This is a genomic window from Cupriavidus sp. FW305-46 (genome assembly GCF_058787075.1).
In genome coordinates this window covers 1-56,159 of record NZ_JBYSZI010000046.1, presented here as the reverse complement: position 1 = coordinate 56,159, position 56,159 = coordinate 1, and the positions used below count along the sequence as shown (strand labels likewise).

Genomic DNA, 56,159 nt, shown 5'->3' with positions numbered 1-56,159 from the left:
GTCGGCGAACAGCAGTTCGACCACGGGCTTGAGCTCGCGCCGGGACTGGGCACTGACGAAGCCTTCGGTATAGCCGCTGTTGACGGCGTCGCCAAAGCCCACCGGCGACACCAGCGCCACCGACAGCACCCGCTGCGGTGCATCGACGGCAAGTTGCGCCGCCACGCCGCCGCCCATCGAATGGCCGACCACATGCGCCGCCTCGATCCCGGTCTCGTCCATGAAGCGCGCTACAAAGCCGGCCATCTGCGCCAGCGTCGCGCCCGCGAGCCGCGGCGACGACTGTCCGTGGCCGGGCAGGTCGAGCGCCACCACGGTGTACGCGTCGGCCAGGGGATCGAGGTTGAACAGCCAGTTGTCCAGGTCTCCGCCAAATCCGTGGATGAAGAGCACGGTTTCGGCGCCGCCACCCTTGCGGGCATAGCGGACCCGGATGCCGTCGACGTCGGCAAACTGGTACGCGGCAGCGGCGTCTTCTTCGCCAGCGTCGTCCGCCGGCGTCTCATAAGCCGCGACATAGTCATCGATTTGCGCATCGCTCACCTCCGCAGGTGCCAGCACGCCGAGCAGCGCCTTCACCGGCAGCACGTCGCCGGCCTGCGCCACCTTGCGGCGCAGCGTGCCCGCGTCGGGCGCCTCCACCGCATTGGCGATCTTGTCGGTTTCCACATCCAGGATCGGCAGGCCCACGGTAATCACGGTGCCTTCGTCGACCAGCCAGGCATTGACCGTGCCTTCCTTCATCGACAGGCCCCACTTGGGCATCACGATCGGGATAATCGTGGGGGAAATTTCGGTTGCCATCAGTGCTTGCCCTCCTTCATGGTCTTGCGCGCGGCGGCGACGATCTGCGCGGCGCTGGGGATGTACAGGTCCTCCAGCGTCGGCGAGAACGGCACCGGCGTGTGCGGCGGGCACACCATCTCGATGCCGGCCTTGAGCGCGCCGAAGGCCTGCTGTGCAACCTGCGCGGAGATATCGGTGGCGATATTGCAGCGCGGGCTGGCCTCGTCCACGACCACCAGGCGGCCGGTGTTCTCGACCGATTCCAGCACCGTGTCCATGTCCAGCGGCGAGAGCGTGCGCAGGTCGACGATCTCGGCCTCGATGCCCTCCTTGGCCAGCGTTGCCGCCGCTTCGAGCGCGCGATGCACCATCAGCCCATAGGTGACGATCGACACGTCCTTGCCGTCGCGCACGATATTGGCCTCGCCGAACGGGATCGCGTAGGCGCCTTCGGGCACCTCGCCCTCCAGCCCGTACAGGTTCTTGTGCTCGCAGAAGATCACCGGGTCGTTGTCGCGGATCGCCTGGATCAGCAGGCCCTTGGTGTCGTACGGCGTGGACGGGCACACCACCTTCAGGCCGGGGATATGCGTGAACAGCGGCGTCAGCATCTGGCTGTGCTGCGCGGCCGCGCGAAAGCCCGCGCCGACCATCGCGCGGATCACCACCGGGGTCTCGGCCTTGCCGCCGAACATGTAGCGGAACTTGGCCGCCTGGTTGAAGATCTGGTCGAAGCAAACGCCCATGAAATCGATGAACATCAGCTCGGCGATCGGGCGCATGCCGCAGGCCGCGGCGCCGATGGCGGCGCCCACGTAAGCGGATTCAGACAGCGGCGTGTCCAGCAGCCGGTCGCCGTGCTTGGCGTAAAGGCCCTTGGTCACGCCCAGCACGCCGCCCCAGGCGTCCTTCTCGCCGTCCGCGCCGGCGCCGCCGACGATGTCTTCGCCCAGCATGATGACGCTGGGGTCGCGGGTCATTTCCTGGTCGATCGCCTCGTTGATCGCCAGCTTGATACTCAGTTTGCGAGCCATGGTTTGTCTCCTGATATTGGGTTAGCGCGTGGCGGATCAGTAGCTGACGTAGACGTCGGTGAGCAGGTCTTCGGGCCCGGGCTGCGGCGCGGCCTTGGCTTCCTGCACGGCATGCTCGATCAGCGCGGCGACCTCGCGGTCGATGGTGTCGAGTTCTTCGCGCGCGACCACTCCCGCCTGGGTCACGGCGCGGCCAAACAGCTTCAGGCAATCCTTGTTGGCGCGGATGTCGTCGAGTTCGCCGGCGGCGCGGTAGGTTTGCGCATCGCCCTCGAAGTGGCCATAGAAGCGGACCATCTTGCATTCGAGCAGCGACGGTCCGCCGCCTTCGCGCGCGCGCCGGATCACTTCGCCGGCCGCTTCATGGACCGCGAAGAAGTCGGTGCCGTCCACCGTCACGCCCGGGATGCCGAAGCCGGCGGCGCGGTCCACGTAGCTGTCCACCGCGGTGCCGTAATCGCGCGAGGTCGATTCGGCATAGCCGTTGTTCTCGATCACGAAGATCACCGGCAGGTTCCAGACCGCGGCCAGGTTCAGGCTTTCCAGGAAGGTGCCCTGGTTGGAGGCGCCGTCGCCGCAGAAGGTGATGCCGACCTCGCCCTTGCCGCGGAACTTGGCAGCCAGCGCGGCGCCGCAGATCAGCGGCGCGCCTGCACCCAGGATGCCGTTGGCGCCCATCATGCCCTTGGACAGGTCGGCGATATGCATCGAGCCACCCTTGCCATTGCACGAGCCGCCCTTCTTGCCGTAGATCTCCTTCATCATCGCCACCGGATCGACGCCCTTGGCAATGCAGTGGCCGTGGCCGCGGTGCGTGCTGGCGATGCGGTCGCCATCGTCCAGGTGGTGCAGGATGCCGACGCCCGTGGCTTCCTCGCCCGCGTATAGATGGACGAAGCCCGGGATGTCGCCGCGCCCGAAGTCCACGTGCAGGCGTTCTTCGAAATCGCGGATGGTGCGCATCTTCCGGTACACCGTCAGCAACGTCTCCTTGTCGAGCGGCAGCGCTGCGGAATCTTGAGAAGCTCTGGCTGTCATGTCTGTCTCCTTCGTTTTCAGGTGTTGCACTTCAAGAAAGGGGAAAAGCGGGCGGACGCGGTGCCCGCGCGTCATCCCACCGCGGCGGGCTGCGGCAGGCTGCGCATCAGGTGGTGGCGCGCGGCATGGCGCATGCAGGCCGCGACGTCGATGCTGCGAAAGGCGTGGTCATGCAGGGTGACGGTGACTTCGTCGTCCGGGCCAAAGGCCAGCTCGCGCTCGCCGTCCAGCGCGACAATGCCGCTGCGCTGGCGCACGCGATGGGGACGGCCGTGTTCAAGCCGCTGCCAGCCGGCCACCGGCACGGTGCACATCAGGCCGGGTGCGATCGGCGCGCACAGGTCGAATTCGCCTTCGCCGGGCGCGGCCAGTTCGATCGCGAGGCCGCCCTCTTCGCGCCGGCCCACCGGCTTCAGCAGCCCGGCGATGGATGACAGGCCGATGGCCTCGGGGTCGGCAAAGGACACGTAGACGGCGGCAAGCGTGTCGGTCTTCCACAAGGCGCGTGCGCCGATGAAGTGCTCATGCGAGATCACCGCATCCACCAGTGCAATATCGCGGCGAAAGCCGCCGTTGCCGTCGCGGATGACGATGTCGAGCCGCTTGTTCGACGCCAGCGCCTGCGCAGGGGGAATGCGGCCCGTGGCATAGAGGCCGGTGGCCAGCCCGATGATGGTGGGCTCGCGCATTTCGGGGTAGGCATTGTTGGTGCCGGTCGACAGGCCCGCGATCGGCACAGCACCGCACTCGCGCACCACCGCGCGGTGGGTGCCGTCGCCGCCCAGCACGATGATCGCGGCCACGCCCGCATCGGCCATGCAGCGCGCGGCGCGCAGGGTGTCGTCGACGCGCGCGGTGACCGGCATGTCGAGGTAGTCGACCGCGGGCAGGCCCGAGTCCGGCCCCTGCCGGCGTGCCAGGTGCCGCGCCAGCATGACGCGCAGGCCTTCGCGGTCGGGCATCATCAGCACGCGCTCCACGCCGCAGGAGGCCAGCGCGGCCAGCAGGCGCAGCACGATATTGACGCGGTCGGCCAGCTGCAGGCTGTTGGCGTTGGCGATCACACGACGGATGTCGCGCGCGGAAATCGGGTTGGCGATGATGCCGACCACTGGCGCGATCTGCGCGCTGGCGCCTGCTGCGTGCCCCATTGCCTGTCTCCTGTTGTCGTTGTCTTGCCAGGCGTATTTGCAATGGCTGTGCCAGTGCGCGCAGGCAGTGAAAACAGGGGAAACAGGGGCCTCGGCGGGGTCGGATCCGAGGGATTACCCCGAGGCGGCAGGGCAAAAACGACGCTGCGCTGTGACAGGTGTCACAGCGCAGGTGTACAGGGGATGGACAACCGTATCGCAGGGATGGCGCGCGTGCGCCGTGCTGCCTGCCGGCTTATGCGTCGGTGGGCTCCGGGCCGCCGTCGCGCCGGTTGGGCGACTGGATGCCGTAGCGCTCCATGCGCCGGTACAGCGTCATGCGGCTGACGCCGATCTGCCGCGCGACCGCGCTCAGGTTCCAGCCGGACGCGCGCAGGTATTGCATCAGCAGCATGCCTTCCGGCGGCAACTGGTGCGGATCGAACGGTGCGGCAGCGGGTGACTGGGCGGGCCCTGGCTGCGGCAGGGCGGCGGACGGTGCGGGTCCCGCCAGGCTGTCAGGCAGGTCCGGCACATCGATATAGCCGTCGGCGCAGACCGCGCGCGCGTACTCCAGCACGTTGCGCAGTTCGCGCAGGTTGCCGGGCCAGCGGTGGCGGTGCAGCCGCTCGCGTGCCGCGGGCGACAGCCTGATCTCGCTGCCCTCTGCGCCCCCTTCCTGCAGCAGCTTGCGGACCAGCCAGTCCAGGTCGGTGCGCGCACGCAGCGGCGGCAGCGTGAAGCGCGCGCCGTTGAGGCGGTAGTACAGGTCCTCGCGGAAGCGCCCGTCGGCCACCAGTTGCTCCAGGCTGTGGTGCGTGGCGGAAATGACCCGCAGCCGCACCGGCACCGGCCGCGCGGCGCCGATAGGCAGCACTTCGCCCTCGGCCAGCACGCGCAGCAGCCGCGACTGCAGCTCGCGCGGCATGTCGCCGATCTCGTCCAGGAACAGCGTGCCGCCGTCGGCCTCCTGGATCAGGCCGCGCTTGCCGCGCGGGCCTGCGCCGGAGAAACTGTTGGGCAGGTGCCCGAACAATTCGCTTTCAATCAGGGTTTCAGGGATCGCCGCGCAGTTCACCGCTACGAACGGCCCGCCGCGGCGGGCGCTGGCAAGATGCAGCGCCTTGGCCAGGAACTCTTTGCCGCTGCCGGTCTCGCCGTGGATCAGCAGGTTGATCGGCGAATCGACCAGGCGCGCAGCGCGCTGCAACTGCTGCTGCAGCGCGGCATCGCCGCCGGTCAGCGCCGCCAGCGCATCCGGCATCGCCACCTGCGTTTCGGCGGGCGGCGCCTGCCAGCGCAGCGCCGGCGGCAGCACGCTCAGGTACAGCAGGCCGCCGCTGCGGGTCAGCGCCACCAGGCGCTGCTCGCTCGGGCGCGAATAGACATAGTGGCCCAGGTCCTCCAGGCGCGCGTCGAACAGCGTCTCGAACCGCTGGCCCAGCACGGTGGCGCCCGGTGCGCCACCCAGCTCGCCTTCCAGCATCAGCCTGGCGCGGTGGTTGTGGCCGACGATGCGGCCGGCCTCGTCCAGCGCCAGCAGGTATTCGGGATTGACGTCGACAAACTCCGGCGCCACGTTCAGCTTCAGGATCCAGTCGCGGCGGTGCGCGCGCAGGAAGTTGGCGTTCTCGATATGCGCGGCGTAGATGCGCACCATCTGCAGCGCCAGCCCCTGGCTGTCCTTGGCCTGCGGCGAGGTCAGCGCGGAGATGTCGAGGATGGCGTGCAGGTTGCCGTGCGTGTCGAACAGCGGCGCGGCGGTGCAGGTCAGCGGGATATGGGTGGCGTCGAAATGGTCGGCCTGGTGCACCGTCAGCGCCTGGCCCGTGGCCAGGGCGGTGCCGACCGCGCAGGTGCCGGCGCCGCTCTCGCTCCACTCGGCGCCCAGGTACAGGCCCGCGTGGCGCAGCGCGGCGTCGCTGCGGGCCTCGCCGATATAGTCGACGGTCACGCCCTGGGCATCGGTCAGCAGCACCACATAGCCCAGGCCCGCCACCTGCCCATACAGGCTCTGCAGGCCGTGGCGCGCGATGCGCGCGAAGTCGTCGATGCGTTCCTGGTGTTCGCGCAGGCGCGGCTGCGGCAAGATGCGCGCCTCCTGCATGCGCGACGGATCCAGGCCGTACTGGTGCACGCAGCGGCGCCATGAGTTCTGGATGATGGCGTCGTGCGCGATCCGGTCCGCAAGCACGGCCGGCGGGGCAAGGTATGTGGTGGCCTGGACCACCGTCTCGATGTGCTCGCGTTGCCGCAGGTCCATCGCTGTCTCCTGTCGTCGCTGCCGTCGGCCCCATGGGTGATGGATGGGGTGATGGATCGGGCGGACTGTCGGGCGCGTGCTGCGGAAGCCGCGCCTCTGTGTCTCGGGCCTTCTAATGTATCCGAGCGGATCAGCGGTACGCAAACAGGATTAGAGCGGCGCTCGCGGGCGCATGCCGCAAGTGCGGCGCACGCCATACCGCAGGACCGCAGGCGCTCAGAGCGCCGATTAGGTCTTCAGGCTGCGCGCCGCATCGGCAGCGATGGCGAACGAGCGCAGGCGCGCCTGGTGGTCATGGATCTGCCCGGTCAGCATCAGCTCGTCCGGGCGCAGGTCATCGACAAAGCGCTGCATGCCGGCACGCACGGCGTCGGGATCGCCCACCACCGAGCACGCCAGCGAGCGGCGGATATGGTCGGCCTCGCTCTCGTTCCACAGCGCTTCGATATCGTCCACCGGCGCGCGCAGCTGCCCCGGAGTGCCGCGCACCAGCGCCAGGAATTGCTGCTGCAGCGAGCTGAACAGGCGGCGCGCCTGGTCCCCGGTCTCGGCCGCAAACACGTTCAGGCCCAGCATCACATAAGGCCGGTCCAGCGCTTCGGAGGGCCGGAAGGTGCGCCGGTACAGGTCCACCGCCTGGCGCATGAAGCCCGGCGCAAAGTGCGAGGCAAAGGCGAACGGCAGGCCCATCGCCGCCGCCAGCTGCGCGCTGAACAGGCTCGAACCCAGCAGCCAGATCGGCACCTTGAGCCCGGCGCCGGGCACCGCGCGCAGGCGCTGGCCGGGGCGCACGTCGTCGAAGTAGGCCTGCAGTTCTTCCACGTCCTGCGGGAAGGTATCGGCGCTGTCGGCCGACAGGTGGCGGCGCAAGGCGCGCGCAGTGGCCTGGTCGGTGCCGGGCGCGCGGCCCAGGCCCAGGTCGATGCGGCCCGGGTAGAGCGAGGCCAGCGTGCCGAACTGCTCGGCGATCACCAGCGGCGAATGGTTGGGCAGCATCACGCCGCCCGAGCCCACGCGGATGGTGCTGGTGCCGTTGGCGACATAGCCGATCAGCACGGCGGTGGCGGCGCTGGCAATGCCGGGCATGTTGTGATGCTCGGCCAGCCAGTAGCGGTGGTAGCCCAGCTGCTCGGCATGGCGGGCCAGGTCGAGCGAGTTGCGCATGGCATGGCCGGCATCGCTGCCTTCAGGGATGGGGGCCAGGTCCAGCACCGACCAGGCCACGCCTGCGCCGTTGGGGATAGAGTCGTGATTCATGTGGTGGATGGCGGGCGGCTGGTGCCGCACGCGGGCAATGCGTATGGCCCGCTATCTTAGAGACCATGGCGCGATCGTGCTGGCAGCCTGATCGCGGCCCTTCGGGCGGCGTGGGTATCACGGGGGCGCGGGAAGGATTGAGTCGCGCCGCGCTTGCCCGTACCATGCAGCCCGATGCCAAGGAACAAGCGATGACACTCAAGACACTGGACGGTGCGCTGGCCCTGCTGACGCACTTCACCGTGCGCCAGCCAACCTGGGGCGTGCGCGAGCTGGCCAAGCACAGCGGCGTGCACTACGCCGTGGTGCACCGCGTGCTGGCGACGTTTGCCGCCAATGGCTTCCTGGTGCAGGACGCGGCCACCGGCAAATATTCGCTGGGACTGCGGTTGTTCGAGCTGGGACAGGTGGTGCGCAAAAGCTTCTCGCCCGACGAGATCGTGCGCCCGGTGCTGGAAAAGCTCGCCGCGCAAAGCGGCGAGACCGTGTTCCTGTCGTGGCTCGATGGCCATGAGGGCCTGTGCGTGGGACTGGTGCAGAGCCAGCACCAGCTGCGCTTTTCGATCGAGCTGGGCGAGCGCTTCCCGCTCTATGCGGGCGCGCATGCCAAGGCCATGCTGGCCTTCCAGGACGATGCCTTCCGCGATGAGGTCTACCGCCAGGGGCTGGCGCGCATCGCCCCCCACACGACGCTGGACCGCGAGCGCATCGAGCAGCAGCTGGCCGAGGTGCGCGAGCGCGGCTGGGCCCATACGCGCGAGGAAGCCGCCGCCAGCGTGGCCGGCCTGGCGTTGCCGCTGCGGTCGCGCGCCCGCAGCGCCGTGGTGGGCTCGGTCGCCATCGCCGGGCCGCAGCAGCGGCTGGACCAAGCCGCGGTGCCGCGCCTGCTGGAGGCGCTGCGCGATGCCAGCGGCCGGCTGGAAGACGTCATCGGCTTCGTGCGCTGACGCGCTGTCCCCTCACACCAGCAGGGCCTTGCCCACGGCCCCGCCCAGCACGCGCTGGCCGATCGCATGGCCCAGCGCGCGATAGCTCTCCCATTGCGCCTCATCGAAGAACTGGTCGCCGGTGGCCTCCTGCGGAAACGCGGGATGGGTCGCGCCGTAGTGGCGCACGTCGGCCGGCGCCCATGACACCAGCCGCGGCTTGAGCAGCACGATGCGGCAGGTGCGCGCGCGGGGCGCCCCGCACTCCGGGCCGGTGCGAAAGACGTTGAGCAGCACCGCGCATTTGTCGCCGGTCGGAGCGCCCGGCAGGAAATCATCCGGTACGCCGAAGACACGGCTCAGCACCGGGTGCGTGGTGGCAGCCTCGGTATCGACCACGATCTCCAGCCCATGGTCGATGCGCGCCAGCCGGATCAGGTTCGCCAGGTCGCCGAAGCGGTAGTCGGGGTCGCTCCCGCAATCACACAGCACGATCAGCGCGACCTCGCGGCCCGGGCGCAGCAGCTCGTACACGCCGGTATTGTCGAAATGCCCGCCATCGGACAGGTACTGCCAGCCGCGCCGCGTGCCGTGGAAGCGCGCGCTCAGTTCGCAGCCCAGGTAGTACTGCGTGCGGAACAGCGCGATGCCCGCGGCCAGCCACGGATGCGTGGCGCGTTCCGGATGGCGCCGCGCGCGGCCCCGGCGCCCGCCTTCGCGCGCGTGGCTGGCCGGATACGACGGCCACCATGTGCCCAGCCGCAGGTTCGCCAGGCCGAGCAGCAGCGAGGTGCCCAGCGTGGTCGCGCGCCCAAGGCCGGTGGACACCGCCGCACCCGAGATCGCGATCCAGTCGCCCACGGTGCGCGATTCGGCCAGCTTGCCCGACGAAGGCCAGGACACATCCGGGCAGCAAGCCCAGCCGTCGATGGTGAAGCGCGCGTAGGCGTCCGGCGGCAGCGCCGCCGCCGTACCGGCCTGCGCCACGCAGGGTCCGGGTGCCAGGCACAGCGGCATGCCCTTGCGGTCGCGCTGCACCAGTTGCGCGGCCGGATCGACGGTCAGGTTCAGCGTGACGTTGATCAGGTGCAGCGGCGCCAGCACGCGCGGATCGTAGTACGCGTTCAGGCTGAGCTGGTCGCCGGGCACGGGCTCGGCCACGCTGAAGCGGGCGCGCTGGCTGCCGTCGCGGTCGGCACTCGGGTCGGGAGCCGCGAAGCGCTCCCCGTTGGACGCGCCCAGGAACGCGCGCGTGAGCCGCGCCGCGTAGAACGGCTGCAGCGTCGACAGGTTCAGGAAGCCGGAGAAGCGCCCCGCCACCAGCGCCAGCACCAGGCTCACCACGGTGAACGTGGCCAGCGCCGGGCCGGTATAGGCGTTGCCGAACACCAGCCAGTCGACCGGCTCGCGCCCGTCCCAGCGCACCCACAGCACCAGCCACGACCACAGCACGAACAGCAGCAGCGCCAGCACCGCCGCGGCCGCGCCCGCCAGCAGCGACACCGGCAGCCGCGCGCACAGCGCGCGCCAGGGCGTGTCGGCACGGCCCTTGCGGCCGGCATCGAGCCAGCGCGAGCCGTAGTGCACCAGCCAGACCAGCACGCCCAGCACAGTTGCGGGCAGCGCCGCGCCCCACTGGTGGTGGGCCTGGTGGGCAAACAGGTAAGCGGTGCGTGCGATGGTGTCGGCAATGCCCAGCGCCGCCAGCCACAGGGTCAGCGTCAGCGCGCCACGCAGTGCGCGCGTGGTGCGCACGCGGTAGGCGGCCACGGTGCGCGGCTCGCCCTGCAGCAGCGCCAGGCACCACAGCACGCCCAGCAGGGTCAGCACGCCCAGCACGGCAAAGAGCTCGCCGATGACCAGCCCCGATCCGAGCCATTCGGACCAGCGCGCCGCGGCCAGCAGCATCAGGCCCAGCAGCGTGGCGAGCAGCGGCGCGGGGCTCAGGAAGCGGGCCGTCGCCTGCGGATCGTTGGCGCGCGGGTAGATCAGCCAGTAGGCCAGCCCGGGCGGCACCGCGCCAGCCAGCGCGGTGGCCAGCGGCAGCCACAGCAGCGTGCTCCACCAGATCGCGCATTCGCCCTGGTTGAAGGCCTGGCGCGCGTCGTGCAGCAGGTCCATCTCATAGCGCCCCAATCCGTAGGAAACCCCCACCGCGACGTGTTGCCCGAGCGCCAGCACAGCCAGCAGCACCAGCAGCGCGCTGCCGATCACGAAATGCATGGCCAGCCAGTTGCGCACCACCAGCGCGGCGGCATAGAGGTTGTCGCCGGCACCGGTGGGCGACAGGTAGCGGCCGTTCTCGCGCAGCCATGCGACCGCGCCGCGGCCAGGGTCGGCGGCGTAGGACACCGAGGTATGGATGCGCCCCGGCGGCTCGCATTGCAGCGTGTGATAGGCGTCGGTGGCGGCCTGGACCGGGCCCGCGCCGCGGCGCAGGCGGCCGGGCACGAACAGGCTGACGAAGAAGGCGCCGAGGTAGCCGCCGCCGCTGACGGTGGACAGGTAGTCGAACTGCGCCAGCAGCGAGGCCAGGCCCGGCACGGTCTGCGCCGCGGCGGCAGTGGCGGTCGCCGGCGTCGCGGCTTCCGGCGCGGGGGCCGGCACTGCCGCCTTGGCGGGCATCGCGGTGCCCGCCATCGCCTGCATCACGCCCAGGCAGAAGGTGGCGCTGCGGATGCCGCCGCCGGACAGCGCCAGGGCCCAGTTACGGCCGTCGCCGGCGCGCGACGCAATGCCGAGCTGGCGGCGGCGCTGGGCGATGCGGGTGGCCTCGTCGCCGGATCCGCCGGTTCCGTGGTGTTCCGCGGCCATGCGCGTCCTCCCGGTAACAGTCGGTCTGCGGCAAGTATAGGCGGCGGCGCTCCGCCGTTGCCGCCGCCGGCACTCGCCCGGCGCCGCCAGCCAGCCCCACGTTAACCCTGATTGTTGAGAGCCGGGACGAGGCCTAGCATTTCTCTGTATCAGAGACGTTGTCTCTTATATAGAGACAAAAGCAGTCGACGCAACCATCCCAACATGCTCAAGACCCTGGACGGCGCCCTGGCGCTGTTGACCCATTTCACCGCCCGCCAGCCCAACTGGGGCGTGCGCGAGCTGGCGCGCCACAGCGGCGTGCACCACGCCGTGGTGCACCGAGTGCTGGCTACTTTTGCCGCCAATGGCTTCCTGGTGCAGGACGCCATTGGCCGCTACGGCTTGGGGTTGCGCTGGTTCGAGCTGGGACAAGTGATGCGAAAGACATTTTCGCCGGCCGAGGTGGTGCAGCCCGCGCTGGAAGCGCTGGCGCGCGAATGCGGCGAGACCGTGTTCCTGTCGTGGCTGGACGGTGGCGAGGGCTTGTGCACGGATATCGCCCAGAGCCAGCACCAGCTGCGCTTTTCGATCGAAGTGGGCCAGCGCTTCGCGCTGGACGCGGGCGCGCACGCCAAGGCCATCCTGGCATTCCAGCCGGAAGCGTTCCGGCGCCAGGTAACGGGCGACGCGCCCGAGCCGGAAGCACGGCTGGCGCAGATCCGCGCCGACGGCTGGGCCTACACCTGCGAGGAATCCGCCGCCACGGTGGCCGGGCTGGCGCTGCCGCTGCGCCACCGCGACACCCGGGCGGTGGTGGGATCGCTGGCCATCGCCGGCCCGCTGCAGCGCCTGACGCCTGAGGCGGTGCCGCGCTTGCTGGAGGCGCTGCGCACCGCGCGCAACACCATCGGCCCGGTGGCGGGTTTCATGCGCTGAGCGCGCGCCAGGCATCACACACAACAGACAAAACCAGACAACACTACGGGGAGCGGTGGACAACATGACCATGCCAACACAACTGAACGCGCCGATGGCGGCGCAGCCTGCAACACGGACACGCTTCATGGAGCCCTTGCTGCTGCTGGTCTCCGTGGGACTGTCGGTATTCGGCGCCATGATCGGCATGCAGTTGATCGTGTCGCTGGGGATCTCGGCCAACACCTCGATCATCGGCGCGCTGATCGCGATCGTGTTCTCGCGCATCCCGCTCGAGATCACGCGGCGCTTCCGCGTGCTGGAGCGGCAGAACCTGGTGCAGACGGCAATCTCGTCGGCCACCTTCGGCGCCGCCAACTCCCTGATGATCCCGATCGGCGTGCCATACGCGATGGGCATGCCGGAACTGGCCACGCCGATGCTGATCGGCGCGGTGATCGCCATGTTCGTCGACGGCGCCATGCTGTACTTCCTCTTCGGCAGCAAGATCTTCCCCGCCACCGGCACCTGGCCGGCCGGCATCGCCACGGCCGAGGCCATCTGGGCCGGCGACCGCGGCGGGCGCAAGGCCGCGTTCCTGGGCCTCGGCATTGCCGTGGGCGTGGGCGGCGCCTGGCTGGGCGTGCCGATGTCCGCGTTCGGCGCCGCTTTCCTGGGCAACCTGGCGGCACTGACCATGTTCGGCATCGGCCTGCTGGTGCGTGGCTATTCGGTGGCGCTGACCGGCATCGACATCGCCCGCGCCTATATCCCGCACGGCCTGATGATCGGCGCGGGCATCGTCGCGCTGTTCCAGGTCGCCAATGAAATCCGCCGCGCGCGCCATGCCCCGGCCGTGGACACGGGCACCATCGAAGTCCCGGCCTCGCGCGCCAGCCGCATCCTGTCGGGCGGCTTCCTGATCTACCTGGCGATTGCGCTGCTGATCTCGGTGCTGGCCGGCCATGTCTCTGACATGTCGCTGGGCATGCTGGTGGTGTTCGTGCTCTATGCCGCCTTTGCCGCCTATGTGCATGAGCTGATCGTCGGCATCGCGGCGATGCATTCGGGCTGGTTCCCGGCCTTCGCGGTGGCGCTGATCACGCTGACCATCGGCATCCTGATCGGCTTCCCGCCGACGGCGCTGGCGGTGCTGGTGGGCTTCTCCGCCGCCACCGGCCCGGCCTTTGCCGACATGGGCTATGACCTCAAGACCGGCTACCTGCTGCGTGGCGAGGGCCGCGACATGGAGGCCGAGCTGGCCGGGCGCAAGCAGCAGTTCCTGGCCGCGATGATCGGCTTCGCGGTGGCCGCGGTGGTGGTGCTGGTGTTCCACGGCACCTTCTTCGCGCAAAACCTGATCCCGCCGGTGGACCGCGTCTACGCGGCCTCGATCAAGGCGGGCTCGTCGGCGGAGATTGCCCGCAACCTGGTGATCTGGGCCATCCCCGGCGCGCTGCTGCAGCTGATCGGCGGCTCCAGGCGCCAGCTCGGCATCCTGCTCTCCACCGGCATGCTGATTGCCTCGCCGCTGGCCGGCTGGGCAGTGCTGGCCGGCCTGGCGATCCGCTTCGTGCTGCAGCGCCTGCGCGGCGACAAGCACGTGGCCGAGATGAGCGCCTTTGCCGGCGGCGTGATTGCCGGCGACGCGCTGTTCAGCTTCTTCGGCTCCGTCACCAAGCTGCGCAAGTAAGTGCGCAACTGAGTCTTACCTCGGGGCGCGGCCGCCGCGTCCCGCCTGTCATTACCCGAGACGTTCCATGGATATCCAAGCCATCCAGGCCATCCGCGCCGACACCCCGCTGACGGCCTCCACCATCTATCTCGACACCGCCGCGGCCTCGTTGCCGCCCGACGCGGTGCTCGATACCGTGCGCAGCTACCTGCTCGATACCGGCCATGTCGGCATCTACCTGCCGGCCTTCCGCAAGGAGACCTATGCGCGCGTGGAAGCGGTGCGTGGCAAGCTGGCCGGGCTGCTCAACTGCGCCGCCGACGAAGTCGCCTTCACCAAGAACGCCACCGAGAGCATCTCGATCGTCGCGCGCGGCATCGCCTGGAACGCCGGCGACGAAGTGCTGGTGGCCGACACCGAAATGCTGAGCAACCTGCTGCCCTGGCGCCGGCTGGAGCAATCGCACGGCATCGTCGTGAAGATGGTCGCGGCCAATGCCGAAGGGCTGCTTGCGCCCGAGGCGTTCGCGGCCGCCGTCACCCCGCGCACGCGCCTGCTCACCTTCTCGCACCTGCCCAATTCGACGGGTGCGGTGCAGCCGGCCGCGCAGATCTGCGCGGTGGCGCGCCGCCACGGCGTGCTGTCGCTGGTCAATGCGGCGCAGAGCGTGGGCATGCTGCGCTCGGACGTGGCCGAGCTGGACTGCGATTTCCTGGCTGGCTGCGGCCGCAAGGCGCTGCGCGCGACCGAGGGTGCGGGCTTCCTGTATGTGCGCCGCGCGCTGATCGAGCAGGTCGAGCCCGCGCTGGTGGGCTGGTGGAACGGCGCCTATGACCGCGCCACCGGCGCGCTGTCGCTGGTCGCTGGCGCCAGGCGCTTCGAGGCTGGCTGCCCGGTCGTGCCGGCGATCCTCGGCATGGGCACCGCCATCGACTACGCCGCCGCCATCGGCATCGACGCCATCGAGGCGCGCGTGCGCGACCTGACCGAGTACGCGGTGGCGAAGTTCGCGTCGATCCCCGGCTTCGAGCTGTACGGCCCGGCCGACGTGGCCAACCGCATCGGCATCGTGCCGTTCAATGTGCGCGGCGTGGACCCGGCGCGCATCGTCGCCGCGCTGGAAGCGCAGCATTGCATCATCGAGGCCGGCAACTTCATGGCCGACGCCATCCTGGCGCGCTACGGCGTGTCCACCATGGCGCGCGTCTCGCTGCACTACTTCAACACGCATGAAGAGATCGACCGCGTGGCCGCGCTGATCCGCGCCGCGATCGCCTGATCCCGCATTGAACTTCACCAGACTCTCCTGACGGAAACCAAGACATGACCCAACGCATCCTCCTGATGAGCAGCTCGCGCAAGGACAACCTCGGCTACCTCGAGCACGCCGGCGAGCAGATCCACACGCTGCTCAGGCGCGAGCCGCGCAAGGTGCTGTTCGTGCCGTTCGCCGGCGTGACCTTCAGCTTCGACACCTATGAAGGCATGGTCAAGCCGGTGTTCGAGGCGCTGGGCTACGCGCTGGAATCGATCCACCACAGCGCCGACCCGCTGCGCGCCGTGGAGCAGGCCGAGGCCATCGCGGTCGGCGGCGGCAACACCTTTGCGCTGCTCAAGCGCATGTACGACGCCGGCATCGTCGACGCGATCCGCGCCAGGGTGCGCGCGGGCACGCCATACGTAGGCTGGAGCGCGGGCAGCAACGTCGCCTGCCCGACCATCCGCACCACCAACGACATGCCCATCGTGCAGCCGCCGTCGCTGCGCGCGCTGGGGCTGGTGCCGTTCCAGATCAACCCGCACTTCATCAGCGGCAAGCCCGCCGGCCACAACGGCGAAAGCCGCGAAGAGCGCCTGGCCGAGTTCCTGCACATCAACGCGCCGGAGCACGTGTTTGCGCTGCCGGAAGGTTCGGCGCTGTTCTCGGACGGCACCCGCGGCACCGTGCTGGGCGAGCGCCATGCGCTGTGGTTCCCGGCCGAAGGCAAGGTCGAAACGATTCGCGAAGGCGAGACCTTCCCGCTGTCGCAGATCACCGGTCCGGCCGGGATGCAGGACTGGCCGGGCTTTGCTGCCTGAGCCGGCGGCACTGCCCTGAGCCGCTGACGCACTGACCCGGGCCTGCCCCGGGCACAACAAAGAAGAACCGCCCCGCGGGCCGCGCCGTGCCGCCCGCGCGGGCCCCCTTTTGCCCTTTGGAGGAGAAAACAAGATGAGCCACACCATCCGCCACGCCGCCCGCCTGGCACTGCCGCTGCTGCTGGGCCTGCCGGCCGCCGCGATGGCGCAGTCCGGGGTGACGCTGTACGGCGTGATCGACACCGCGCTGACCTACCAGACCCATTCCAACCCCGCGGGCGATGCCCAGATCGGGCTGCAGCAGGGCGGCGAAGGCTTCCTGTCGGGCAGCCGCTTCGGCCTGAAGGGCATCGAGGACCTGGGCGGCGGAATGAAGGCCGGCTTCGTGCTGGAGAACGGCCTGCTGGCCGACACCGGCAGGCTGGACCAGCAGGGCCAGCTGTTCGGGCGCCAGGCCTACGTGAAGATCGGCAACCAGTGGGGCGAGCTGGCGCTGGGCCGGCAGTACACCACGGCCAACACCATGCTGTACTACGTCGACCCGCTCGGCGTGGGCGCGGCGCCGTCCAATGCGTGGATGGTCTACCTGACCGGCCAGCGCTACGACAACGCCGTCAGCTACACCGGCAATTTCGGTCCGGTGTCGGTGATCGCCGAATATGCGCTGGGCGAAACCGCGGGCAACACCCGCGCGACCTCGTCGATGTCGTTCGGCGTGAGGTACGCGGCCGGCCCGATCACCGCAGTCGGCGACTTCCAGCAGACCCGCGACAGCCAGAGCCGCGCAGCGCGCATCTACCTGGCCGGCCTGAAGGCCGCGGTCGGCCGCGCCAGCCTGTTCGCCAACTACATCCACAGCGACCGCGACGCGGGCTTCGATTCGTCCAAGGGCGGCACCGACACGGCCACCATCACCAGCATGTCCACCGCGGCCACGCCGACCAACCGCGCCGCCATCAGCTCGGTCTTCGGCGGCAGCCGCCACGACGACTTCTTCACGCTGGGCGCGAGCTACCCGGTCACCGGCAACGTCACGCTGATCGGCAGCGTGATGCACAACCGCACCCGTGCCGACGGCTTCAGCGGCAACCGCACCACTGCCTACGCGGTCGCCGACTACGCCTTCAGCAAGCGCACCGATGCCTACCTGGCGCTGGCCTACGACCGTGTCCACGGCGACTGGTCGGGCCTGTTCGGCAACAACACCACCAGCTGGACCGGCGGCAGCGGCAAGCCGCTGGACGGGCGCGACAGCCAGACCACGGTGATGGTCGGCCTGCGCCACCAGTTCTGACTTTTTGTAGACGCCCTGCCCGCGCCGCGCGGGCAGGGCACATCATTTGGAGAAAGCCATGGCCCTGCAGCAGACGCTGGTCATTCATGAAGCCCTGGACAACCCGCACGCCAACGGTGCGGTCGTCAGCGAACTGTTCGCGCCCTATGCCGGCGCCGGCGTGAGCGTGGAAGTGACCACGATCCACAACGCCCCGCCCGAGAACACGGCCAACACCACCGACTTCATCACTATCGTGATCCCCGGCACCACGGGCAAGCGTGGCGGCGGCAGTGCGCCGACGCTGGGCGTGATCGGCCGCAATGGCGCGATCGGCGCGCGCCCGGAACTGGTGGGGCTGGTGTCTGACGCCGACGGCCCGATCGGCTGCCTGGCGGTGGCGCTCAAGCTGGCGCAGATGAAGGCGCGCGGCGACCACCTGGCGGGCGACGTGATCGTGACCACGCACCTGTCGACCAATGTCTCGATGCAGCCGCACGACCCGGTGCCGTTCATGGGCATGCCGGTTTCGTCCGACACCATGAACGACTACCAGGTGCTGCCGGAGATGGACGCGATCCTGTCGATCGATGCGTCCAAGGGCAACAGCATCATCAAACACCGCGGCTTTGCGATTTCGCCGACGGCGATGCAGGGCTACATCCTGCGCGTGGCGCCGGACCTGGTGGCGACCATGGAGTCCACCACCGGCTGCCCGGCGGTGACCTTCCCGATCTCGCAACAGGACATCACGCCGTACCACAACGGCCTGTACCACTTCAACAGCATCATGCAGCCGCACGTGGCCACCGGAGCGCCGGTGGTCGGCGTGGCGGTGACGGCGCAGTCGGTGGTGTCGGGCAGCGCGACCTCGGCCAACCATGAGATCGACATCGCCGAAGCCGTGCGCTTCTGCGTGGAGGTGTCCAAGCGCTTCGGCGCCGGCAAGTGCCAGTTCTTCAATGCCGCCGAGTGGGAGAAGATCCGCGCGGCCTACCCGGACCTGTCGGTATTCCAGACCGCGGGCAAGCGCTGAGCGCAGCGCCGGCGGCCTGGCAGGTTCAGGCGGCTTCGGCCGGCCCTGGCTGGTTGGCCGCCTCGGTCGGGGCGGTGCCGCCGTGGCGCCGCTTCCATTCGTCGAAGCCGCCGGCCAGCGCCCAGGTCTTCGGGTAGCCGGCCACCCGCAGGCGCTCGGCCAGCAGCGCGGCGGACAGTTCATTGGGGCAGGCGCAATAGACCACGATGTCGGCCCCGGCGTGCGGCACGCCCAGCGCGTCCAGGCTGTCCAGCGCGCCCTGCATGTCGAGCACCACCGAGCCGGGGATGCGCTCCATCGGCGTGTCGCCGTGCGCGCGCACGTCGATCACCACCGGCAGGCTGCCGGCGAGCCGGCGCGCTTCCAGCTCATCCACCGTCATGCGCGGCACGCGCCGCGTGCGGCGCAGCAGCCGGAAGCGGCGCCACCAGCGCCACGCCAGGAACAGCGCGAACGCCACCAACAGCCCCACCACGGCCATATGCCCGTAGGCGCTGAACGCCTCCAGGATGGCATCGATGAAATCGCTGAACACCACGCCGATCAGCAGGCCGCTGCCGGCCCAGACCAGCGCGCCGATGGCGTCATAGAACAGGAACACCGGCAACGGCGTGCCGGTCATGCCCGCCATCGCGGTGGACAAGGCCCCGGCACCGGGCAGCAGCTTGGCAATCACCAGCGAGCGCGGCCCCACGCGCAGGTAGAGCGACTGGGTCTGGCGGATGCATGAGTCCTGCGAAATCGATACCCGGCAGATCGTGCGCAGCATCGGCTGCCCCAGCCGGCGCCCGGCGAAGTACCAGCCGGTATCGGCAATCAGGCAGGCGAAGATCACCGCCGCCAGCACCGCGCCGATCGACGGCCCGGTCTCCTGCACGCCCAGCGCGCCGGCGACGAACAGCATCGGGTAGGCCGGCACCGGCAGCCCGGCCTGCTCGACCAGCACATTCAGGAACACCAGCATCAGCCCGTGGTTTTCCAGCAAGGCCTGTAACTCTCCCACCATGTTCTCCCCGTCAGTCCAGGATGCCAGTGTGCCAGTCGCCGGGGGCCCGTGCACCGCCAGCTTTGCATGGGTGTTTCAAATTTCCTGAGTGGCAGGCGCGCTGGCAGAAACCACTCCGACTTACGTTGTCCTACAACATCACACGCCTGCCCCACCGGAGCTCACCCACCGACGGCCGTCATCCATGCTTGAAGTGCCCCTGACTGCATGTTTCTGTCCTTTTTTGCTCGCCGGCAGGACTTCCCAGCGAAAACGCCGGCCGCATCCCGGTTAACCCCGAATGATCGCCAGCCCTATTGCCTTCGCCAGGACCTTGTCGTACGATGACTGATAACTCGGATGACCTGCACCGCCGCAGTCAGCCGCCACTGCCACCGGGGCCACTGGCCCGCTCAGGATTGCCGCAATGCTCGCACCCAACGAACTCAAGCAAATCGTCTCCGAAGGCCTGCTGTCCTTCCCCATCACCGACTTCGACGCCCAGGGCGACTTCGCGCCGCAGTCCTACGCCGCGCGGCTGGAGTGGCTGGCCCCGTACGGCGCCACCGCGCTGTTCGCTGCGGGCGGCACCGGCGAGTTCTTCTCGCTGACGCCGCAGGATTACTCGGCCGTGGTCGACACCGCCGTGCGCACCTGCGCCGGCAAGGTGCCGATCCTGGCCGGCGCCGGCGGCCCGACCCGCACCGCCATCGCCTACGCGCAGGAAGCCCAGCGCCTGGGCGCGGCCGGCGTGCTGCTGCTGCCGCACTACCTGACCGAAGCCAGCCAGGACGGCATCGCCGCCCATGTGGAGCAGGTCTGCAAGTCGGTGGATATCGGCGTGATCGTCTACAACCGCGCCAACTCGAAGCTGGATGCGACGCAACTCGCGCGCCTGGCCGAGCGCTGCCCCAACCTGGTCGGCTTCAAGGACGGCGTGGGCGACATCGAGGCCATGGTCAGCATCCGCCGCAAGCTGGGCGACCGCTTCTCCTACCTCGGCGGCCTGCCCACGGCCGAGGTCTATGCCGCGGCCTACAAGGCGCTGGGCGTGCCGGTGTATTCGTCGGCAGTGTTCAACTTCATCCCCAAGACCGCGATGGACTTCTACCGCGCCATCGCCGCGGATGACCACGACACCGTGGGCCGCCTGCTAGACAACTTCTTCCTGCCCTACCTGGCCATCCGCAACCGCAAGGCCGGCTATGCCGTGAGCATCGTCAAGGCCGGCGCCCGACTGGTCGGCCACGACGGCGGCCCGGTGCGCGCGCCGCTGACCGACCTGACCGGCGAGGAGATGGAGATGCTGGGCGCGCTGGTCAACAAGCTCGGCCCGCAGTAAGCAGCAAGCAAGCCGTCCTCGCATTGCATATCGACAGGCCGGCCGCGGGGCACTTGCCCTCCGGCCGGCGTTCCCGTTCCAAACGCTGACAAGGAATCCTTCCATGCACATCACCGGCGACATGCTGATCGGCGCGCAAGCCGTGCGCGGCACCGAAGCCCTGCTGCAGGCCATCAATCCCGCCACCGGCGAAGCCCTGGGCCCTGACTTCCATGGCGGCGGCCAGGCTGAGGTCGAGCGCGCCTGTGCGCTGGCCGAAGCCGCTTTCAACACCTACCGCAACACCACGCCAGAGCAGCGCGCGGCCTTGCTCGAAGCCATCGCCACCGGCATCGAGGCGCTCGGCGACACGCTGATCGAACGCGCCCACCTGGAAAGCGCGCTGCCAATCGCGCGCCTGCAGGGCGAGCGCGGCCGCACCGCCGGCCAGCTGCGCCTGTTCGCCACCGTGCTGCGCGAAGGCCGCTGGCAGCAGGCTACCTTCGACCCCGCGCTGCCCGAGCGCAACCCGCCGCGCCCGGACCTGCGCATGCAGCGCATCGCCATCGGTCCGGTAGCAGTGTTCGGCGCCAGCAACTTCCCGCTGGCGTTCTCCGTGGCCGGCGGCGACACTGCCTCGGCGCTGGCCGCGGGCTGCCCGGTCGTGGTCAAGGCGCACCCGGCGCACCTGGGCACGTCGGAACTGGTGGGGCGCGTGATCCAGCAGGCCGTGCAGGACGCGGGCCTGCCCGACGGCGTGTTCTCGCTGCTGGTCGGGGCGGGCAATGCCATCGGCACGGCACTGGTCACGCATCCGGCAATCCAGGCGGTGGGCTTCACCGGCTCGCGCGCCGGCGGCTTGGCGCTGATGCAGGCGGCCCAGCGCCGCCCGCAGCCGATCCCGGTGTATGCGGAGATGAGCAGCATCAATCCGGTGTTCCTGCTGCCCGCGGCGCTCGATGCGCGCGGCGAGGACATCGGCCGCCAGCTGGTAGATTCGCTGGTGATGGGCGTCGGCCAGTTCTGTACCAACCCCGGGCTGGTGATCGGCATTGAAGGCCCCGCGCTCGACAAGTTCCGCGCCGCGGCGCTCGGCGCGCTGCAAGGCAAGCCGGCGGCGACCATGCTGACGCCCGGCATCCATGCCGCCTTTGAGCAAGGCGTGGCGCAGCTGTCGTCGCTCGACGGCCTGCAACGCATTGGCGATGGCGTCGACGGCAACGGGGCCAACCAGGGGCGGCCGGTAATGTTCGAGACCACCGCGGCGCAGTTCATGGCGGATCACCGGATGCAGGCCGAGGTGTTCGGGCCGTCGACGGTGCTGGTGGTGTGCCGCGATCTTGAAGAGATGCTGGCGGTGGCGCGGCAGCTTGAAGGCCAGCTGACGGCGACGATGCAGCTCGACGATGCCGACCACGCGGCCGCGCGGCGCCTGCTGCCGGTGCTGGAACGCAAGGCCGGGCGGGTGCTGTGCAATGGCTATCCGACTGGGGTTGAGGTTGCCTATGCGATGGTGCATGGCGGGCCGTTCCCGGCGACTTCGGATGCGCGTTCGACTTCGGTGGGGGCGACGGCGATTGACCGGTTCTTGCGGCCGGTTTGTTATCAGAACCTGCCGCAGGCGTTGTTGCCGGAAGCGGTGAAGGGTTGATCGCGCAGGCCCCGCAGTGCGCGGGGCCTTTTTCTTATTGGGGGGTCTTCGCTAGATTTGGGAAGCCCTGCTTTGGCTTGTTGCCATGCGGTCGGTTGTCGCCCTTGGCAACAACAAAAACACCCCGCAAATCTGCGAAGAACCAGCTACGGCCCGCTAGCCCCAGATCAAGCCTCCAGCTTGATCCCCGCCTGCTTCACCACCCCCGCCCATCGCGCCTGCTCGGCAACAAAGAACTTCCCGGTCTCCCCGGGCGTCATCGTCACCACCTCCGCCCCCTGGGCCACCAGCTGCGCGCGCAGATCCGGCGCGCGGATGATGCGGATCAACTCGCCGCTGAGGCGCGCCACCATTGCATCGGGCATGCTGGCCGGAGCCATCACGCCCTGCCACGTCCCGGATTCAAAATTCGGCACGCCCTGCTCGGCGATGGTCGGCACGTTCTGCAGCAGCGGCATGCGCGTGCGCTTGGACTGGGCGATCAGCTTGAGCTTGCCCGACTGCACGTGCGGCAGCGTGGCCAGCATGCCGTTCATCAGCACCTGGGCGCTGCCGCCCACGGTATCGGCAATGGCCTGCGAGCCGCCCTTGTAGGGTACGTATTGCCACTTGGCGCCGGTGGCCTGCTCCACCGCCACGCCGGCCAGGTGCGGCGCGCTGCCGATGGCGGTCACGGCAAAGTTGAGCTGGCTGCGCTGCGACAGCGCCACCAGTTCCTTCACGCTGGCCGCCTGCACCGACGGATGCACCACCAGCAGGTGCGGCGAGTAGGCCAGCATCGACACCGGCTTGAGGTCCTTGGCGATATTGAAGGTCAGCTTGGTATAGACCGACGGGCTGATCGCCAGCGCGCCGATATCGCACAGCATCAGCGTGTGGTTGTCGGTGGCCTGCGCGACCAGTGCCGCGCCGACGTTGCCGTTGGCACCGGGGCGGTTGTCCACCACCACCGACTGGCCCAGCGCCTCGCCCAGCTGCTTGCTGATCAGGCGCGCGATGATGTCCGACGAGCCGCCGGCGGTGTACGGCACCACCAGGCGGATCGGGCGGGTGGGCCAGTCCTGCGCGGCGTGCGCAGCCGATGACAGGCCCGCGAGCGGACCGGCTGCCAGACCGGCGGCCAGTGCGGAGGATTGCTTGAGGAAGGTGCGGCGTCCCTGGGTCATGCTGTTGTCTCCTGTCGATGACGCGAGCGCCGGCGCGGCACGCGATGCGTGCATGCCCGGCGCGTTCTGTGCTGCAGTGTATGGGTTCAGTGCGATGGCTTCAGTCCAGCGCGATCTTGCCCTTCTCGATCACGGTCTTCCAGCGCTGCAGCTCCTGCGCCTCGAACTGGTTGAACTGCTCGGGCGTGTTGGCCACCACCTCGAAGCCGCTCTCGGACAGCTTCTGGCGCATCTTCGGGTCGTTCAGCGATGACACCAGCGCGCCGTGCAGGCGGCTCTTCACCTCGGGCGGCAGGCCGCGCGGCGCGGCCACGCCTTGCCACGAGTACACCTCCACATCCTTCACGCCGGCCTCGGCCATGGTCGGCACATTGGGCAGCACCGGCGAGCGCTTGTCGGAGGTCACCGCCATGGCCTTGAGCTTGCCGGTGCGGATGTGCTGCAGCACGGCGTTGACGTTCTGAAACGACACGTCGACCTGGCCGGCAAGCAGGTCGGAGATGGCCGGGCCGCCGCCCTTGTAGGGCACGTGCAGGCCGTCGGTGGCGCTCTTCTGCCAGAACAGCGCCGCGGTCAGGTGGTCGGACGAGCCTGCGCCGGACGAGGCAAAGCTGACCTTGCCCGGATTCTTCTTCATGTAGGCCACCAGTTCCTGCAGCGTGTTGGCCGGGAACTGCGGATTGGCCACCAGCACATTGGGCGCGCGCACCGCCACGGTCAGCAGGTCGAAGTCCTTGGCCGGGTCATAGGCCAGGTTCTTCTGCAGGAACGGGTTCACCGCGTACACGCCGATCGACGCCACCATCATGGTGTAGCCGTCCGCTGGCGCGCGCTTGACGAAGGTGGCGCCGATAGCGCCGGTCGCGCCGGGGCGGTTGTCGATGACGAAGGGCTGGCCCAGCTTTTCATTGAGCGGCACGGTCAGCATGCGCGCGATGGCGTCGCTGGAGCCGCCCGGCGGGAACGGCACCACCACCGATACCGGGCGTTGCGGCCAGTCCTGTGGCGCGGCGTATGCGGCGGCGCTGACGGTCAGGGCCGCCACCGTGACGACAGAGCCGAGCGCAAAGGCGCGCAGCCAGTGAGGCAGGCGCGGGGCGCGCTGGCGTTGGAACGTGTACATCGTTGTCTCCTGCAGTGTCTTTATCAGATGAGCCGGCCGTGCCGATCACGGCAGCGGCCGGTTGGGCGTTGCCGGTACTGCGTCAGCGCACCATGCAGGGCGCCTTGTTGTTGAACGTCCAGCCGGGGATCAGGAACTGCATCGCCGCGGCATCGTCGCGTGCGCCCAGGCCCTTGCGCTGGTACAGCTCGTGCGCGCGCGCCAGGGCATCCATGTCGAGCTCCACGCCCAGGCCCGGGGTCTTGGGCACCTGCACCAGGCCGCCTTCGATCCGCAGCGGGTTGCGGGTCAGGTTTTCGCCGTCCTGCCAGATCCAGTGCGTGTCGATGGCGGTGACGCGCCCCGGCGCGGCGGCCGCCACGTGGGTGAACATGGCCAGCGAAATATCGAAGTGGTTGTTCGAGTGCGAGCCCCAGGTCAGGCCCCATTCGGCGCACATCTGCGCCACGCGCACCGAGCCCTGCATGGTCCAGAAGTGCGGGTCCGCCAGCGGGATGTCGACCGACTGCAGCCGCACCGCGTGCCCCATCTGGCGCCAGTCGGTGGCGATCATGTTGGTGGCGGTGGGCAGGCCGGTGGCGGTGCGGAACTCGGCCATGATCTCGCGCCCGGAATAGCCGTCTTCGGCGCCGCACGGGTCCTCGGCATAGGCCAGCACGCCGCGCTTGTCGCGGCACAGGCGCACGGCCTCTGCCAGCGACCAGGCGCCGTTGGGATCCAGCGTGATGCGCGCCTTGGGGAAGCGTTCGGCCAGCGCCAGGATCGCTTCCATCTCTTCGTCGCCGCTCAGCACGCCGCCCTTGAGCTTGAAGTCGTTGAAGCCATAGCGCTCGTAAGCGGCTTCGGCCAGGCGCACCACGCCCTCGGGCGTCATCGCCACTTCATTGCGCAGGCGGAACCACGCGTTGTCGGCATCAAGCTCGGTGCGGTAGTCCAGCGTGGTGCGCTGGCGATCGCCGATATAGAACAGGTAGCCGAGCATCTCCACGGCGTCGCGCTGCTGGCCTTCGCCGAGCAGTGCGGCCACCGGCACCTCGAGGTGCTGGCCGAGCAGGTCGAGCAGCGCCGCCTCCAGTGCCGTCACGGCATGGATGGTGATGCGCAGGTCAAAGGTCTGCAGGCCGCGGCCGCCGGCGTCGCGGCTGGCGAATGCCGCGCGCACGCGGTTCAGGATGGACTGGTACTGGCCGATGGGCTGGCCCACCAGCAGCGGCCGCGCGTCTTCCAGCGTCTGGCGGATGCCCTCGCCGCCCGGGACCTCGCCCACGCCGGTGTGGCCGGCGCTGTCGCGCACGATCACGATATTGCGGGTGAAGTACGGGCCATGGGCGCCGGACAGGTTCATCAGCATGCTGTCATGCCCGGCCACGGGCACCACGGTCAGTTCGGTCACGACCGGGGTGTGGGCGGACGCCATGGGGGCGGCGGTTGGGGTCATCTCTGGGTTGTCTCCGGCATTTCCGATGGCAGGCGCAGTATCGCTCACCCGGACCATCACATCGCGTATGTTATCTGTCATCGTATGACTGATAACCCAGTATAATGAGGCTATCTCGAACCGGTCAAGTCCGGGAAACCCCGCCCGTATCCACCATGCCGAACTCCACCTCCGCCCAGTCCGTTCCGCCCGTTTCTGCGCCGCAAGCGCCGCTGCGCCGCCGCGGCCGCACGCTTGCCGAAGAAGTGGTGCAAGCCCTTGGCGAAGAAATCCGCCAGGGCCAGCTCAAGCCCGGCAACAAGCTGCCGACCGAGTCGGAGATCATGGCGTCGATGGGGGTCAGCCGCACCGTGGTGCGCGAGGCACTGTCGCGGCTGCAGGCCAGCGGCCTGGTCGAGACGCGCCACGGCATCGGCACCTTCGTGCTGGCGCGCGCGGCCGAGGCGCCCTCGCCCTTCCGCATCGGGCCTGACGCGCTGGGCACGGCCATGGATGTGATGGCGATGCTGGAATTCCGCGTCAGCCTTGAAGCCGAGGCCGCGGGCCTGGCCGCGTCGCGCCGCACCGACGCGCAACTGGCCGCGATGCGCCAGGCGCTGGACGAGCTCAAGCGCAGTGCCGGCGCCGGCAACGACGCCGTGGAGAGCGATTTTGCCTTCCACCTGGCGATTGCACGCGCCACCGGCAACCGCTACTTCACCGACATCATGGGCCACCTGGGCACCATGGTGATCCCGCGCAGCCGCCTGCAGGTCAGCACGCCCGAGCGCGAGCAGTACCTGGAGCGCGTCAGCATCGAGCACGAGAACATCTACGACGCGATCGAGCGCCGCGACCCCGACGGGGCCAAGGCCGCCATGCGCATGCACCTGACCAACAGCCGCGAACGGCTGCGCAAGGCCTCGGCGCCGGCCGGCGCCCAAGGCTGAGCGACGCGCGCACTGGGTGGGTGCGGCCGTCAAGTCATACGATGTCTAATGATATGGGCCGGGATCAGGGGGTCAGCCGGCAACGCCGCGCAAAGTCCACCAGCTCCACCAGGGACGAGACCTGCAGCTTGCCCATGATGCGTGCCTTGTAGCTGCTGACGGTCTTGTTGCTGATAAAGAGGCTGGCGCTGATGGCCTTGTAGGACATGCCGCGCGCCAGCATCTGCAGCACCACCAGTTCCTTGTCGGAAAGGCGCCGCAGGATCTCCTCATCCGCCGACATGGCCTGGCGCGGCGCGCCGCCACGGCTGAGCATCGGGAACACGGTATAGCCCGCCAGCACCGCCTCGACCGCACGCAGGATTTCCTTGATGTCCTGGGTCTTGCTGACGAAGCCCTGCGCACCGGCCTGCCATGACCGGCTGATGAACACCGCCGGGTCCAGCGCCGTCACCACCAGAATGCGCACCTGCGGATGGATCGCGCGCAGGCGCGGCGCCACATCCAGCCCGCTGGAGCGCGGGATGTCCAGGTCGAGCAGCACGAGGTCCGGTGTGCGCGCGCGCACCAGCTCGATGGCGCATTGTCCGTTGTCTGCTTCGATCACCTCGTCTACGCCAAGCAGCTGCAGCAGATGGTGCCTGAGCACCAGCCGCATCGCCGGATGGTCGTCAACGATCAGGATGGTTGTCATGCGTGGCTTCGTAGTCCGGGAACGCATCGGCGACGGCGCGCATTCTGCCCGGGCATGGGATGGCAGGGCGATCAACACGCGGGGCGCGATGCTGCGCCAGTATAGGGAGCCGCGGACGCTGGCAGGATGGGAGAAATCGGTTTCGCATGAGGCCGAATCCTAGGCCCGCCTCAGACACGCGCTCATGCCGGAGCACCGGGCCGTGGCGGTGTGCCCCTGCGCACGGCAGGGACAACGGCAAACAGCCAGTGGTGCTACTCTATTCCAGCGTGTTTCATCCATGGAGAACACTGTGCCTCGCAAGACCCCCATCGAGCGCTACCGCAACATCGGCATCAGCGCGCATATTGACGCCGGCAAGACCACGACGACCGAACGGATCCTGTTCTACACCGGCGTCAACCACAAGCTGGGCGAAGTGCACGATGGCGCGGCCACCATGGACTGGATGGAGCAGGAGCAGGAGCGCGGCATCACCATCACGTCGGCCGCTACCACTGCCTTCTGGAAAGGCATGGCCGGCAACTACCCCGAACACCGCATCAACATCATCGATACGCCGGGACACGTCGACTTCACCATCGAAGTCGAGCGCTCCATGCGCGTGCTTGACGGCGCCTGCATGGTCTACGACGCCGTCGGCGGCGTGCAGCCGCAATCCGAGACGGTCTGGCGCCAGGCCAACAAGTACGCGGTGCCGCGCATTGCCTTCGTCAACAAGATGGACCGCGTCGGCGCCGACTTCTTCCGCGTGCAGACGCAGATCGCCGACCGCCTCAAGGGCCGCGCCGTGCCGATCCAGATCCCGCTGGGCGCCGAGGACCATTTCCAGGGCGTGGTCGACCTGGTCAAGATGAAGGCCATCGTCTGGGACGATGCCAGCCAGGGCGTGCGCTTTGCTTACCAGGACATCCCGGCGGACCTGCTGGCCACCGCACAGGAATGGCGCGACAAGATGGTCGAAGCCGCCGCCGAGGCCGACGAGACGCTGCTCAACCAGTACCTGTCGGGCGAGCCGCTGACCGAGGAGCAGATCAAGCGCGGCCTGCGCAAGCGCACCATCGCCAACGAGATCGTGCCGATGCTGTGCGGCAGCGCCTTCAAGAACAAGGGCGTGCAGAGCATGCTGGACGCGGTCATCGACTACCTGCCCTCGCCCGCCGACGTGCCGGCCATCCTGGGCCACACCGAAGACGACCGCGAAGCCGAACGCCATCCCAACGACGACGAGCCCTTTGCCGCGCTGGCGTTCAAGATCATGACCGACCCCTTTGTCGGCCAGCTGATCTTCTTCCGCGTCTATTCCGGCGTGGTCAAATCCGGCGACACCGTCTACAACCCGGTCAAGGCCAAGCGCGAGCGCCTGGGCCGCATCCTGCAGATGCACGCCAACGTGCGCCAGGAGATCAAGGAGGTGCGCGCCGGCGACATCGCCGCGGCCGTCGGCCTGAAAGAAGCGACCACCGGCGACACCCTGTGCGACCCCGACAAGGTCATCATCCTGGAGCGCATGAGCTTCCCGGAACCGGTGATCTCGCAGGCAGTGGAACCCAGGACCAAGGCCGACCAGGAAAAGATGGGCATTGCGCTGAACCGCCTTGCGCAGGAAGACCCGTCCTTCCGCGTGACCACGGACGAGGAATCCGGCCAGACCATCATCTCCGGCATGGGCGAGCTGCACCTGGAAATCCTGGTCGACCGCATGCGGCGCGAGTTCGGCGTGGAGGCATCGGTCGGCAAGCCCCAGGTGGCCTACCGCGAGACCATCCGCCAGCCGGTCAAGGACGTGGAAGGCAAGTTCATCAAGCAATCGGGCGGACGCGGCCAGTACGGCCACGTGGTGCTCAACCTCGAGCCGATGCCGCACGGCGGCGGCTATGAGTTCGTCGATGCCATCAAGGGCGGCGTGGTGCCGCGCGAATTCATCCCCGCGGTGGACAAGGGCATCCGCGAGACCCTGCAGTCAGGCGTGCTGGCCGGCTACCCGATCGTCGACATCAAGGCCACGCTGGTGTTCGGCTCCTACCATGACGTCGACTCGAACGAGAACGCATTCCGCATGGCCGGCTCGATGGCGTTCAAGGAAGGCATGCGCCGGGCCAGGCCCGTCCTGCTGGAGCCGATGATGGCCGTCGAGGTGGAAACGCCTGAGGAATTCACCGGCAACGTGATGGGCGATCTGTCGTCACGACGCGGCATGGTGCACGGCATGGAAGACATCGCCGGTGGCGGCGGCAAGATCGTGCGCGCCGAGGTGCCGCTGGCAACCATGTTCGGCTACTCCACCACGCTGCGCTCGCTGACGCAGGGGCGCGCGACGTACACGATGGAGTTCAAGCACTATGCCGAGGCGCCGGCCAATGTGGCTGAGGCGGTGATATCGACGAAGCGGGGGTAACAATGGTTTGCTCCTCTCCTCCGCGTGCGGGAGAGGGGCCGGGGCAGAGGGCCGGCGCATCCACGCACCCGTGCCCTCCTCCTTGATCGCGATCAGCAGGCCGCCGCCGTCATCTTGAAGATCCCCTGCGCATTCCCGGCATCAAACCCCAGGTCATAACGCTGCGGCGCTGCCGCTTCATCGGCAAAGCGGTCGCGCGTGATGAACTCGTAGAACGATCCCGGCACGTCCCGCTCCATCGTCTCGCCGTGCGCGCCGACGAAGGCGCGGCGCACCGTATCCGCGCGGAACGCGGTCTGCTTGACGCGGCCGCTGCGCGAGACTTCCACCTTGTCCTTCATCGGCCGGCCCAGCTGCTTCTGCTGCTCGGCGAGCGCGAACACATCGTCGACGCGGTCGGTGGCGTGGTTGAAGGCGTTGCCTTCGGTGGCGACCCAGGCCATCTCCGCCGATTCACTGAGCAGGGTTTCATAGTCGGCGAGGCTCGGGGTGGCGTGCTGGCGCTCGAAGCATGGCACCAGCAGGCCGACCAGCTCGGCGCCGTCAGCCAGGTCCAGCGCGCCGTCGCGCTCCAGCTGCCACAGCAGGGTCTGCGCGCGCGGCGTGAGCGGGTCGGCGGAGGTGCCGGTGACGCGGCTGACGGCGGCGCGGAAGGCTTCGCTGAAGCGTTCCGGATGGAATTCGCTGAGGAAGAACTGGGCGATGTCCTCGGGCGCGTCGGCATGCGCGTATGAGCGGCCGGTCATGCCGATGCGGTCCAGCGGATAGGTGCCGTTGAGCACGTAGCCGAGCGGGCGCAGGATGCGGGTGAAGGCGGCCTCGCCTTCGGGCAGCGCGCCGTTGTCGCGCCACTTGACCGTGCGCAGCGCGCCGTGGTCGAAGGTGACCTTGCCGCCGGCGGCGGCAACGTCGTCGGTGTAGGCGCGGCCGCTCGGCACGCGCTCGAGGATGCCGCCGAACAGCACCATGTTCAGGGCCTGGGCGATTTCCGCGCGGCTGGCGCGGCCCTGCGGGGCCTGCGGCAGATCCGCGGGCAAGGTGACCAGCGCGAGCAGTTGCGCGGCGCGGGCGGCGCCGACGTTGGCGGTGAGAAGCGTGGAGAGATTGGAGGTCATGGGCGCAAACAGGTGAACACTGGGATGGCAGCCGGGCTGGCGACGATACGCGGGGCAGGATAGGGGCACCCCCATGGCGCGCACAAGCGCGCATTGCGCACAACGTTGTGCGTGCGGCGCACGACCGCGGTAGCGGTGCGGCCTGGCGCCGCTGTTTATACTGTCAGCCTTCCTTCCCTCGCAGTCCCATGAGAAACGACATCCCCAACCTGGGCGCGCTGCAGGCCTTCGAGGCCTCGGCGCGGCTGGGCAGCTTTACCCGCGCCGCGGCAGAGCTGGCGCTGACGCACAGCGCGGTGGGGCGGCAGGTGGCGCAGCTGGAGCAGCGCCTGGGCGTGGCGCTGTTCACGCGCGTGCGCCGGCGCCTGGAGCTGACCGATACCGGGCGCGAATACGCCGCGCGCATTCGCCGGCACCTGGACCACCTGCAGCGCGACACGCTGGAAATCACCACCGGCCGGGCCATGGGCTACACGCTGGAGCTGGCGGTGGTGCCCACCTTTGCCACCCAATGGCTGATCCCGCGCCTGCCGGACTTTGCGCGGCGCCATCCCAATGTGACGGTCAACCTGGCGGCGCGCTCGCAGCCGTTCTCGTTCCAGGAATGCGCCTATGACGCGGCGATTTATTTCGGCGACCAGTTCTGGCCCGGCACGCGCGGCGGCGTGATCTTCCGCGAAGGCGGCATGGTGCCGGTGTGCAGTCCCGCCTTCCTGGCCGGGCATCCCGTGACCGACGCCGCCAGCCTGGCGCGCTGCCGCCACCTGCACCTGAGCACGCGCGCCAACGCCTGGCGCGACTGGTACGCGGCACAGGGCTGGGCCTATGACCTGGCCGCCTCGCGCGGGCCGCGCTACGAACTGTTCACGATGATGACGGCCGCCGCTACGGCCGGGCTTGGCATCGGCCTGGCGCCGCGCCTGCTGATCGAGCGCGAGCTGCAGACCGGCCAGCTGGTGATCCCGCTGGCGGGCATGCTGGACGAACAGCAGGGCTACTACTTTGCTTATCCGGAGGGCCGGCCCGAATCCGAAGCGCTGGCGGCCTTCCGCAACTGGATCCTGGGCCTGTCGCGCGATGCGCCGGCCACCGCTGCCGGCAACTGATCGCGCTGCCTCGCTGCGCCCCATGACGCACTTTCCGGGGGCGTTTGCGCAATGCAGGTAAACTAGCGCCTGTTCGCCGCACCCGGGACGACCCGGAACATGCCTCCCCGGTCATATCGGCCCTGGCCGCCATGACTGCCGAAGTGGGCGCCGGCGAACCCGCTCAATGGCCTTCGGGCCGCTCCCGTGGCGCCGGCAACCGGCGCTGCCCAAGGCTTGCCCGGCAACACTGCCGGCATTCGCCGCCAACCAGGCATCGCCGCCCACTTCGACCTTCGCCCGGGCCCTGCGCATCCGTTGCGCTGCGCCCGATGACGACCCGCGCGCCCCCGCGCGGGACTGGAACCCGCAGGCCATCGGCCTGACGGAACCGCGCCGGCGCGCTGCAAGCACCGGGGCGGCTCGGACTTCCGGAGGAAATCCATGAACCAGACAGCCAGCCACTGGCTGCTGGCGGCCGGGCTTTTGCCTTTCGTCGCCCTTGCCGCCCTCACCGGCACCAACGCCCACGCCGAGCCAGGCGTGACCCTGTACGGCATCGCCAGCTCCGCCGTGCGCTACACCTCCAACCTGGATGGCCACCACAACCGCCAGGCCGCACTGGTCTCCGGCGGCATGGTCGGCAGCCGCTTCGGCCTGAAGGGCGATGAAGACCTGGGCGGCGGCAACCACGCCATCTTCCAGCTCGAGGCCGGCATCGGCAGTGACGACGGCCGCTCCAGCTACAACGCGCTGTTCGGGCGCCAGGCCTATGCGGGACTTTCCGGCGGCTGGGGCAGCCTGACCTTCGGGCGCCAGTACAACGCGCTGAACAATATTGGCTGGGCCTTCAATCCGCTGGACCAGGGCTGGGGCAATTTCTGGTCCGACCCGCTGTATATCGGCGGCGACATCTTCTTCCAGGACTACCGCATCAACAACAGCGTGGTCTACAAGAAGACCGCAGGCCCGCTCACGCTGCAGCTGGACTACGGCGCCGGCGAGCAGCCCGGCAGCCTGGCGCGCGGCACCACGCTGGGGGGCGGGCTGATGTTCCAGCAGGGCGCGCTGGCGCTGGGCACGGCCTATGACCAGCGCAAGAGCGCCGACGGCGGCAACACCGTGCGCAACTACTCGGTGGGCGGCTCCTACGCTTTCGGCAAGGCCACGGCCTACCTCGGACATATGGGCCGGCGCGAATCGGCGGGCGACGCTCGCTTCAATATTGCCTTTGCCGGCCTCGGTTACCAGCTCACGCCGGCGCTGCACGTCTCGGGCGCCTACTACCGCTACTGGCAGGGTGGCAACGTGACTACGCAGTTCCAGGACGTGCCGGCGCTGCTGGGCAGCGGCAACGCTGACAGCATCGCCGTGGTGGCCGACTATGCGTTGTCCAAGCGCACCAGCCTGTACCTGGAAGCCGATGCCGTGCACGCGCGCGGCGGCGCGGTCGGACGCGAGACCGAATACTGGGCCGGCGCGCCCGCCGCGGGCGTGGACAGCACCACGCGCGTGGGCGTCATGCTTGGCATGCGGCATCACTTCTGAGGATCGCGGCGGCTCCACCGGGTGCCGCTGCAGGAAGGCGCGCAGCGCCATGCTGACGCGCCTTTTTTTCCATGCCGCACGAAAGAATTACCACGGCGGCAGCCGGCAACTTCAGCCCCATGCGTACTGCGCCACAAACGGCGCAGGCATGGTCATTGCGCATGCCATGCATTCCAACTCTTGCGACAAGGAGCACAGCATGCCGAACCAACCTCCCACCAGTGCAGGCGCGGCCATCATCGGTTCAGGCGTGGGCGAAGGCCCGGGCCCTGAAGTGATGGCGGCATCGAGCCTTGACGGCACCAAGGCCTATTCATCCGATGGCGAACACGTCGGCAAGATTTCCGAAATCATGCTGGACGTGCCGCACGGCCGCATCGCCTACGCGGTGCTGACCACCGGCGGCTTCCTCGGCATCGGCGACACGCTGCACGCCATCCCATGGAATGCACTGGTCATGGACACCGACGAGAAATGCTTCCGGATTGCGGTGACGGCAGACCGGCTCAAATCCGCACCGGGCTTCAACAAGGACAGCTGGCCGAGCATGGCCGATCCCCAGTGGGGCAAGTCGCTGCACGAGTACTACGGCCGCGACCCGTACTGGGTGTCCCCGCCGCTGTAGGCCTGCGCAGGGGCTACGCCCAGGTGGCAAGCAGCCAGCGCGCGGCCGGCGCGGCCAGGCCGATACCCGCCACGCCCGGCAGCAGGCGCTGCACCGCGCGTGGCGCATAGGACAGGCCCAGCGCCACGGCAAGCGCGCTGGCGGTCAGCGTGCCAAGCCACGACACCGTTCCCAGCGGCCCGCCGTCGGCAGCAACATGGAGCGACCAGGCCAGCGCGAGCGCGCCGGCACCCGCCGCGCGCAGCCCGGCCACGGCGCGCCGCGACGGCATGCTGCCGCGGCCATGGATATCGGCATGGTGGCGGTCGAGCGACAGCGCCAGTGCGGCGAATCCTGACAGCGACAGTGCGAAGGCAGCCAGCATATTCATGCGGGCTCCTGCGTGACGGCAGCCACTTCGGCCACCTTCTGCGGCTGGCGCAACGTGCGCCGCGGTGCCGGCTGCCTGCGTCCGACCATCCAGGCCGCGGCTGCCAGCGCGATGCCGAGCGCCAGCGTCACCAGGTCGAAGCCAGCCACCGCCGCCGGCCCGCGTCCCTGCAGCAAGCTCACGCCCAGGTGCGATCCGGTGGTCAGGGCATTGAGCACCGGGACGCCCCCGAACAGCGCCGCCCCCACCCACAACTGCGCGCGCCACATGCCGCGCGCGGGGCGCAGCAGCGCCAGCAGCGCGCTGGCGGCCCAGGCGATGAAGAACCAGCGGATCTCCGCCTCGGGCCGCTGCGCCAGTTCCACCGGCAACAGGCGGTTGGCCCAGAAGTAGCTGGCAAAGGCAATCGGCAGGCCGGCGATGGCGCCGATGTTCAGCGCCTCGGCCAGGCGCAGGCCAGCGCTGGGGCGTGCCCCTGCAGCCAGCGCCTTGGCCTGCTGCTGGCGCGTGCGTACCGCCCACAGGATCGCCCCGGTAGCCACCATGGCGGTGCCGGCAAGACCGCACAGGAAGAACAGCGCGCGCAGGCCTGGTGAAGCAAAGCCGGCGATATGCAGGCCGGTCATGACGCTGCGCGTCAGCTCTGCCGCTGACTTGTCTTCTGCGTACGCGCGCAGCATGGCGCCGCTGGTGCCGGAGAATTCAAGCGTGGACGCATCGTGTGCCAGCGTAGGCGGCTCGGCACGGGTCAGCGCCACGGTGGCATTGGCATCGCCCGGCAGGTTCACGGTGATGCGCCCCGGCGCGGCCCCCTGCCAGCGTCGCTCCGCCTGCGCCACCATGTCTGCCACGCTTGCCAGCGCGGCGGGCGTGCCCGCTGCGCTGGCTGGCCGCGGACGTAGCATCGCCTCGGCCTGGAAAGCGCGCTCGCCGCCGCGGTAGGCGGCCTCGATCCCCCAGGGCATATACATGAACAGCAGCGTGACCAGCCCGGTGTAGGTGATCATCAGGTGGAACGGCAGCGCCAGCACCGCCAGCGCATTGTGCGCATCGAGCCAGGATCGCTGGCCCTTGCCGCGCCGGAACGTGAAGAAGTCGGCAAAGATGCGCCGGTGCGTGATGACGCCGCTGACGATGGCTACCAGCATGAACATGGCGCAGAAGCCGGCGATCCAGCGCGCCCACTTGGCCGGCATGTAGTGCAGGTCGAAATGCAGCCGGTACAGGAACTCGCCGCCGCGGGTCTCGCGCGCGGCCTGCAGCGGCGCGCCGGTGGCCGGGTCGAGCAAGCGGCTGTCGAACCGGCGCGGCTTGCCGTCGGCGTCGCGCGGCGCCTGGCCCGGCTTGTAGACCCACCGCACGGTGGCGGCCTGGCGCCGATCGTCGGGCAGCGTGATGAACCAGCGCGCGGCATCCGGTGCCTGCCGGCTGAGGTAGCGCACCGCGTTCTGCGCCACCTGCGCGGCCGGCACCTCGGCGGCGGGCGCGGTGCGATGCAGCTCGGGCCGCATCCACAGCGAGATCTCTTCCTTGAAATAGCTGGCGGTGCCGCCGCAGAACATCAGCAGCAACACCCAGCACACCAGCAGGCCACTCCAGGTATGGAGCCATGCCATCGACTGCCTGAAACCCGCGCGCATCAGCCGCCCCGTCCCACGGCCAGCAGCGCCAACAGCAGCGCTGCCGGCAGCGCCAGCCCGGCCCAGGCTCGCCACGCGCTGCGCACCGCGAAGACCCAGACCACCGCCGCGGCATAGATCGCAAAGGACAGCAGCGTGGCCGTGGTCACGGCATCGGGCCGCGCCATCGGCAGCCACACGGACAGGGCCGCGGTGGCCAACGCCGCCAGCGCGTAGCCGCCAGCAATGGCCGCGACCGCGCGCGAGGCTACCCCGGCGCGATAGCGCCAGCCGGACGCGTGGGCCTGGCTCATGCCGGCACGCGCAGTGCTGCGCCGCAGGCCAGGCCGGCCGTCACGGCTGAGGCTGACTGCAGCGGCATGCCGGAGACGGGGCGTCGATGGCGGGAGGAAAGTCGATACATGGCGCAGGACCGGGGCAAGAAATCGTTAAGAATGATAACAATTCTCATTACTGACCTCAAGGTCGTACATTGCGCCACCGGGTCACCCTCAAAAACGAGGCCACCCGTAAAATTTTCCTTGTAATGAGATCGATTCCCATTTACTATGCGATCACTGCCTGACGCACGATGCACCAGCCGACAGGCAGACCGGCCAGCTCCGGCGCGCCGCGGCACGCGGCAGCAACCGAAGCTGGCAGGAACGACAGGATTTTCCGGATGCCGCCGCTGCGGCATTCGACACCGACTTTTGTGGGGACCGCTCCGTCACGCGGAGCGTTTGGCAGTAGCCAGTCTTCGGAAGATCGGGAAAGCAACCAGACCCCGCTTTCCCGATCGCGTCTTCCGGTGACAAGCCAGGCCACCTTTTTATTCCGCGCGTCGTGCAAGCACGGCGCGCCGCCAGGGACGGGAGCGCCAGCGCTGGTCCGGCCCTGGCGCTTCAGCCTGAAATCCCGCCAAGCCATCGACGCCGCCAGTGCGCGGCGCCAGGCCGGGCGCCGCCCTGCGCGCGGGGCGCCAGCCGCATGCCAATGCCTTCCGCCATGTCATTCGAGAGCACAAACCCGATCCATCTCAAGCGCGCCGGCCTGAAGGCCACGTCGCCGCGCATGCGGATCCTTGAAGTGTTCCGCACCAGCGCCCAGCGCCACCTGAGCGCCGAAGACGTCTACCGCATCCTGCTGACCCAGGACGAGGATGCGGGACTGTCCACGGTGTATCGCGTGCTCAACCAGCTGGTGCAGGCCGACATCCTGCTGCGGCACAGCTTCGAGTCCGACCACGCCGTGTTCGAACTCAACGAAGGCGGCCACCATGACCACCTGATCTGCGTCGCCTGCGGCCGCGTGGAGGAATTCCGCGATGAAAGCATCGAGCAGCGCCAGCGCCAGGTAGCCGCCGACAACGCCTTTGTCTTGCGCGAGCACATGCTGGTGCTGTATGGCGTCTGCCCGCAATGCCGGGCCGGCGCCACCGAGGCCGAGCCCACGCCGGAGCTGCCCGCCCGGGCGTAAGCGCGCACCTGACGGAGCCATCCATGGAGCGCCTGAACAAGCCCCTGTCCGAACTGAAACGCCTGATCAACCTGTGCCTGCGGCAGGAGCCCGGCTGCCACGACTGCCAGCTGCGCGCGGTCTGCGTGCACCGGCCCGACCACACCGGCTGCAACTGGAGCGCCGAAGTCGACTTCCCCGAACGCAGCGAAGCCGACGCAGTGCGTCACCTGCGCCAGGCGCGCCGCGTGGTGATGATGGTGCGCGAGCAGTACAACGTGGCGGCGGGCACGGCGGCACAGGCCTGAGTCAGTGGCCTGGCGTCCTGGCTCAGATATCGAGCTGCGCTGCAGTGATGCCGAGTGCGGCGGCAATGCGCTCACGCGAGGTCTTGCGCAGGCGGGTGCTGTTCTCCTGCTGCGCATAGGCTGGCTGTGAAATGCCGAGGCGCACTGCGACGTCTGCCTGGGTCAGGCCAAGATGCTCGCGCCAGGCGCGCAGAGGCGGCACGTCATCGGCTAGCACGCGACGCACGACCGCATGCGGAACCAGATCACTGGCGCGCGCATATTGCGAGACGTAGTCCCCATAGGGAATCACGACAAACGCCGGCTTGCCATCCGGCCCGATGATCGTCTGGATGTTAGTAGGTGCGTTCATCCCGCTTTCTCACTTCCTGTATTTCCACGATTCGTATCGCTCCGTCCCAGTCGAACAGCACCCGGTAGTTGCCGACTCTGAGCCGATAGCCATAGGCATGGTTGGCTAGCGCTTTGACATATTGGCAGTTCGGCATATGCCCCAATCCCTCAATCGCATCAAGGATCGTGACGCGCATTGGCTTGTCGAGCTTTCGGACTTGCCTCGTGGCCTTCGTTGCCCAATATATCGAGTTCATCACTCGAATATAAGAAAATTATAGGCAACAAAGACACTATGGCAATGAATATAAGTTTATTCTTACCCGGAGGAGCTCAACGTTTGACCGCTACACCAGCTGCCGGACTGACGCCCTGCTCCACCCCCGCCACCGGCCGCAACACCAGCCACACCGCCACCCCGATCAGCGCGCCACCCGCCGCGTGCGCCCACGACAGTGCCTCGCCCAGGAACAGCGCGCCCCAGACGATGCCGAACGGCGGGATCAGGAAGGTGACGCTCAGCGAGCGCACCGGGCCCAGGTCGGCAATCAGTCGGTAATACAGGATGTAGGCCAGCGCCGTGCACAGCACGCCCAGCCCCAGCATGGCCGCCCACACGCCGGCGCCGGCAGCGGGCAGCGTGTTGTGGCGCCACAGCGCGGCGAGGCAGAAGGGCAGCAGGAACACGGTGGCGCCGACCATGCTGCCGGCGGCAACCAGCCGGCTGTCGAGGCCGCCGCGCTGCGTGATCCAGCGCCGCGCGAGAAAGCCGGACAGCCCGTAGCAGGCGGTGGCCAGCAGGCAGGCCAGCGCGCCCAGCAGCACGTCCGCCGAGAACGCCACCGGTCCGGTGCGGGTCAGCACCGCGACGCCCGCCACGCCCAGCAGCACGCCCGCGGCCTTGGCGCGCGTGAGCCGTTCGGAAAACGCCAGCGCGCCGATCAGCACGCCCATCAGCGGGGTCATGGCATTGAACACGGCCGAATAACCGGCCGGCAGCCACAGCGCGGCGATGGCGTACATGACAAACGGGATACCGGAATTGACCACACCAAGCGCCAGCACCGCCGGCCATTTGCCCTGCAAATCCCAGCGCAGCTTCAGCAGCGGCAGGCATGCCGCCAGCGTGAGCGTCCCGATCAGCACCCGGGCGAAGGCGGTCGGCATCGGTCCCAGCACTGGCACGCCGATGCGGATAAACAGGAAACTGGCCCCCCAGATGGCGGCCAGGGCAAGCAAGCGGGCGAGATCGGCGGGTTTCATCAGGGGAACCGGGAGGCGCGGGTTGAAGGTTGCCGCGATTTGACGCCTGTGCGGCGCATACCGCAAGCCGGATTCGGACCTGTGCCCCGCCGTCGCCACGATGGCGACCCGCTTTCCGGCAGGAATCCAAGTGGTGTTGACTGATTTACAACATTTTTGAGCGCCGTTCTCCGCACAATGTCGCGCAAACTCGTCACTTTTCTTACAGAGCCTTTCATCATCACCCCACGCTGGAGGGGGCGCTGTTACCGAGGCGTGACAAGCCGCCTTCGATTAAATTAAACTCTGGTCTGCGCCAGAGTTAATTGACCCCTCCGACGCATTCCCGACAAGCCGCCAGGGCTCCTGGCGGCTTCTTTTTTGTCCAAAGGGTAAAATGCGCCTTATCAGGCGCATGCGCACCAGTCCAACAGGATGACAGGCTGCCGCGCCGCCGGCATCACAACGCCTGCAAACACCGAGCTCCGGACGCCGCCTGCGTCAACCGGCGCGGCGCCTGCCGCGTTGCCAGTCCACATGAAACGACAGTTCCTGGGCCTGCTGGCCCGCGTCTACGTCCTGCAATTTGCGCTCGAAGTCCCGGCTACAGTGGCCATGCTTGCCGACATGTTGCTGGAATACGGCTTCCAGGTCGATATCGGTTCAGTGCGCCCGTTGCTGCGCGCCCTGCAAATGGAAGGCTATCTGGAAAGCGTGCTGCGCGACGGCATCGGCCGGGTCTACCTGCTGACCGAGCGCGGTCGCGAAGAACTGCAGGCCAGCCGCCAGCGCATCGACGATCTCTACCGCCGCCTGCACGCCGGCCAGCCGGCCACCGACGAAGTGCCGCGCCAGGCCTGATCCGGCCAGCGCGGCTGCCGCGGCGCGGGGAGCGTACCCGTTTCTGCGGGCCATCTCCTCGCCGCGAGGCGCGCCTTGTGCCTTACTTCTTCTCCGCCTTCCCTTCGTAGCGCTTGCTCCATTCAGCCAGGATGCGGTCGCGGTTGTCGCTCGCCCAGCGGAAGTCGTTCTTGATCAGGCGCTTTTCGTAGTCGGCGGGCAGCAGCGCATCGGGCTTGGCAATGCCGGGCACGGCCAGCACGGCAAAGTTCTTCTCATACAGCGCCATCGCTTCGCGCGAGGCCGAGAAGTCAGCCAGCTTGCGCGCGGCGTCCAGGTTCCTGGTGCCCTTGACGATGGCGGTGGCCTCGATGTCCCAGCCCAGGCCTTCGCCAGGCAGCACGATATCGATCGGCGCGCCTTCCTTCTTCGACTTCATGGCACGGTACTCGAACGCAATGCCGATCGGGAACTCGCCCTGCGCGGCCATCTTGCACGGCTTGGAGCCCGAGTGCGTGTACAGGCCGATGTTCTTGTGCAGGGCATCCATGTACTGCCAGCCCTTCTGCTCGCCCATCATCTGCAGCCAGGCGCTGACATCGAGGAAGCCCGTGCCCGACGAGGCCGGGTGCGGCATCACCACCTTGCCCGCGTAGATCGGCTTGGTCAGGTCGGCCCACGAGGTCGGCTTGGGCAGGCCCTGCTTCTGCGCCTCCACGGTGTTGAAGCAGATCGCCGCGCCCCACACGTCCATGCCGACCCATGCCGGCGGGTTGGCCGGGCTGCGGTACTTGGCATCGATCGCGGCCAGGTTCTTCGGCGCATACGGGTCGAGCATGCCTTCCTTGTCCAGGATCGCCAGGCTGGAGCCGGCCAGGCCCCACACCGCATCGGCGCGCGGCGCGGCCTTTTCCGCCAGCAGCTTGGCGGTGACGATGCCGGTGGAGTCGCGCACCCATTTGATTTCGATATCGGGATGCACCTTCTCGAACGCGGTCTTGTAGGCGGCGATCTGGTCGGCTTCGAGCGCGGTATAGACCGTCAGCACGGTGGCGGCGCTGGCATTGCCGGCCAGCATCGGCAGGGCGGCCGCGGCGGCAAGCGCCGCGACAAGGTTGGTGATGCGGGACATGGTTTCTCCTTTGGGTTCGGTCAGTGTTCCGGAATGCAGGGGTACGGCGAAGCGGGCAAGGGTCAGCCGGCGCGCCAGCGTTGCGCGCGGCGCAGCCAGCCGGCCGAGACCGCGTGCAGCAGCAAGGCCGCCAGCACCGAGGTCAGCAGGATCAGCGTCGACATCGCGGCAGCGGGCGCGGTGTCGCCGGCATCGTCCATGTTCAGCACCGAGATCGCCGCCAGCACGGTGTCGGGGCTGTACAGGAAGATCACCGCCGAGACCGTGGTCATCGACGACACGAAGAGGTAGCGGAAGATATCGAGCAGTGCCGGCAGGCACACCGGCACCGTCACGCGCCAGCACGTCACCAGCGGCGCCACCCCGAGCGACAGCGCCGCGGCCTCGAACTCGTTGTCGAGCTGGCGCAGCGCCGCGGCCGCGGTCAGGTGGCCGGTGGTGTAGCAGTGCGCCACGTTGCACAGCACCAGCAGCGCCATGGTGCCGTACAGCGCGTGCAGCGGATTGCCGGGCGCGTTGAAGAAGAACACATAGCCCAGGCCCAGCACCAGCCCCGGCACCGCCATCGGCAACAGGAAGCCCGCGCGCAGCACGCCGTGCAGCCAGGCCGGGCCGCGCGTGCGCAGCGTCAGCCAGGCGCCCAGGAAGATCGCCGCCGTGCCCGCCAGCGCGGTCAGCGCCGACAGCTTCAGGCTGTTGCGGTAGGCCAGCCAGCCGCCGCCGTCCATGTTGTCGAAGTCGTAATGCGCCAGCGTCAGGCCCAGGTTGTATGGCCACAGCTTGACCAGCGACGCGCCCACCGCAGTGGCGATCACTGCCAGCAGCGCGGCACTGACCAGCGCCACCAGCAGCAGGCACGCGCTGTCGCGGCCGCGCGCGGGCGCCGGCACATACACCTGCGCGCGGCTGCCCATCTGCGTGCGCTGGCGCTGCTGCATTGCCATGTCCACGGCAAAGGTCAGCAGCGCGGGCGCCAGCAGCAGCATGCCAATCAGCGCGCCGCGGTCGAACTGCTGCTGCCCGACCACGGCCTTGTACGCTTCCAGCGCCAGCACCGGATAACCGCCGCCCACCACCTTGGGTACGCCAAAGTCCGTGATCACCAGCGTCAGCACCAGGCAGGCGGCGGCGAACAGGCCCTGGCGCGCGCCCGGCAGCGTGACCGTGCAGAAGGTGCGCCACGGGCTGGCGCCCATCGCGCGCGCCGCCTCATAGAGGCGCGCATCGGCCAGCGACAATGTCGCCACCAGCACCATCAGCGCATGCGGGAAGGTGTAGAAGGCCTCGCCCAGCACGATGCCCCAGAAGCCATAGATGCCGCCCGGCCCGAAGGCGCCGCGAAAGATGCCCTGGTTGCCGAACAGGTAGACCAGCGCGATCGCCGGCAGCAGCGACGGCGCAAACAGCGGCAACAGCGCAATGCCGCGCCACAGCGGCCGCAGTGCGATGCAGGAACGCTGCAGCGCATAGGCAAAGCCAAATGCCAGCGGCACCACCAGCGCCACCACCGCCAGCGACACCGCCACGCTGCGGCCGAGCATCGGCAGGAAGTTGGGGCTGGTCACAAGCGCCGCCATGCGCGCGCCCAGCGCCCATTGCCCCGCCGCATCGAACCACGCCTGGCGGAACAGCGCCAGCAACGGCAGCAGCAGGCCGACGGCCAGCCCGGCCAGCCAGAGCCACTTCATCGCGGCGGGGGCACCGTGCGCCAGCCGGGAGGCCAGGCCGGTGCCGCGCGGCGATACTGCCTGGGTAGCCGCGGGCAGGACGACAGTGACCGCGCGCATCATGCAAACACCCGCAACGCCCGCGCGGGCAGCGCAATCCAGAACTTGTGGCCGCCCGCATCGGGCAGCCGGTGCCGAGCTTCGCGCGCCACGTCGGCAAACAGGGCCAGCCCCGGCAGGCGGTCCGCTTCCAGCGCCAGCCGGTAGCGGTTGCCGAGGTAGGTCTGGTCGACCACGCGCGCCAGCAGCCGGTTGGGCTCGGCGGGATCCGGGTCCAGCCGCACCGCTTCCGGGCGGCAGCACAGCCGGCCGGCGGATGCCGCCGGCTGCGGCGTGTCGACCAGGAATTCGACGGCCTGGCTGCCCTCGCCAACGGTGAAGCGCCCCGCCTGCGCGCTGCGCCCCGGCAGCCAGTTGGCCTGCCCGACAAAACCGGCGACAAAGGCCGACGCCGGCTGCTCATAGATTTCGGCGGGAGTGCCGGCCTGCACGATGCGCCCGCCGTCCATCACGGCAATGCGGTCGGCCATGGTCATGGCCTCTTCCTGGTCGTGGGTGACCATCACGGTGGTGATATTCAGCCTGCGCTGCAGCTGGCGCAGCTCCAGCCGCAGGTGTTCGCGCACGCGCGCGTCGAGTGCCGACATCGGCTCATCCAGCAGCAGCAGCGAAGGCGCCGGCGCCAGCGCACGGGCCATCGCCACGCGCTGCTGCTGACCGCCGGAGAGCTGGCCCGGGAACTTGCGCTCGCTGCCGGCCAGGCTGACCAGGTCGAGCATCTCGGCCACGCGCGCGTCGCGGTGCGTGCGTCCCATGCCGCGCCCATGCAGGCCATAGGCCACGTTCTGCGCCACGGTCAGGTTGGGAAACAGCGCGTAGGACTGGAACAGGATGCCGTAGTCGCGCGCCTGCGGCGGCAGGCCGGTCAGTTCACGCGCGCCGGCATGGATGCGCCCTGCGTCCTCGCGCTCAAGTCCCGCGATGATGCGCAGCAGCGTGGTCTTGCCGCACCCGGACGGGCCCAGCAGGCACAGCAGCTCCCCCTGCCCGACCGACAGCGACACGCCGTCCAGCGCGACGAAGCTGCCAAAGCGCTTGCTGACCTGCTCCACCGCCAGGAATGCCCGGCCCTCCCCGGACTTGCCTGCCTGCATCACCGAATCTCCGCAATCTCAGTTGAATCGGTCGCCAGCATAGGCAGCGCAGATGCCAGCCGTGTGGCAGATCGGCAAAGTATTTCGATGGAGGTATCGGGGGATTTGGGATGGGGCAGCGGCGCATGCACGCCGGCAAGTTATAAATGATGCCCCTGGACGATCAGGACTCGCGCAGCGCCGTGGCGCCCGCAGACGTGGGGGTCGGCACGCGAATCCCCTTTTCCAGGATCTCCCGCAGCACCTCGTGCGGCACCGCCTGGCTGAACAGGAACCCCTGCAGCCCGTCGCACCCCTGCGCCCGCAGGAACTCGAACTGCGCCGCCGTCTCCACCCCTTCGGCAATCACCTTGAGGTGCAGCTGGTGGCCCAGCGCGATGATCGCCGCGGCCACCGCCTGGTCGTGGCCGGGCGTGGCCACGTCGTCGACAAAGGACTTGTCGATCTTGAGCCGGCTGATCGGCAGCCGGGTCAGGTAATTGAGCCCGGAGTAGCCAGTGCCGAAGTCGTCGATCGACAGCCCCACGCCCAGCTCGCGCAGCCGGCGGAAGGTCTCGATGGTGGTCTCGCCGCCGTCGACCAGGATGCCTTCGGTGACCTCGATCACCAGTCCCTGCGGCGGCAGGCCGGCCTGCTGCAGGCAGTGCGCCACGGTATCGGGGAAGTTGGCCTGGCGCAGCTGCAGTGGCGAGATATTGACCGCGACCTCGATCTCGCTGCCCAGCGCCTGGCGCAGGGCCTGGATTTCGCGGCAGGCGGTGGCCAGGGTCCATTCGCCCAGCGGCGCCACCAGGCCGCTCTGCTCGGCGATGGGGATGAACTCGGCCGGCTGCATGGCGCCGCGTTCCGGGGTGTTCCAGGTAATCAGCGCCTCGACGCCGGTGATCGCCAGGGTCGCGGCATCGACGATCGGCTGGTAGCGCAGCCGGAACTCATCGCCGGCGAGCGCGCGCCGCAGCAGCCCTTCGATGGTGAAGCGCGCCAGCGAGGCCTCGGCCATGGCGCTGGCAAAGCGGCGCAACTGTGCGCGCCCGTCGTGCTTGGCCGCGTAGACAGCCGAATCGGCAGCCTTGAGCAGCTCGGTCAGGCTATCGCCATCGTCCGGAAAGATCGCCATGCCGATCGATGGCGTCACGCGCAGGCGCTGGCCGCCGGCCTGCAGTTCTTCATTGACGCGCGCCTGGATCTTGGCGGCAATCAGCTCGGCTTCGCTGTCGTGGCGCAGGCCGCCCAGCACCACGCCGAATTCATCGCCGCCCATGCGCGCCACCAGGTCGCCCTGTCGTACCGCGCCCTTGAGGCGGTCGGCCATGGTGCGCAGCACGTCGTCGCCGACCGGGTGGCCGAGCGAGTCGTTGATGTGCTTGAAATGGTCCAGGTCGAGCAGCAGCAGGGCCACGCGCTCGCCGTGGGTGCGCGCGTGCAGCAGCAGCGCCTGCGCGCGCTCGCTCAGCTCGGCGCGGTTGGGCAGGCCGGTCAGCGGGTCGTGCAGCGCCAGGTGGCGGATGTATTCGTCGACGCGGCGGCGCTCGGTCAGGTCGTAGCCGATGGCCTGGTAGCCAGGCGACGGCGCGGAGCGGGGCATATCGGCACCATCGGCACCATCGGCACCATCGGCGGGCCCGGCTGGCGCAGCGTCAGCGGCCGGAGCCTCGATGGGCGCCGGCAGGGCGAACACCGCCAGTTGCACCGGCATGCGCGAGCCGCCCTTGCGCACCCAGGTCCATTCGCGCTCGTCGGTCAGGCCAAGCCGTGCCTTGGCCACCAGGGCGGGCAGTCCCGGCGGCACCGGCTCGCCCAGCTCGCCGCTGAGCACGCGGGCATGGTCGGCCAGTTCGTCGGCAACATGCAGGCCGGTCATGTGCATGCGGCCGACCAGTTCCGCGGCGTTGTACCAGAGCATGCGCTGGCCAGCCGCGTTGATGCCGGTGATCAGCCCGTCCTCATCGAAGGTGATCACGCAGAAGGCGGCATGGTCGAGCAGCCCGGCATAGCGCGCGGCCTGCACCGTGGCGGCCTGCTGGGCGCGCCGTTCCGGCTCCAGGTCCGTGACCGCCCACAGCCAATGCGCGGTGCCGCCGTCGGCCGCGGGCAGGCGCGCGGCGCTGGCACGCAGCGCGAAGCGGCTGCCGTCAGCGCGCACGCCCGCCAGTTCACGGTGGGCCTCGGCCCCTGCGGCAGCGCCGCTGGGGACTACGCCGGTGGCGCCGGGAACCAGGGTGTCCAGGCTGCGCCCGGCCAGTGCCGCGGGATCGGCGCCGAACAGTTGCCCTGCCCGCTCGCTCGCTCGCACCACCACGCCCTGTGCATCGGCCAGCAGGAAGCCGTCGTTCGACTGCGCCATGCACGCCTGCAGCATGGCGTTGTCATCTTCCCAGGCATGGACGGCCTGCGCTTCACGCTGGCGCGCGGCGCGGCCCTGGCGTGCCAGTGCATGGGCGAGCCACGCCAGCAGCAGCGTGGCCAGCGTGCCCGCGGCCAGCACCAGGTACGCCTGCCGCGGGCCATGCGCGGCTTCGAAAGCGGGGCGCGTGGCGCCGCGCAGCGTCCAGGTGACCCCGCCATACTGGAGCTGGCGCTCGCCCTGCAGCAGCGCGGCACTGCCGTCCTCGCGGCGCTCGCCTTCGGTCGGCCCGCCGGACAGCATCGGCCCGGGAGCGGCCGGGGAGCCCTCATACAGCGACAGCTCCAGTTCCGCCGCCGCCGGGGCGCCGACTGCGCGCATCAGGTCGCCCAGGCGCAGCGACACGTAGACATAGCCGAGCACCGCCTGGCGCCGCTGCGCCACCGTACTGACCGGCGCCTCGCCGGCGTAGACCGGCAGGAATACCAGCGCGCCGTGCTGGCGCTGCGCCGCCTCGGTTTCGCGGACCAGTGCCAGGCCGGGCGTGAGCCGCGGTTCGCCGCTGTCGCGGGCGGCTTCCAGCGTCGCCCGGCGCGTCGGCTCGGACAGCATGTCAAAGCCGGCGGCGCGCGTGTTGCGCCCGTCCAGCGGTTCGATATAGAAGATCGGTGCGTACAGGTCGCGCTTGCCGCCGGGATGAATGTCATAATCGGCGAGGCCGTCGGCACGGGCGGCCTGCACCAGCCGCGGCACGCGCTGCAACGGCGTGAGCGGCGCGTAGCCGATTGACTGGGTGCCCGCGGGCAGGTCGTCGAGCTGGGCGGTATAGAGATAGTCGCGCCACTGCGTGCGCGAGGTGTCGGGGTTGGCGCTCAGCACGGCGGCCACGCCGCGCAGCAGGCGTTCGTTCTCGAGCATGCGCTCGCGCAGCGCGCTGCCGGCCTGTCCCAGCAGCGCGTCGAAATGCTGCTGCGCCTCGCGGCGCTCGAGCCGCTCCGCCTGCAGCCATGCCCCTGCCGTCAACAGCGCGCCGCCGGCCGCGACCAGCAATGACAACAGGGCAGGGGAAAGCGAAGTCAGTCTCATGGTCGATCGGTTCCGGCATGCAGCAGGGGCATGCCGTCTGCGTGGACGTGCCTTCGCATTAACCGGGGACTATACCGTGGCACAGGCAGCCCGCACACCCCCGCCGGGGATGAACCCGTTCGGGGGAAAGACCGCATGCCCCACTACGGCAGGGTATGTTAGGGTTGCACCGGAGATGCCCCACAAGTACGCGACAGTCCGCGCCACTGGCGCCCCAACTGCGCCCTACATGCCCGTCTACACACCCACGCTGAAAGCGCGCATTGCGATCATCACCACCGTGCTGGCCGCGGTGTTCGGCACCGGCATCGTACTGACCGCCCTGTACGATGCCCACCGCGACCTGCACGATGCGCTGCAGGTCCAGCAGGACTCCGTCGTCAAGCTGACCGCCAGCCAGCTCGACACCGCCATGAACGACCGCATCGTGCTGCTGTCGCACCAGGCTGCGCAACTCAGCGGCCTGCTGGCGCAGGCGCACGGCGCGCAGGCCGCCGCGGTGCGCGAGCGGGCGCTGGATGCGCTGTCCGCAGCGATCCCGGTGCCGGCCGCGTTCAACGCGCTGCTGGTTGCCGACATGCAGGGCAACATCGTCAGCAACCGCGGCAGCGGGGCGGAGGTTGGCGACCGCAGCTATTTCCGCGAGGCCGCCCGCTCGCTCGCGCCCGTGGTGTCGCCGCCCATCCGCTCGCGCACCAACGGCCAGATGGGGGTGATGGTGGCGGTGCCGGTGCTGACGCCGAACCGGACCTTCGTCGGCCTGGTGGGCGGCTGGCTGGACCTGTCCAGCGCCAACTTCCTGGTCGAGATCCTGCACAACCGCCTTGGCACCACCGGCTACTACTGCCTGGTATCGGCCGGCCCCAAGCCGGTCTATATCCGCCATCCCGATCCCGCGCAGGCGCGCCAGCCGGCGCTGGCCGTGGCCGATACCTGCGGCGAGGATGACAGCCCCGCGCCGCTGGAATTCCTCACGCCGGCTCGGCCGGTGATCGCGCGCTACCTGATGTCGAGCACCGGCTGGGAACTGGTGGCGCTGCTGCCCGCGCGCGAGGCCTACGCACCGCTGCACCAGATGCAGCAGCGCTTCCTGGGCATGGCCGGGGTGGCCATGGCGGCGGTGGCCCTGCTGATCTGGCTGGCGGTGCGGCGCCAGCTGGCGCCGCTGGCGCGCCTGCACAAGGTGGTGCAGGCCAGCGCCAACGACCTGTCCGCGTTCGAGCGGCTGCCGACACGGCAGCAGCGCGACGAGATCGGCGACCTGACGCGCGCCTTCATCAAGCTGATGCGCGACGTGCGCGAGCGCCGCCAGGCGCTGGACCGCAGCGAACGGCGCCTGCGCGCGGTGACCGACACGCTGCCGTCGCTGCTGGCTTTTATCGACACCGATGAGCGTTATGTGTTCAACAACCAGGCCTACGAACGTGTCTTCGGCCTGAAGCCGGAGGAACTGCGCGGCAGGCACGTGCGCGAAATCCTGGGCGAGGCCCGCTACGCGCGCGTGCAGCCCTTCATGCAGCGCGCGCTGGCGGGCACTGCGGTGACCTTCGAAACCGAAGACAGCGACCCCGAATACCACTGCATGGAGAGCAGCCTGCGCCCGGAATGGAGCGCCGACGGCGGCGAGGTGGTGGGCGTGCATATCCACGTGCAGGACATCACGCAGCGCAAGCTGGAGACGCAACGCCTGGCGCGCATGTCGCGCACCGACCACCTGACGCAGCTGATGAACCGCAGCGCCTTCGAGGGCCAGCTGCACGCGGCGATGGTGCGCAGCCGCGAGCATGGCACGCTGATGGCCCTGCTGTACCTGGACATGGACCGCTTCAAGGCCGTCAACGATATCCACGGCCACGCCGCCGGCGACCAGCTGCTGCAGACCTTTGCCCAGCGCGTGCGCCGCTGCGTGCGCGAGCGCGACACCGTCGCCAGGCTGGGTGGCGACGAGTTCGCGGTGGTGCTCGAAGACATGACCCAGCCCGCCGCGGCACGCCGCGTGGCGCAGGCCATCCTGCAGGCGATGGACGAGCCCTTCGACTTCGAGGGCGTATCCGCCGACGTGGACGTCAGCATCGGCGTGGCGCTCTACAACGGCGGCCCGGCGCAGGACCGCGAACTGATGCGGCTGGCGGACGTGCTGCTATACCGCGCCAAGGGCGCGGGCCGCGGGCGCTATGAGATCGGCCCGCCGGAACTGGCGGGCGAGCTCAGCCCGCAGTAGGCGGCCCCGGCCGGGGGCTCAGTGGATGGTGCCGCCGGGCTTGTCCGACGCCGCGCCGCCGGCCCCCTCGGGCTCGAACGGCACGTGGCGGCCATCGCTGGACTGGTAGCCCAGCTGCGCATCGGCGCCCAGCATCTTCTCCCACGCGATCATGGCCTGGGCCACCGCATCGGGCGCGCCCTTGAACACCACCACGTCGTTGCCGCAGCCGGGGCATTCGCCGCCGAATACGGCATCGATGCCGGGCAGGCCCGGCACGTCGAGCGCGTCGAATTGCGCGAACGCGGTCTTGCAGTGCCCGCAGACCAGCTGGGCGGGGCGCAAGGCCTCGATCTTTGCGCGTGCCTGTGCCGCACGCTCCTCGGGGGTTCCCCGCCGTTTTGCCTCGCCCATGATGTGCCTTCCTTCCCCGTGCTGCCGGTGTGTGTTTGCATCGGCCCCGCCAGTGCGGCCGGACCGTGCCTGTTAGATGCGCAATGCGGGCCGGTGGTGCCCGGCCATGGTCGCAGGTGACGGCGGCGCTGCGTGCGCGCCGTCGCCGATCTGCTGCGCTCAGTTGGCATTGTAACCAGCGGGGCGCAGCAAATACCGGGCCGACAGGAACCGGCAGCGCCTGCTATTGTGGATAACGATGCCCCGTGCACGTGCGGATGCGCCGCTTCCGGCACCGTGGGCATGCTGGTCCCATCCACCTACCCCCGAAGGAGGACGTTCCATGATCCGACCCACCGTGCAGGAAAACGCCGCCCGCTACGCCGACTGCATTGCCGCCTGCAATGCCGCATCCGCTGCCGCACTCAAGTGCGCCGCGGCCTGCCTGGAAGAACAGGACGTGCGCAAGATGGCGCGCTGCATCGCGCTGGACATGGATTGCGCCGGCATCGCCCAGCTGGCCGCGTCCTACATGCTGCGCAACAGCGAGTTCGCGACGCTGGTGTGCGAAGACTGCGCCGAAGTCTGCAAGTGGTGCAAGGAGGAATGCGAGCACCATGACAACGAGCACTGCCAGGAATGCGCCCGCGCCTGCGCAGCCTGCATGGAGCAGTGCCTGAAGATGACGGCTTAGCGGTCCGCGCCCGATTCCTGCCGCCCCTGCGGCGGCTCGGCCAGCGCGACGAAGGCATCGATCAGCCTGGCGCCGCGCCGCTCGCGCAGGCAGTAGAGATACTCGTGCAGGCAGGGCGAGGCATCGGTGAAGCCCAGCACGCGCAGGTCCGGATGGCTCGGCACCTCGTGCCGGGCGATCACCGATACGCCCAGATTGCGGATAACGGCCTCGCGGATCGACTCCCGGCTGCCGATCTCCATCTGCGCGGCGGGGCTCACGCGCGCCTGCGCCAGCATGTCTTCGGTGGCGATGCGCGTGGTCGACCCGAGCTCGCGCATCAGCAGGCGGCAACCCGCCAGCGCACTGACGGCCACTTCGGTGTGCCCGGCCAGCGCATGGGTGCGGTGCACTACCAGCATCAGCGGGTCCACGCCCAGCAGCACGCGCGACAGGCGCGCGTCGTCCACCCGCTGCGACGAGGTGGCGATATCGACGCGGTATTCCTGCAGCGCTTCCAGCACCTCCTGCGAATTGCCCGTCACCACGCTGACATCGATGGCGGGAAAGCGCTCGCTGAAGCCGCGGATCAGCTCCAGCACATAGTAGGGCGCGGTCGCGCCCACGCGCAGGCTGCCGGTGCGCAGGTCGCCCGAATGGCGCAGGAAGAAGTCGATCTCGGTTTCCTGCTGCACCAGCGCCTCGACGCGCGGCAGCAATGCCAGCCCCGCGTCTGACAGCGCCAGGCGGCGCCCGCCGCGGTGGAACAGCTCGACCCCGTAGGCTTCTTCCAGCGCACGGATCTGCGCGGTGATGGTGGGCTGCGACAGGCCCAGGCGCTTGGCGGCCTGCGTGACGCTGCCGATGCGGGCCACCATGAAGAAGGACTTGAGCTGGGCGATGAGCATGCGGCCGAGGGATGTCGCTAAGGGCAAGGCAAGGGCGGCGGGCGCGTGGGCGCCGGCCGCGGTGAAGCGGTATTCTAATGGACTGCACCAAGCCACCCGGTCCAACCGTCCGCTGCCTTGCATAGGAGTCTGCCCATGTCTGACCCGTCCACCGCCGCCACCCGCATCGAGAAAGACAGCCTGGGCGACGTGCCCGTGCCCGCCGATCACCTGTGGGGGGCGCAGACCGAGCGCTCGCGCCAGAATTTCCGCATCGGCAACGAGAAAATGCCGCCGGCGCTGATCGAGGCCTTTGCCGTCCTGAAGCTGTGCGCGGCGCGCGCCAATGTTGAGCTTGGCGTGCTCAAGCCCGAACTGGCGCACGCGATCGAACAAGCCGCGACCGAAGTCATCGAAGGCCGCTGGCCCGACGAGTTCCCGCTGTCGGTCTGGCAGACCGGGTCCGGCACGCAGACCAACATGAACCTGAACGAGGTCATCGCGAACCGCGCGATTCAATTGCTGGGCGGCAAGGTCGGCAGCAAGACGCCGGTGCATCCCAACGACCACGTCAACGCCAGCCAGTCCTCCAACGACAGCTTCCCCACCGCGATGCATATCGCCGCCACGCGCGCGATCCAGCAGCAACTGCTGCCGGCACTGGAGCAGCTGCAGCAGACCTTCGCGCGCAAGGTGGAAGCCTTTGCCGATATCGTCAAGGTCGGCCGCACCCACCTGCAGGATGCGGTGCCGCTGACGCTGGGGCAGGAGTTCTCGGGCTACATGACGCAGGTGGCCGATGCGCAGTCGCGCCTGCAGCAGGCCATGCTGCGCGCGATGCCGGTGGCACAGGGCGGCACCGCGGTGGGCACCGGCCTGAACGCCCCGCACGGCTTCGCCGCGGCCTTCGCGCGCGCGCTGGCCGACTACACCGGCCTGCCGTTCGAGCCCGCGCCCAACCGCTATGCGCTGCAGGCCTCGCACGATGCGCTGGCCGACCTGTCCGGCGCGCTCAGCACCACGGCCTCGTCGTTCCTGAAGATCGCGCGCGACTTCATGCTGCTGGGCTCAGGGCCACGCGCCGGCTTTGCCGAGCTGGTGCTGCCGGCCAACGAGCCGGGCTCATCGATCATGCCGGGCAAGGTCAACCCGACCCAGGCCGAGGCGCTGGCAATGGTGTGCTGCCGCGTGATCGGCAACCACACCACGGTGACGCTGGCCAACGGGCTGGGCACGCTGGAGCTGAACGCCTACAAGCCGGTGATCATCTACAGCCTGCTGCAGTCGGTGAGCCTGCTGGCGGGCGCCGCGTCGAGCTTTGCCGAGCATATGGTCGAAGGCGTCGAGGCCGACCGCGAACGCATCGCCGAACTGCTGGAGCGTTCGCTGATGCCGGTGACCGCGCTCAACCCGCATATCGGCTACGACAAGGCCGCGGAGATCGCCAAGCTGGCGGTCAAGCGCAACCTGTCGCTGCGCGAGGCGGCGATCGCGTCCGGGCATGTCACCGAGGCGCAGTTTGCCGAGTGGATCGACCTGAAGGGGATGACGCGGGAGGTATAGCGGGAGGTATAGCGGGAGTACAGCGGGGGGTACAGCAGGGATGCGCCCCGGCACGGAACCGATCCGCGCCGGGGCAGGCCGGCCTTAGCCGACGAAGGCCTTTTCCAGCACGAAATGGCCAGGATGGCTCATATTGCCTTCGGCAAAGCCGCGCTCTTCCAGGATGGCGCGGACGTCCTTGAGCATGTCAGGGCTGCCGCACAGCATGATGCGGTCGTTCTCCAGCGAGAACGGCTCCACGCCCAGGCGCTCGAACAGCTCGCCCGAGGCGATCAGGTCGGTGATGCGGCCGCGGTTATCGAACTCTTCGCGCGTCACGGTCGGGAAGTACACCAGCTTCTCGCGCACCAGATCGCCCAGGTGCTCGTGCTGCGGCAGGTGTTCCTGGATCAGCTCGCGGTAGGCCAGTTCTTCGACAAAGCGGCAGGTGTGGGTCAGCACGACCTTGTCGTAGCGCTCATAGACCTCCGGATCGCGGATGATCGACAGGAACGGCGCCAGGCCGGTGCCGGTGGCCAGCAGCCACAGCGTCTTGCCGGGCAGCAGGTTGTCCACCAGCAGCGTGCCGGTCGGCTTCTTGCCGACGAAGATCTGGTCGCCCTCGCGCAGATGCTGCAGGCGCGAGGTCAGCGGGCCGTCGGGCACCTTGATGCTGAAGAATTCCAGCGTTTCCTCATAGTTGGCGCTGGCAATGCTGTAGGCGCGCAGCAGCGGGCGACCGTTCACCTCCAGCCCGACCATGGCGAACTGGCCATTTTCAAAGCGAAAACCAGGGTCGCGCGTGCAGGTAAAGCTGAAAAGGGTGTCGGTCCAGTGATGGACGGAGAGGATGGATTGCTGGTTCAGGTTGCTCATGGCGAAACGCGGGATACAGCGGCAGGATGCAGCGCCAAAGACGGCTGGAAAGGAAGAATCTTAACGCATGCTTGGGGGCGGCGCAGGCGGAGCCTGCAACGCCAGCGCGGGATTTCCCGGATGTGCAATGCGGTGCGGCGCATGCGGCACGCCAGATATTGTTGAGAAATTTTAGCTAATAAAGTTTATTTCCGCACATTTATCCAAAGACAGCCAACATCCATCATGAGGTCATCTTCCCTTTGCTCCCCAAGGAAACTGCCATGACCTTCACCCCAGCTATTTCCCGCCGCGCCGCGCTCGTCACCGGCGCCTCCCGCGGCATCGGCCGCGCCATCGCGCTGCGGCTGGCCGCCGACGGCTTCGACGTCGCCATTGGCTACGCCGGCAGCGCCGCCCGGGCCCAAGAGACAGTGGCGGCGGCGCGCGAGGCCGGCGTCAATGCCATCGCCATCCAGGGCGATGTGGCGCACGCGCCAGACGTGGCACGGCTGTTCGATGCCGCGCAGCGGGCGTTCGGCCGGCTCGACGTGGTCGTCAATAGCGCCGGCATCATGCAGATGGCGCCGCTTGCGCCGGCCAGCCTGGACGCCTTCGACCAGACCATCGCCACCAACCTGCGCGGCGCTTTCCTGGTGCTGGGCGAGGCCGCCGCCCGGCTGGGCCAGGGCGGACGCATCATCGCGCTGTCGACCAGCGTGATCGCGCGTTCTTTCCCCGGTTACGGTCCCTATATCGCAGCCAAGGCAGGCGTGGAAGGGCTGGTGCGGGTCCTGGCCAACGAGCTGCGCGGGCGCGGCATCACCGCCAACGCGGTGGCGCCGGGGCCGGTCGCGACCGAGCTGTTCCTCGATGGCAAATCGGAAGAGCAGGTGGCGCAGCTGTCCAAAGTGGCGCCGCTGGAGCGGCTGGGCACGCCCGAGGACATTGCCGCGGCAGTGTCGTTCCTGGCCGGGCCGGATGGGGCGTGGGTCAATGCGCAGGTGGTGCGGGTGAACGGGGGCTTTGCCTGAGCCGTTGCCCGCCGGGCCAGAAGTCAGCCCCCGGGCGCCGGCAAGGACAGTTCGCAGCGCTGGCGCGCCAGCGTGTCGCGCGAGTAGCCGTGGCGCACGCGCAGCTGGTGCTCCACGGCGTCGGCCTGGTCCAGGCAGGCGAACACCAGGTCGTCCTTTAGGCGCTGCGAAACACCCTTCAGGCGCGGCGCTTCATACGCGACCTGGCGCGCACGGCAGCGCAGGAACAGCAGCGTTTCCTGCGAGGCGGTGATCAGCTGGTCGTGCTCGATCCGCTTGCATTCGACCAGGTCCTGGGCAGGGGCGCTGGCGCCGGCAAAGAGCAAAGGCAGGCACAGCCATCGACGCAACGAGCGGTGCATGGCAAACGGGGGGCGCAGTAGGCCAGTTGAAGGTCCGGCTCGCATCATTGCCCATCCCCGCGCACACTGCAAGCCGCAGCGCAAGCAATACCCTGTTGCGGTTGGGCGCCAGACGGGCCGCAGCCAGATTCAGTGTCCAGCCACATGGACAATCGCCCGCAAACCCTGATGGCTGCGTCGACCCGGTCGATCCATGCTGCACTGCAGCATATCAAGGGGTGGGCAGGTCTGGCGGATCGGGCTACGCTTCGATGGCAAATGCGCCGCAGTGCGCGCCAGTTCACGCCCCAGACCGACGGGCTTCCGCCCGGCCT

General features: G+C 68.9%; 48 protein-coding genes (1 of these 48 running past the window's edge). 21 read left to right on the top strand and 27 right to left on the bottom strand.

All coding sequences use genetic code 11. From position 1 onward, the window contains the following. The 6 genes from AC3WON_RS21540 to AC3WON_RS21515 form a co-directional block, all read right to left on the bottom strand. Window positions 1–804, bottom strand: the 5' portion of a protein-coding gene (locus AC3WON_RS21540) for an acetoin dehydrogenase dihydrolipoyllysine-residue acetyltransferase subunit (protein ID WP_492319277.1). 321 nt of this gene lie to the left of the window's left edge; the window shows 804 of its 1,125 coding nt (coding positions 1–804); its start codon is at window positions 802–804; its stop codon lies beyond the left edge, outside the window. Continuing rightward, window positions 804–1,820: an alpha-ketoacid dehydrogenase subunit beta gene (locus tag AC3WON_RS21535; protein WP_492319278.1), complete on the bottom strand. Its 1,017-nt coding sequence runs from the start codon at window positions 1,818–1,820 to the stop codon at window positions 804–806. Before AC3WON_RS21535 ends, AC3WON_RS21540 begins: the two co-directional genes overlap by 1 nt. Before the next feature lie 36 nt (window positions 1,821–1,856). After that, window positions 1,857–2,858 (bottom strand): thiamine pyrophosphate-dependent dehydrogenase E1 component subunit alpha, encoded by a 1,002-nt coding sequence (locus AC3WON_RS21530; protein ID WP_492319279.1) that lies wholly within the window; start codon window positions 2,856–2,858, stop codon window positions 1,857–1,859. Between the two features lie 71 nt (window positions 2,859–2,929). Continuing rightward, a complete protein-coding gene (locus AC3WON_RS21525) occupies window positions 2,930–4,009 on the bottom strand; it encodes an ATP-NAD kinase family protein (RefSeq protein WP_492319280.1) in 1,080 nt (359 codons plus the stop codon). A 235-nt stretch (window positions 4,010–4,244) separates the two neighbouring features. Beyond that, window positions 4,245–6,251, bottom strand: coding sequence for a sigma-54-dependent Fis family transcriptional regulator (locus tag AC3WON_RS21520; RefSeq protein WP_492352718.1), 2,007 nt, complete (start codon window positions 6,249–6,251; stop codon window positions 4,245–4,247). Between the two features lie 228 nt (window positions 6,252–6,479). Beyond that, window positions 6,480–7,508, bottom strand: coding sequence for an LLM class flavin-dependent oxidoreductase (locus tag AC3WON_RS21515; RefSeq protein WP_492352717.1), 1,029 nt, complete (start codon window positions 7,506–7,508; stop codon window positions 6,480–6,482). A gap of 191 nt (window positions 7,509–7,699) precedes the next feature. Between AC3WON_RS21515 and AC3WON_RS21510 the strand changes: the two genes are divergently transcribed. After that, window positions 7,700–8,455, top strand: a complete 756-nt coding sequence (locus AC3WON_RS21510; protein WP_492352716.1) for an IclR family transcriptional regulator — start codon at window positions 7,700–7,702, stop codon at window positions 8,453–8,455. Between the two features lie 12 nt (window positions 8,456–8,467). Here the strand turns inward: AC3WON_RS21510 and AC3WON_RS21505 are convergent, their stop codons facing one another. Then, window positions 8,468–11,248 carry a hypothetical protein gene (locus AC3WON_RS21505; protein WP_492352715.1) on the bottom strand — a complete coding sequence of 927 codons (2,781 nt, stop codon included), beginning with the start codon at window positions 11,246–11,248 and terminating at the stop codon, window positions 8,468–8,470. A 204-nt stretch (window positions 11,249–11,452) separates the two neighbouring features. Between AC3WON_RS21505 and AC3WON_RS21500 the strand changes: the two genes are divergently transcribed. The 6 genes from AC3WON_RS21500 (at window position 11,453) to AC3WON_RS21475 (ending at window position 18,208) form a co-directional block, all read left to right on the top strand. After that, a complete protein-coding gene (locus tag AC3WON_RS21500; protein WP_492352714.1) occupies window positions 11,453–12,166 on the top strand; it encodes an IclR family transcriptional regulator in 714 nt (237 codons plus the stop codon). A gap of 64 nt (window positions 12,167–12,230) precedes the next feature. After that, window positions 12,231–13,838 carry an OPT/YSL family transporter gene (locus tag AC3WON_RS21495; RefSeq protein ID WP_492352713.1) on the top strand — a complete coding sequence of 536 codons (1,608 nt, stop codon included), beginning with the start codon at window positions 12,231–12,233 and terminating at the stop codon, window positions 13,836–13,838. A gap of 67 nt (window positions 13,839–13,905) precedes the next feature. Further along, complete coding sequence (locus tag AC3WON_RS21490) at window positions 13,906–15,099, top strand: aminotransferase class V-fold PLP-dependent enzyme (protein ID WP_492352712.1); 1,194 nt, start codon at window positions 13,906–13,908, stop codon at window positions 15,097–15,099. Between the two features lie 44 nt (window positions 15,100–15,143). Beyond that, entirely contained in the window at window positions 15,144–15,899 is a 756-nt protein-coding gene (gene pepE, locus AC3WON_RS21485; RefSeq protein ID WP_492352711.1) for a dipeptidase PepE, read from the top strand. 133 nt (window positions 15,900–16,032) lie between these two features. After that, complete coding sequence (locus tag AC3WON_RS21480) at window positions 16,033–17,193, top strand: porin (protein ID WP_492319289.1); 1,161 nt, start codon at window positions 16,033–16,035, stop codon at window positions 17,191–17,193. 58 nt (window positions 17,194–17,251) lie between these two features. Beyond that, on the top strand, window positions 17,252–18,208 hold the full coding sequence (locus AC3WON_RS21475) for a DUF1177 domain-containing protein (RefSeq protein ID WP_492319290.1): 957 nt from the start codon (window positions 17,252–17,254) through the stop codon (window positions 18,206–18,208). A 25-nt stretch (window positions 18,209–18,233) separates the two neighbouring features. Here the strand turns inward: AC3WON_RS21475 and AC3WON_RS21470 are convergent, their stop codons facing one another. Continuing rightward, on the bottom strand, window positions 18,234–19,214 hold the full coding sequence (locus AC3WON_RS21470) for a DedA family protein/thiosulfate sulfurtransferase GlpE (protein ID WP_492319291.1): 981 nt from the start codon (window positions 19,212–19,214) through the stop codon (window positions 18,234–18,236). A 406-nt stretch (window positions 19,215–19,620) separates the two neighbouring features. Between AC3WON_RS21470 and kdgD the strand changes: the two genes are divergently transcribed. Further along, entirely contained in the window at window positions 19,621–20,535 is a 915-nt protein-coding gene (gene kdgD, locus AC3WON_RS21465) for a 5-dehydro-4-deoxyglucarate dehydratase (RefSeq protein WP_492319292.1), read from the top strand. A gap of 103 nt (window positions 20,536–20,638) precedes the next feature. Continuing rightward, complete coding sequence (locus tag AC3WON_RS21460; RefSeq protein WP_492352710.1) at window positions 20,639–22,165, top strand: aldehyde dehydrogenase (NADP(+)); 1,527 nt, start codon at window positions 20,639–20,641, stop codon at window positions 22,163–22,165. A 167-nt stretch (window positions 22,166–22,332) separates the two neighbouring features. On the opposite strand, the gene AC3WON_RS21455 is transcribed toward AC3WON_RS21460, so the two are convergent. The 3 genes from AC3WON_RS21455 to gudD all read right to left on the bottom strand — a co-directional run bounded on the left by AC3WON_RS21455 (window position 22,333) and on the right by gudD (window position 25,892). Then, window positions 22,333–23,331, bottom strand: coding sequence for a Bug family tripartite tricarboxylate transporter substrate binding protein (locus AC3WON_RS21455; RefSeq protein WP_492319294.1), 999 nt, complete (start codon window positions 23,329–23,331; stop codon window positions 22,333–22,335). A gap of 100 nt (window positions 23,332–23,431) precedes the next feature. Continuing rightward, entirely contained in the window at window positions 23,432–24,454 is a 1,023-nt protein-coding gene (locus tag AC3WON_RS21450) for a Bug family tripartite tricarboxylate transporter substrate binding protein (protein ID WP_492352709.1), read from the bottom strand. 82 nt (window positions 24,455–24,536) lie between these two features. Beyond that, window positions 24,537–25,892: a glucarate dehydratase gene (gudD, locus tag AC3WON_RS21445; protein ID WP_492352708.1), complete on the bottom strand. Its 1,356-nt coding sequence runs from the start codon at window positions 25,890–25,892 to the stop codon at window positions 24,537–24,539. 155 nt (window positions 25,893–26,047) lie between these two features. On the opposite strand from gudD, the gene AC3WON_RS21440 reads away from it, so the two are divergent. Next, the gene (locus AC3WON_RS21440) at window positions 26,048–26,821 is read left to right on the top strand and encodes a FadR/GntR family transcriptional regulator (RefSeq protein ID WP_492352707.1); all 774 of its coding nucleotides are present in this window, start codon (window positions 26,048–26,050) and stop codon (window positions 26,819–26,821) included. Window positions 26,822–26,885: 64 nt separating this feature from the next. On the opposite strand, the gene AC3WON_RS21435 is transcribed toward AC3WON_RS21440, so the two are convergent. Then, entirely contained in the window at window positions 26,886–27,515 is a 630-nt protein-coding gene (locus AC3WON_RS21435; protein ID WP_492319298.1) for a response regulator, read from the bottom strand. Between the two features lie 292 nt (window positions 27,516–27,807). On the opposite strand from AC3WON_RS21435, the gene fusA reads away from it, so the two are divergent. After that, window positions 27,808–29,913, top strand: coding sequence for an elongation factor G (gene fusA, locus AC3WON_RS21430; RefSeq protein ID WP_010814028.1), 2,106 nt, complete (start codon window positions 27,808–27,810; stop codon window positions 29,911–29,913). Window positions 29,914–30,005: 92 nt separating this feature from the next. On the opposite strand, the gene AC3WON_RS21425 is transcribed toward fusA, so the two are convergent. Beyond that, the gene (locus tag AC3WON_RS21425) at window positions 30,006–31,028 is read right to left on the bottom strand and encodes a DUF1338 domain-containing protein (RefSeq protein WP_492352706.1); all 1,023 of its coding nucleotides are present in this window, start codon (window positions 31,026–31,028) and stop codon (window positions 30,006–30,008) included. A gap of 188 nt (window positions 31,029–31,216) precedes the next feature. On the opposite strand from AC3WON_RS21425, the gene AC3WON_RS21420 reads away from it, so the two are divergent. From AC3WON_RS21420 to AC3WON_RS21410, 3 genes are all read left to right on the top strand, one after another. Then, window positions 31,217–32,134: a LysR substrate-binding domain-containing protein gene (locus tag AC3WON_RS21420; RefSeq protein WP_010814030.1), complete on the top strand. Its 918-nt coding sequence runs from the start codon at window positions 31,217–31,219 to the stop codon at window positions 32,132–32,134. Between the two features lie 423 nt (window positions 32,135–32,557). Further along, entirely contained in the window at window positions 32,558–33,661 is a 1,104-nt protein-coding gene (locus AC3WON_RS21415; RefSeq protein ID WP_492352705.1) for a porin, read from the top strand. Between the two features lie 199 nt (window positions 33,662–33,860). Further along, entirely contained in the window at window positions 33,861–34,286 is a 426-nt protein-coding gene (locus AC3WON_RS21410; RefSeq protein WP_492319302.1) for a PRC-barrel domain-containing protein, read from the top strand. 13 nt (window positions 34,287–34,299) lie between these two features. Here the strand turns inward: AC3WON_RS21410 and AC3WON_RS21405 are convergent, their stop codons facing one another. From AC3WON_RS21405 to AC3WON_RS21395, 3 genes are read right to left on the bottom strand one after another with little or no spacing between them, the layout of a single operon-like run. Then, window positions 34,300–34,656: a DUF3325 domain-containing protein gene (locus AC3WON_RS21405; protein ID WP_492352704.1), complete on the bottom strand. Its 357-nt coding sequence runs from the start codon at window positions 34,654–34,656 to the stop codon at window positions 34,300–34,302. Further along, complete coding sequence (locus AC3WON_RS21400; RefSeq protein ID WP_492352703.1) at window positions 34,653–36,296, bottom strand: PepSY-associated TM helix domain-containing protein; 1,644 nt, start codon at window positions 36,294–36,296, stop codon at window positions 34,653–34,655. Before AC3WON_RS21400 ends, AC3WON_RS21405 begins: the two co-directional genes overlap by 4 nt. Then, window positions 36,296–36,589, bottom strand: a complete 294-nt coding sequence (locus AC3WON_RS21395; RefSeq protein WP_492319305.1) for a DUF3649 domain-containing protein — start codon at window positions 36,587–36,589, stop codon at window positions 36,296–36,298. Before AC3WON_RS21395 ends, AC3WON_RS21400 begins: the two co-directional genes overlap by 1 nt. Before the next feature lie 676 nt (window positions 36,590–37,265). Between AC3WON_RS21395 and fur the strand changes: the two genes are divergently transcribed. Both fur and AC3WON_RS21385 read left to right on the top strand, forming a co-directional pair. Then, a complete protein-coding gene (fur, locus tag AC3WON_RS21390; protein WP_492319306.1) occupies window positions 37,266–37,754 on the top strand; it encodes a ferric iron uptake transcriptional regulator in 489 nt (162 codons plus the stop codon). Between the two features lie 23 nt (window positions 37,755–37,777). Further along, window positions 37,778–38,041: a hypothetical protein gene (locus tag AC3WON_RS21385; protein ID WP_010814037.1), complete on the top strand. Its 264-nt coding sequence runs from the start codon at window positions 37,778–37,780 to the stop codon at window positions 38,039–38,041. 22 nt (window positions 38,042–38,063) lie between these two features. Here the strand turns inward: AC3WON_RS21385 and AC3WON_RS21380 are convergent, their stop codons facing one another. From AC3WON_RS21380 to AC3WON_RS21370, 3 genes are all read right to left on the bottom strand, one after another. Next, the gene (locus AC3WON_RS21380) at window positions 38,064–38,393 is read right to left on the bottom strand and encodes a helix-turn-helix domain-containing protein (protein WP_492319308.1); all 330 of its coding nucleotides are present in this window, start codon (window positions 38,391–38,393) and stop codon (window positions 38,064–38,066) included. Further along, window positions 38,377–38,631, bottom strand: a complete 255-nt coding sequence (locus tag AC3WON_RS21375) for a type II toxin-antitoxin system RelE family toxin (RefSeq protein ID WP_492352702.1) — start codon at window positions 38,629–38,631, stop codon at window positions 38,377–38,379. Before AC3WON_RS21375 ends, AC3WON_RS21380 begins: the two co-directional genes overlap by 17 nt. A 76-nt stretch (window positions 38,632–38,707) precedes the next feature. After that, on the bottom strand, window positions 38,708–39,637 hold the full coding sequence (locus AC3WON_RS21370) for a DMT family transporter (protein ID WP_492352701.1): 930 nt from the start codon (window positions 39,635–39,637) through the stop codon (window positions 38,708–38,710). A 516-nt stretch (window positions 39,638–40,153) separates the two neighbouring features. Here AC3WON_RS21370 and AC3WON_RS21365 point away from each other — a divergent pair. Further along, window positions 40,154–40,477 (top strand): PadR family transcriptional regulator, encoded by a 324-nt coding sequence (locus AC3WON_RS21365; RefSeq protein ID WP_492319311.1) that lies wholly within the window; start codon window positions 40,154–40,156, stop codon window positions 40,475–40,477. Window positions 40,478–40,559: 82 nt separating this feature from the next. Here the strand turns inward: AC3WON_RS21365 and AC3WON_RS21360 are convergent, their stop codons facing one another. From AC3WON_RS21360 to AC3WON_RS21345, 4 genes are all read right to left on the bottom strand, one after another. Beyond that, the gene (locus AC3WON_RS21360; protein ID WP_492319312.1) at window positions 40,560–41,588 is read right to left on the bottom strand and encodes a putative 2-aminoethylphosphonate ABC transporter substrate-binding protein; all 1,029 of its coding nucleotides are present in this window, start codon (window positions 41,586–41,588) and stop codon (window positions 40,560–40,562) included. A 62-nt stretch (window positions 41,589–41,650) separates the two neighbouring features. Further along, the gene (locus AC3WON_RS21355; RefSeq protein WP_492319313.1) at window positions 41,651–43,378 is read right to left on the bottom strand and encodes a putative 2-aminoethylphosphonate ABC transporter permease subunit; all 1,728 of its coding nucleotides are present in this window, start codon (window positions 43,376–43,378) and stop codon (window positions 41,651–41,653) included. Continuing rightward, window positions 43,375–44,469 carry a putative 2-aminoethylphosphonate ABC transporter ATP-binding protein gene (locus AC3WON_RS21350; RefSeq protein WP_492352700.1) on the bottom strand — a complete coding sequence of 365 codons (1,095 nt, stop codon included), beginning with the start codon at window positions 44,467–44,469 and terminating at the stop codon, window positions 43,375–43,377. The genes AC3WON_RS21355 and AC3WON_RS21350 overlap by 4 nt, the downstream gene beginning before the upstream one ends. 163 nt (window positions 44,470–44,632) lie before the next feature. Then, on the bottom strand, window positions 44,633–47,899 hold the full coding sequence (locus AC3WON_RS21345; protein WP_492352699.1) for a bifunctional diguanylate cyclase/phosphodiesterase: 3,267 nt from the start codon (window positions 47,897–47,899) through the stop codon (window positions 44,633–44,635). A gap of 229 nt (window positions 47,900–48,128) precedes the next feature. On the opposite strand from AC3WON_RS21345, the gene AC3WON_RS21340 reads away from it, so the two are divergent. Beyond that, window positions 48,129–50,120: a sensor domain-containing diguanylate cyclase gene (locus AC3WON_RS21340; protein ID WP_492319316.1), complete on the top strand. Its 1,992-nt coding sequence runs from the start codon at window positions 48,129–48,131 to the stop codon at window positions 50,118–50,120. 18 nt (window positions 50,121–50,138) lie between these two features. On the opposite strand, the gene AC3WON_RS21335 is transcribed toward AC3WON_RS21340, so the two are convergent. Beyond that, on the bottom strand, window positions 50,139–50,513 hold the full coding sequence (locus tag AC3WON_RS21335) for a hypothetical protein (RefSeq protein WP_010814047.1): 375 nt from the start codon (window positions 50,511–50,513) through the stop codon (window positions 50,139–50,141). A 322-nt stretch (window positions 50,514–50,835) separates the two neighbouring features. Here AC3WON_RS21335 and AC3WON_RS21330 point away from each other — a divergent pair, with 322 nt between their 5' ends. Beyond that, the gene (locus tag AC3WON_RS21330) at window positions 50,836–51,186 is read left to right on the top strand and encodes a four-helix bundle copper-binding protein (protein ID WP_010814048.1); all 351 of its coding nucleotides are present in this window, start codon (window positions 50,836–50,838) and stop codon (window positions 51,184–51,186) included. Here the strand turns inward: AC3WON_RS21330 and AC3WON_RS21325 are convergent. Then, entirely contained in the window at window positions 51,183–52,073 is an 891-nt protein-coding gene (locus AC3WON_RS21325) for a LysR family transcriptional regulator (protein WP_010814049.1), read from the bottom strand. The genes AC3WON_RS21330 and AC3WON_RS21325 overlap by 4 nt on opposite strands. A gap of 135 nt (window positions 52,074–52,208) precedes the next feature. On the opposite strand from AC3WON_RS21325, the gene fumC reads away from it, so the two are divergent. Beyond that, window positions 52,209–53,615 carry a class II fumarate hydratase gene (gene fumC / locus AC3WON_RS21320; RefSeq protein ID WP_492352698.1) on the top strand — a complete coding sequence of 469 codons (1,407 nt, stop codon included), beginning with the start codon at window positions 52,209–52,211 and terminating at the stop codon, window positions 53,613–53,615. An 84-nt stretch (window positions 53,616–53,699) separates the two neighbouring features. Here fumC and AC3WON_RS21315 read toward each other — a convergent pair whose 3' ends face one another. Continuing rightward, complete coding sequence (locus AC3WON_RS21315; RefSeq protein ID WP_010814051.1) at window positions 53,700–54,470, bottom strand: ferredoxin--NADP reductase; 771 nt, start codon at window positions 54,468–54,470, stop codon at window positions 53,700–53,702. Between the two features lie 263 nt (window positions 54,471–54,733). Between AC3WON_RS21315 and AC3WON_RS21310 the strand changes: the two genes are divergently transcribed. Further along, window positions 54,734–55,483: an SDR family oxidoreductase gene (locus AC3WON_RS21310; RefSeq protein ID WP_492352697.1), complete on the top strand. Its 750-nt coding sequence runs from the start codon at window positions 54,734–54,736 to the stop codon at window positions 55,481–55,483. A gap of 23 nt (window positions 55,484–55,506) precedes the next feature. Here AC3WON_RS21310 and AC3WON_RS21305 read toward each other — a convergent pair whose 3' ends face one another. Beyond that, a complete protein-coding gene (locus AC3WON_RS21305) occupies window positions 55,507–55,845 on the bottom strand; it encodes a hypothetical protein (protein WP_492352696.1) in 339 nt (112 codons plus the stop codon). Window positions 55,846–56,159: the final 314 nt, after the last annotated feature.

Bases quoted from the DNA above. Each gene is read 5' to 3' on its own strand.
- AC3WON_RS21495 (WP_492352713.1), top strand. From the start codon at position 12,231: ATGACCATGCCAACACAACTGAACGCGCCGATGGCGGCGCAGCCTGCA.
- AC3WON_RS21350 (WP_492352700.1), bottom strand. From the start codon at position 44,469: ATGCAGGCAGGCAAGTCCGGGGAGGGCCGGGCATTCCTGGCGGTGGAG.
- pepE (WP_492352711.1), top strand. From the start codon at position 15,144: ATGACCCAACGCATCCTCCTGATGAGCAGCTCGCGCAAGGACAACCTC.
- AC3WON_RS21315 (WP_010814051.1), bottom strand. From the start codon at position 54,470: ATGAGCAACCTGAACCAGCAATCCATCCTCTCCGTCCATCACTGGACC.
- gudD (WP_492352708.1), bottom strand. From the start codon at position 25,892: ATGACCCCAACCGCCGCCCCCATGGCGTCCGCCCACACCCCGGTCGTG.
- AC3WON_RS21525 (WP_492319280.1), bottom strand. From the start codon at position 4,009: ATGGGGCACGCAGCAGGCGCCAGCGCGCAGATCGCGCCAGTGGTCGGC.
- AC3WON_RS21340 (WP_492319316.1), top strand. From the start codon at position 48,129: ATGCCCGTCTACACACCCACGCTGAAAGCGCGCATTGCGATCATCACC.
- AC3WON_RS21480 (WP_492319289.1), top strand. From the start codon at position 16,033: ATGAGCCACACCATCCGCCACGCCGCCCGCCTGGCACTGCCGCTGCTG.
- AC3WON_RS21410 (WP_492319302.1), top strand. From the start codon at position 33,861: ATGCCGAACCAACCTCCCACCAGTGCAGGCGCGGCCATCATCGGTTCA.
- AC3WON_RS21310 (WP_492352697.1), top strand. From the start codon at position 54,734: ATGACCTTCACCCCAGCTATTTCCCGCCGCGCCGCGCTCGTCACCGGC.
- AC3WON_RS21345 (WP_492352699.1), bottom strand. From the start codon at position 47,899: ATGAGACTGACTTCGCTTTCCCCTGCCCTGTTGTCATTGCTGGTCGCG.
- AC3WON_RS21375 (WP_492352702.1), bottom strand. From the start codon at position 38,631: ATGAACTCGATATATTGGGCAACGAAGGCCACGAGGCAAGTCCGAAAG.
- AC3WON_RS21475 (WP_492319290.1), top strand. From the start codon at position 17,252: ATGGCCCTGCAGCAGACGCTGGTCATTCATGAAGCCCTGGACAACCCG.
- AC3WON_RS21395 (WP_492319305.1), bottom strand. From the start codon at position 36,589: ATGAGCCAGGCCCACGCGTCCGGCTGGCGCTATCGCGCCGGGGTAGCC.
- fumC (WP_492352698.1), top strand. From the start codon at position 52,209: ATGTCTGACCCGTCCACCGCCGCCACCCGCATCGAGAAAGACAGCCTG.
- AC3WON_RS21515 (WP_492352717.1), bottom strand. From the start codon at position 7,508: ATGAATCACGACTCTATCCCCAACGGCGCAGGCGTGGCCTGGTCGGTG.
- AC3WON_RS21530 (WP_492319279.1), bottom strand. From the start codon at position 2,858: ATGACAGCCAGAGCTTCTCAAGATTCCGCAGCGCTGCCGCTCGACAAG.
- AC3WON_RS21370 (WP_492352701.1), bottom strand. From the start codon at position 39,637: ATGAAACCCGCCGATCTCGCCCGCTTGCTTGCCCTGGCCGCCATCTGG.
- AC3WON_RS21325 (WP_010814049.1), bottom strand. From the start codon at position 52,073: ATGCTCATCGCCCAGCTCAAGTCCTTCTTCATGGTGGCCCGCATCGGC.
- AC3WON_RS21505 (WP_492352715.1), bottom strand. From the start codon at position 11,248: ATGGCCGCGGAACACCACGGAACCGGCGGATCCGGCGACGAGGCCACC.
- AC3WON_RS21440 (WP_492352707.1), top strand. From the start codon at position 26,048: ATGCCGAACTCCACCTCCGCCCAGTCCGTTCCGCCCGTTTCTGCGCCG.
- AC3WON_RS21420 (WP_010814030.1), top strand. From the start codon at position 31,217: ATGAGAAACGACATCCCCAACCTGGGCGCGCTGCAGGCCTTCGAGGCC.
- AC3WON_RS21305 (WP_492352696.1), bottom strand. From the start codon at position 55,845: ATGCACCGCTCGTTGCGTCGATGGCTGTGCCTGCCTTTGCTCTTTGCC.
- AC3WON_RS21385 (WP_010814037.1), top strand. From the start codon at position 37,778: ATGGAGCGCCTGAACAAGCCCCTGTCCGAACTGAAACGCCTGATCAAC.
- AC3WON_RS21330 (WP_010814048.1), top strand. From the start codon at position 50,836: ATGATCCGACCCACCGTGCAGGAAAACGCCGCCCGCTACGCCGACTGC.
- kdgD (WP_492319292.1), top strand. From the start codon at position 19,621: ATGCTCGCACCCAACGAACTCAAGCAAATCGTCTCCGAAGGCCTGCTG.
- AC3WON_RS21535 (WP_492319278.1), bottom strand. From the start codon at position 1,820: ATGGCTCGCAAACTGAGTATCAAGCTGGCGATCAACGAGGCGATCGAC.
- AC3WON_RS21400 (WP_492352703.1), bottom strand. From the start codon at position 36,296: ATGCGCGCGGGTTTCAGGCAGTCGATGGCATGGCTCCATACCTGGAGT.
- AC3WON_RS21425 (WP_492352706.1), bottom strand. From the start codon at position 31,028: ATGACCTCCAATCTCTCCACGCTTCTCACCGCCAACGTCGGCGCCGCC.
- AC3WON_RS21520 (WP_492352718.1), bottom strand. From the start codon at position 6,251: ATGGACCTGCGGCAACGCGAGCACATCGAGACGGTGGTCCAGGCCACC.
- AC3WON_RS21490 (WP_492352712.1), top strand. From the start codon at position 13,906: ATGGATATCCAAGCCATCCAGGCCATCCGCGCCGACACCCCGCTGACG.
- AC3WON_RS21470 (WP_492319291.1), bottom strand. From the start codon at position 19,214: ATGGTGGGAGAGTTACAGGCCTTGCTGGAAAACCACGGGCTGATGCTG.
- AC3WON_RS21450 (WP_492352709.1), bottom strand. From the start codon at position 24,454: ATGTACACGTTCCAACGCCAGCGCGCCCCGCGCCTGCCTCACTGGCTG.
- AC3WON_RS21415 (WP_492352705.1), top strand. From the start codon at position 32,558: ATGAACCAGACAGCCAGCCACTGGCTGCTGGCGGCCGGGCTTTTGCCT.
- AC3WON_RS21380 (WP_492319308.1), bottom strand. From the start codon at position 38,393: ATGAACGCACCTACTAACATCCAGACGATCATCGGGCCGGATGGCAAG.
- AC3WON_RS21405 (WP_492352704.1), bottom strand. From the start codon at position 34,656: ATGAATATGCTGGCTGCCTTCGCACTGTCGCTGTCAGGATTCGCCGCA.
- fur (WP_492319306.1), top strand. From the start codon at position 37,266: ATGCCAATGCCTTCCGCCATGTCATTCGAGAGCACAAACCCGATCCAT.
- AC3WON_RS21360 (WP_492319312.1), bottom strand. From the start codon at position 41,588: ATGTCCCGCATCACCAACCTTGTCGCGGCGCTTGCCGCCGCGGCCGCC.
- AC3WON_RS21455 (WP_492319294.1), bottom strand. From the start codon at position 23,331: ATGACCCAGGGACGCCGCACCTTCCTCAAGCAATCCTCCGCACTGGCC.
- AC3WON_RS21500 (WP_492352714.1), top strand. From the start codon at position 11,453: ATGCTCAAGACCCTGGACGGCGCCCTGGCGCTGTTGACCCATTTCACC.
- AC3WON_RS21355 (WP_492319313.1), bottom strand. From the start codon at position 43,378: ATGATGCGCGCGGTCACTGTCGTCCTGCCCGCGGCTACCCAGGCAGTA.
- AC3WON_RS21460 (WP_492352710.1), top strand. From the start codon at position 20,639: ATGCACATCACCGGCGACATGCTGATCGGCGCGCAAGCCGTGCGCGGC.
- AC3WON_RS21510 (WP_492352716.1), top strand. From the start codon at position 7,700: ATGACACTCAAGACACTGGACGGTGCGCTGGCCCTGCTGACGCACTTC.
- AC3WON_RS21365 (WP_492319311.1), top strand. From the start codon at position 40,154: ATGAAACGACAGTTCCTGGGCCTGCTGGCCCGCGTCTACGTCCTGCAA.
- AC3WON_RS21435 (WP_492319298.1), bottom strand. From the start codon at position 27,515: ATGACAACCATCCTGATCGTTGACGACCATCCGGCGATGCGGCTGGTG.
- AC3WON_RS21335 (WP_010814047.1), bottom strand. From the start codon at position 50,513: ATGGGCGAGGCAAAACGGCGGGGAACCCCCGAGGAGCGTGCGGCACAG.